The sequence below is a fragment of the Moraxella sp. VT-16-12 genome (assembly GCF_002224245.2).
Classification (GTDB): domain Bacteria; phylum Pseudomonadota; class Gammaproteobacteria; order Pseudomonadales; family Moraxellaceae; genus Moraxella.
This window is the reverse complement of the sequence record NZ_NKHK02000007.1, coordinates 1-55,286: the sequence shown is the minus strand read 5'-3', so window position 1 is coordinate 55,286 and position 55,286 is coordinate 1. Positions and strand designations below refer to the sequence as shown.

Genomic DNA, 55,286 nt, shown 5'->3' with positions numbered 1-55,286 from the left:
GGGTGTGCTCATGCTCTTTGGTGGTGGTATTGCTTTATCCAACGTCATGAAACATTCTGGTGCATCTAAGGTATTGGGTGAGCAAATCGCTGCCTTGCTGGACGTTGCTCCTGTGTTGGTGATTATCGTGGTGATTGCTGCCTTTATCATCTTTTTAACAGAGTTTACTTCAAACACAGCATCGGCAGCATTGCTTGTGCCGTTGTTTGCTCCGATTGGGGTTCAGCTTGGATTGCCCCCAGAGGTGTTGATTATGGTGATTGGTATTGGTGCATCATGTGCCTTTATGCTGCCTGTGGCAACCCCACCAAACGCCATCGTCATGGGTACAGGGCACATCAAACAAAAAGAAATGATGAGCGTGGGCTTTATACTCAATATTGTCTCGGTCATCATCGTCAGCATTTGGGCTTACTTCTTTTTGATTTAAGTTTGTTGCAATTTGTTTTAAAAAACGCTCTTTTGGGGCGTTTTTTTGTGTTTTTGTCGCATATTATGTGAAATGCCATTGAGTATTTTTTGATTTGTTTTTATAATGGACAGCAATTTAACAAATCTTGTGCATTCATGAATCGTTTGATAAAATTATTTGTTGGGTGTGGTTTTGCCACGTTGATGGGATTGATGGTGGGGTGCGACAAACCTACCCCAAATACCAGCCAAGATGCGCCAGTAACCACCACTGAAACCACCCCACCAGTTGATGAGCCTGCCCCCATTGTTCGCCGACCCAATGTCAGTCAGCAGTTTGTGGGTCTGGATTTGGTGAACGTGCGTCTTGCCAAAGCCTTGCAGGAGTTGCCTTATGAAGTACAAACCTTGAATGATTATGCCAAATCAGTCAATCAAGCCGTTTGGACGCCACCCCAAGCACCAAGCACTCAAAGCACCTTAGATGAGCCAACCGTATTACGCATACAAGCACTGTTAAATTGGCATCATCACGGGGTGGGTGCGGTTGATGGCAAGATGAATAAAAACACCATCAAAGCGATGAGAGTGTTTCAAGAAAAAAATGGACTACCTTTGACTCAGACGATGGATTTGGCAACATGGCAAGCTTTATCTGCCAATCAACATCTTAATGAACAGCCTGTGCTTGTGCGATATGAGCTGACCGCAGATGATGTTAAGATTTATGGTGGGCGTAGCCAATATGTTAGCGTTGCTGAAAAAGTTGCCGAAAAATTCCATATGAGCCGAGAGCTGTTAAAATCACTCAATCCTAACACGCCCCTAAAAGCAGGAAACGTCATTACGGTGTATAATCCTTATCAGCCCAATGAAGTGGCGGTAAGCCGTGTGCAAGTAAAACGCAAAGAAAACATTTTGTATGCCTATGATAAAGATAATAATTTGGTGGCAAGTTATCCAACCACAGTAAATCTTGCTCGTACTCCAAAGGGAAGTTATAAAGTTACCAGTCGTATCATGGAGCCAAGCTACAACAAAGATTTTCGTAACAAAAAAGGTGCCATACCACCTGGTCCAAATAACCCTGTTGGTCTGGTGTGGATAGGCATCTCAAAACCAAGTTTTGGCATACATGGCAGTCCCCAACCTGAACAAATCAGTCAACAAACATCAGCAGGGTGTGTGCGTTTGACCAATTGGGACGCTTTGGGTTTATTTGGAGCGATAGAAGAAGGGGCACAAGTGGAGTTTATTTAAGAGCCGATATTTTCTTGATGGTTAAAGGTGGCTTTCTTAAAACAAGTCTTGTTTTTATTGAGCTGACTTGTTAATATATAAAACCTTTTTTGATTTTAGGATTTATCATGAAAAAACTTTTGGCTCTTTCTGCTGTGTTGATGGCGGGCGTGGCTCATTCTGCCACTTATGAGATTGACCCTGAGCATACCAATGCTCGTTTTGCTATTGACCATTTTGCAACCAGTACTAACGTTGGTGGTTTTTATGGTTTGACAGGCGAAGTTGAATTTAATCGTGATGCCAAATCAGACAAGATAGACATTACCATTCCTGTCAATAACTTACAAACAGGTTCAGAAGCCTTTACAAAACACCTAAAATCTGCTGACCTTTTTCATGCAGAGCAGTACCCACAAATGCGTTTTGAGTCTGCAAAATTTAACTACACTGGCAAAGGCAAAAACCGCCGATTGTCATCAGTTGATGGTAAATTAACTCTTTTGGGTCAAACCCATCCTGTTCGCCTAAAAGCAACCAAATTTAACTGCTACCAAAACCCAATCAAAAAAGCGGAAGTTTGTGGTGGCGATTTTACTACCACCATTGACCGCACCAAATGGGGCATGAACTATTTGGTAGATATTGGCATGGCAAAAAATGTCAAGATTGACATTCAGATAGAAGCGGTTAGAAAATAACCACACCCCATAAAAACCGTCCTAATGGGCGGTTTTTTGTTGGTCATACAATCGGTTTTCTGCGATAAAATAAAATCCCCGGTATGGACAATCCGAGCACCAACGCTGAAATGATAAAAATCGCTTCAAAAAAGTAGGTCATCATTTGTATAAACAGCGACATTTCAAAGCCAAAATAGCCAATTTGCACCATGCTTACCATGGCTTTGTATGCCACAATTCCCGGCATCAGGCAGATGACACTTGGCACAATGAGTGCTTTTGGTGGCAGACCATGACGCTGAGCAAAATACACGCCCACAAAGCTAGAAAACATCGCCCCAAAAAAAGTCGCCACTGCTAATTGTATGCCAAAATCTGTCATGAGCGTTTTTGAGCCAAAACTCAATGCTGTCATCAATAGGCACAATTTGATGTATTTCATGGGCAGATTAAACATTAAACACCACCCAAACGTGATGATACAACTTAGTATAATGTCTTTAATAAACATCATCAGTTTAGCCCCCAATGCGGAATTTGTAATAAAATAAGTGCAATCACAATACCAACACAAGCTGACAAGGTGAGCATGGTAGCAAACATCCACCGACCAACACCCATGTTAATATAGCCTTTTAAGATGTCGGATAGGGCATTGATAATTGGAAAGCCAGGCACGAGTAGCAAGACACTAGATGCAACAGCGATATCAGCATTGTCCCCTAAGTTTAAAAAATACGCACTTGCCCCAAGCAAGGTTGCCACAAAAGCACTGATGATGACCACCACAAAGGGGTTAAAATGATGGGTGGACAAATAAAGTCGGATACGCATGGTACAAAAAGAAGCCACCAACGTAATAAGCACTATGGCTAACCCACCACCATTTAGGTAAGCAAAACACGCACACGACAGTCCCACAAAAAATGCCATTGTGTTATTTGGGTAGGGTGTGCGGTCTATGCTGTCTAAGCGTTTTTCTATGTCAAAGACCAAATGCTCATCATGAAATTTGCTCCAATCAGAAGCAATGTGGCGATTTTCTACATCTAGGATAATTTGTTGAATTTGCACCAAGATGGCAACGTTAATCCCCTGATGTACGGTGTTTCTGGCGGTTGTGATACATTGGTTGTTATGTAAGGTGGTCAAAGTGATGGCGTTAAACGATAAAGCACATTCTACCCCCGACACACCAAGTGCCATACCAAGTCGTTTGGTCAAATCAACCACCACCACCGACTCTGCACCATACTGCATGAGCAATAAGGCACAACGCACACAAACACGAGTGATGCGTTGCTGTTCGGCGTGGCTAAGATAATGTAGGCGATTTTGAGCGGTCATGACAGCGTTTTTGATGATTGTATGATGTATTGTAAAACGATTTTTAAAAAATCACAAAATATTCACCAAGTTTTTAAGGTATTTTTTGATAAAGGGCGGTGCTTTGTGTGTTGGCGACGATTAAATGATATATTACAACATTAAAACGGTGTATAATAAGCATTTTTTGATGATGTTGCCATGAGTATTCACATTATTTTATACACCCCAAAAATCCCCAACAATACAGGTAACGCCATTCGTTTATGTGCCAATACAGGGGCAAAGCTTCATTTGGTTGAGCCTTTGGCATTTGAGCTTGATGATAAAAAACTCAAAAGAGCAGGGCTAGACTATCATGAATATGCTGACATACAGGTACATCAAGATTGGCAGGCGTGTCGTGAGTATTTGGCACATCAAAACGTACATACCATTGTGGCAATGACCACCAAATTTAGTCGCCCTTTTTATGACTATGATTTTGGGGCAAATAATGGCTCGGTGGCTTTGGTATTTGGCTCGGAAACTGATGGATTGCCAAGCACAGTGCGTGATGATATTGGGTCGGACAACTGGTTAAGATTGCCCATGCTTCCAGATTCTCGCAGTCTTAATTTATCAAACAGTGTGGCGATTTGTCTGTATGAAGTTTGGCGACAGCAAGGCTTTGTGGGTGATGTTGGTGAAAGCGTGGGTTATCACAGATTATCTAGTTGCCCTGATTAAAGTAAATTTCAATCTATTTTTGGATAATTTATGTCATTCAAAATCCTACCGCTTGTGGTGATACTATCTGCTCTTGGTGCTTGTAGTAAACCCGTCCAAACCACTTCTGCCCAACAAAATGGGGAGTTTGCGGGGTGTTATACCATTGATAAAGCCAAGCCTGCCCAAATCAAAATCAATCAAGATGGCGATAAATACACCATGCAGATGAAAGAACCTGTTGGGGCTAAGACGATTTGGGACAATCCTGAACCATTGGAGCTGATGACGATTAATGACGCTTGGCAGTTTTTTGGGGTTAATATGTTGGATTTGGACAAATCAGACTTGCACGCAGTCATTGCTCGCCCAGATAAAATGATGGTGTTAGCACAGGTAAAACAAGTCAGCCAAAACACCAACCCACGTTTAGACAGCCATTATGTGGTTTATATTTTCCGTGGAGCAAACACCATTTATCAAGTGGCGTGTGATGATGTGCCATTAAATATCATTCATCATTGATGTGCCAAAATATGTTTGGTGTGATAACGAACATTTTTTTTAAAAATACTTTGGCGATGGCTATTTATAAAAAAAGATAACGTTTTTTGCCAAACTCTTTTATAATACAAAATGAATATTTGGGGTGTGTTAAGTTTTGTTTTGATTGTGTGTGTGTCATAAAAACAAAATATACTTTTGTATGATGGCTTATAATACACAAAATGTATTTAAAGACTTAACACTCTGATTTAAAATGATTTATACCTTTAAATCATCATTTTATGTCAAACTTTTTGACGCAACTTAGGATAACTTTATGACCTATTACAACGATTCCGACCATGTAGAAACCCAAGAGTGGCTTGATGCATTTGAATCGGTCATTAAAAATGCCGACAAAGAACGTGCCCAATTTTTATTAAAAGCCTTGTACAACATGGCGGTACAAGAAGGCTTACCCTTTAACCGCCTTGATACCGCTTATGTCAATACCATTCCTGCAGAGGATGAGCCTGCTTATCCAGGAGATTTGCACATTGAGCGTAAACTGCGTTCTATGGTTCGCTACAATGCCATGGCGATGGTCATGCGTGCCAACCAAAATGACGATGAGCTTGGTGGACATTTGGCGACTTTTGCGTCATCAGCCACGCTATATGAGACAGGCTTTAACCATTTTTGGCGTGCCCCAAGCGAACATCATGGCGGTGATTTGATTTATTATCAAGGTCATGGTGCTCCAGGTATGTATGCTCGCTCCTTTATGGAAGGGCGTTTGAGCGAAGACCAGCTTAAAAATTTCCGCCGTGAAGTTGATGGCAAAGGTTTGTCAAGCTACCCACACCCTTATTTGATGCCTGATTATTGGCAGTTTCCAACCGTTTCTATGGGGCTTGGTCCTTTGATGAGCATTTATCAAGCCCGCACCCAAAAATATCTTATCAATCGCAGTTTGATTAAGGACGAAGACCGCAAAGTTTGGGCGTTTTTGGGCGATGGTGAGACAGACGAGCCAGAGAGCTTGGGTGCCATCAGCATGGCAGGGCGTGAAAAGCTAGACAACCTGATTTGGGTGATTAACTGTAACTTACAACGTCTTGATGGTCCTGTGCGTGGTAACGGCAAAATCATTCAAGAGCTAGAATCGGTGTTTCGTGGAGCGGGTTGGCGTGTCATCAAAGTCATTTGGGGCGACAAATGGGACAGCTTGCTTGCCAAAGACAAAACAGGCGTGCTTCGCCATCGTATGCAAGAAGTGGTTGATGGTGAGTATCAGCTATATACGGCACGAGATGGGGCGTTTGTGCGTAAAGAGTTTTTTGGTAAATATCCAGAGCTTGCTGATATGGCGTCTGAGTTGTCTGATGAAGAGATTCGCCATCTTAATCGTGGCGGTCATGACCCCAAAAAAGTTTATGCCGCTTATGCCGAAGCCATGAAAACTAAAGGTCAGCCCACGGTGATTTTGGTGAAAACGGTCAAAGGTTATGGTTTGTCTAGCCAGATTCAAGCGGTCAATAAAGCCCATCAGCTTAAAAAACTTGATGAAGCAGGACTAAAATATTTCCGTGATAGATTTGATTTGCCATTTAGCGATGAAGAATTAAAATCACTGCCTTTTTATCGTCCAAGTGAAGACAGCCCCGAGTATCGCTATTTGATGGGCAGACGTGAAGCCCTTGGCGGACATTTGCCATCTCGCCGTAGCGGTCATATCCCTCTTGAAATCCCTGAGCTGTCTATTTTTAATGGTGTACTACAAGGTTCTAAGGGCAAAGAACAATCCACCACGATGGTGTTTGTGCGTCTGCTTTCTGCCTTATTAAAAGACAAAGGACTCAATAAATACGTTGTGCCTATCGTGCCTGATGAAGCTCGCACCTTTGGACTAGAAGGCATGTTCCGTCAGCTTGGCATTTATTCATCTGTGGGTCAAAACTATGTGGCAGAAGATGCCGAAGCACTCATGGGCTACAAAGAAGCCAAAGACGGACACATGCTAGAAGAAGGCATCAATGAAGCAGGGGCGATGAGTTCATGGATTAGCCTTGCTACCAGCTACTCAACCAACGCTTTGCCAATGATTCCGATGTATATTTATTACTCCATGTTTGGTTTCCAACGCATTGGTGATTTGGCATGGGCAGCAGGGGATTGCCAAGCACAAGGTTTCTTGCTTGGAGCGACCGCAGGACGTACCACCCTAAACGGTGAAGGTTTGCAGCACCAAGACGGACACAGCCATATCCTATTTGGTACCGTACCAAACTGTGTCAGCTATGACCCATGTTTTGGTTATGAGCTTGCTGTGATTATGCACGATGGTCTAAAACGTATGTATGGCGATGGCGAACGTGTGTACTACTACATCACGCTGATGAACGAAAACTATGACCAACCTGCCATGCCAGTTGGGGTAGAAGAAGGCATTAAGCGAGGCATGTATTTGCTAGAAGATAATGGTTCTAGTCAAGTGCAGCTCCTTGGTTCTGGGGTGATTTTGCGTGAAGTGCAAAAAGCAGCTCGCATTTTGGCAGAAGAGTTTAACATCAAAGCTAACGTGTGGAGCGTAACCAGCTTTAATGAGCTGACTCGTGATGGCATGGCGTGCGATGACTACAACCGCCTACACCCAACCGATGAGCCAAAACTGCCGTGGATTACTAAAGAGCTTGCACCGCATAAAGGTATTGTGGTGGCTGCTACTGACTATATGCGTAACTACGCTGAGCAAATCCGTGGCTGGCTACCTGACAATCGCCCTTATACCACGCTAGGCACCGATGGCTTTGGTCGCTCTGATACACGTGCCAATTTGCGTAGTTTCTTTAATGTGGACGCTTATCATATTGTCGTTGCCACTTTGAAAAAATTGGCAGATGAAGGCGAGATTGATGTGCGTTTGGTGCAAGATGCCATCACCAGCTTTGGTATTGACGCAGACCAGTTGCCAGCATGGCAGCCACAGCCATATCATGACTACTATCCAGATGCACCTGCCCCAGCTCGCCCAACACCAAAATCCGTGCCTGAGCTAAAAGACGACATTAAGTAACCCAACTAGGAGAAAACAATGCAAATTAAAACCCCCGATTTGGGTGTAGAGTCTGCCGAAGTTGCTGAGATTATGGTGAAAGTTGGCGACAGCATCAGCGAAAACGATAACTTGATTTTAGCAGAATCTGATAAAGCTTCCGTTGAGATTCCATCTCCTGTGAGCGGTGTGATTACTGCTGTGCTTGTGAATGTTGGTGATAATATCAGCCTTGATATGCCTTTGTTTGAAGTGGAGCAGGGCGATACTGCTCAAAGCAAAGCAGTAGAGCCTGTTAGCCAGCCACAAGACAAGCCCCAAGAGGTAGTCGCCCAAACTACCCAAAGCAGTCAAGCCACCAGTCAAACCCACAATTTGCCTGATTTGGGCGTAGAGTCTGCCGAAGTTGCCGAAGTGTTGGTTAAAGTGGGCGAGACAGTTAGCGAAGGGCAGTCGCTGCTTTTGGTGGAGTCTGATAAGGCATCTGTGGAAGTGCCTGCCCCCACTGATGGCGTGGTAGAAGCAATTTTGGTGGGTGCTGGCGATACTGTATTAAACGGTCAAGCCTTTATCACAATTAAAGGTGCTGATAACGGCGGTGTTTCTGCTCCTGTAACTGACACAGCACCAGCCCCAACTCCCGCCAAACCACAGCCTGAGCCAGCTGTACCTACCCAAAAAACCACTCGAAGTGGTGCAAAATTGGCTGAAAGCGAAGTGAATGCTCGTGCCAAAGATGTCTATGCAGGACCTGCGGTGCGTAAATTGGCTCGTGAGCTGGGTGTGGACATCAGCCAAGTCAAAGGTACGGCGGTTAATGGGCGTATCTTAAAAGAAGATTTGTTTGGTTATGTCAAGTCGGTGATGAGTGGTGCGACCGCTAAGCCTGCCACTGCCACAAGTGGTGGTTCAGCAATCAGTTTGCCACCATTGCCTGATATGTCCAACAAAGAGATTTGGGGTGAGATAGAGACGGTGGATTTAACCCGCCTACAAAAAGTGTCTATCCCACAGCTTAATCTCAACACGCTTTTGCCACAAGTAACACAGTTTGATTTGGCGGACATTACCAACACCGAAAAACTGCGTAATGAGTTAAAGGGTGAGTTTAAGGCACAAGGCATAGGCTTGACCATTTTGGCATTTATTGTCAAAGCGACCGCTTATGCCCTGACTCAGCACTCCAAATTTAACAGCCACGTCTCTGATGACAACACTCAAATGATTGTGCGTAAGTCAGTACATATGGGGATTGCGGTGGCAACTGATGATGGGCTTGTTGTGCCAGTCATTCGTGATGCCCAAGCCAAGGGCATCAGACAGCTTGCCATTGAGATTGGTGAGCTTGCCAAAAAAGCCCGTGATAAAAAGCTGACTGCCAAAGACTTGCAAGGTGCATCCTTCACCATTTCTAGCCAAGGCAACATGGGCGGTACGTATTTCACGCCATTGGTCAATCACCCACAAGTGGCGATTTTGGGGATTTCTGAATCCACCATGCAGCCACGTTGGAACGGTTCAACCTTTGAGCCACGTTTGATGTTGCCACTATCGCTGTCTTATGACCATCGTGCGATTAACGGAGCAGACGCTGCGGTGTTTACACGTTATGTTGCTAAGCTTTTGGCAGACCCAAGAAAGATTTTGCTGTGATTGTTTGGCAAACTTCAAAAAAAGGGCGGTGTTATCATCGCCTTTTTTAATGGAAAAATTTAAAACCATCTTTGTGTATTTTGCTGATTCTTGGCAAATACAAAAAGGCAAGTTACAATAATAATTTTATACCACAAATGATATGAGTACCCGCCGAGTTTTTCTGCAATTTATCCTAACAACACCACTGGCATTGGCTTTGCCTGCGTGTGATGACAGCCCTAAATTTACGCCACTGCCACAAGGCACCAAAGTTGCGGCACTGGGGGATAGCTTAACTTTTGGTTATGGTGTGCCAAACTCCCAAAGCTATCCAACGCTGCTTGCAAACAAAACAGGCTGGCACATCATCAATGCAGGCGTCAATGGCGATACCACACAAAATGTTCTTGACCGTTTGACAAGTGTGATTGACCAAAATCCTAAGCTGATATTGCTTGGTGTTGGTGGTAATGATGTGTTAAGGCGAGTTCATCCAGAAAATACCAAAAATAACCTAATTCAGATTATTCAAGCATTACAAGCCAAACAAATCGCTGTGATACTCATCGCTCAGCCGCATTTATCCGCCAGTGCATTATTTGGTAAGGCAAGCGACAATCCCATTTATAAAGAAGTGGCGGATGAGACAGGCGTGCCTTTATTTGACAAAATATGGTCAAAAATTTTATCTGATGACAGCCTAAAATCTGACCAAATCCATGCCAACGGAGCAGGATATGCTTATTTTGCTGATGAATTATATAAATTTTTGCAACAATTGGGCTATGTTGCATGATAAATATTGATGTGGGTGTTCATCTGATGGTTTGCTAAGATGAGTGTTTGATGCTTGATGGTATTTACAAAATCATTGCAGGACGTTTGCCATCATAAAAATTAAGTTGTACTACATCCCCTTGATTTAGGGATTGGGCTGACGAAATGTGAGCTTGATGATGGTAAACAAGAGTATAACCCTTTTTTAGGGTGTGTTTTGGGTCGCCTAACAGTATCACGCTTTGGAGATGGCGACATTCTTGGGCTAGGGTGGTCAGTTTGGGTTTTAAACTGTGATGGGTGTGCAGATGTTCATTGATGAGATGTTTGTGCTGAGTCAGCTTTGTTTTGGTGTGTTGTTTGGTATGAGTGAGTAAGTTGTTTAAAAGAACTCGTTCTTGGCTAATTTTATGATGGGCGGTTGTTTTTATTTGACGAAATTCAAAAAGCACGTCCTTTTTGGCAAGACTTAGCCGATGTTCACTCAAACGGTGCAAATCTGTGATGGCATTTTTGGCAAGTTGTGTGATATGACGCAAATGATTTTGAATGCCATGAATGACTTTTGAAGGTGTATCAAAACTGTGATGAGCCACCTTGTCTAAAACCACGTTATCTCGCTCATGCCCAATACCCACCCACACTGGCACAGGTTGCTCCGCCACAAGAGATGCCAATTCATAATTATTAAGATATGCCAAATCCCCAACCGCACCCCCACCACGAATGATGACCATCAAATCAGGCAAATGTTGATGGTTGTCTGTAAATGCATCCATCGCATGAATGATGGCTTGGCGAATCTCTTGGGGAGCATGATTGCCTTGAAAGGTGGCGTGATGATAATGAAACTGACATACCTGATGTTTTGCCAAACGGTCAGCTTCACGGCGAAAATCCCCAAGTCCTGCGGCATTTTCAGGAGAGATAACAACAACATGGCGTATGTCAAAAGGCAGGGGTAAGGAGCGGTTTAAGTTGGTCAATCCTTCATCATCTAGGCGTGTTATCATGGCATGATAAGACTGTGCCAATGCCCCAAGCGCAAAATCTGGGTCTATATCATTGATATTAAAGCTAAAACCATATTGACTGTGAAAAGTGGCTTGACCTTGCAACAATAAAGTTGTTCCAGCTTGTATGTCTGTGCCTGTTTGACGTTTAAATTTAGACAATACATGACCTGCACGATACCGCCATAAGGTTGCCCGACAGCTTGCGATAATATCGTCATCATCACCTTTTTCAGCAAGCTCAAAATAGTAATGACCACCTTTACTGCTGACCGCTCGCACTTCGGCACGCACCCACATGGGGCTATCAAAGGTGTTATTGACCACCGTTTTGACGGCGTCCAGATAATCCCCTAGTGATAAATGTTGTTTGCAGGTGCTGATAAAATGCTCACTCATGTTTTTAAGCTGTTTTGGTCTTGCTAAAATCGCACTATAACACAGTAACCAATTGCTAATTTTGACAATTTGTCGTAATATGGTTAAAGATGTGCGTGTATTGTGCGATACATTTTATAAATCAGTAAGGATTTAATGGTGTTTAATGTGTTTGTTTGATTATTTGTTAAGCAAATTTGCATTTCCCACCAAAAAGCCATTCATTATATGCCAAAAATTTTAATTTGATACATAAATTATCCAAAAAGTTATGATTAATTTGGCTAATTTATCGGAGATGACATGATTACTGCTCAACAAATCACCCAATTTTGTGATGAATTACTACATGCCAATGAGTTTAAAGATTACTGCCCCAACGGATTGCAGGTAGATGCGGATACACCCATCACAAAAATCATCACAGGAGTAACCGCCTGTCAAGCCTTGATAGATAGGGCGGTGCAAGAAAATGCCCAAGCGATTTTGGTGCATCATGGTTATTTTTGGAAAGGTGAGAGTCAGCCACTTGTGGGCATCAAAGGTAAGCGTATCCGCATGTTATTACAACACGGTATATCTCTGATTGCTTATCATTTGCCTTTGGATGCTCACCCTGTGTATGGCAACAATGCACTGCTTGCTGATAAGTTGGGGCTGACGATTGTGGGGGCGTTATATCCTGATGAGAAACTACCTATTGGTAATATTGCAACTTGCTCCCCTATAAAAGCCATTGATTTTGCTAAAAAAATTTGTGAAACATTGGGGCGTGAACCGCTTTATTTGGGCGATAATCCTGACAGAATGCTCCAAAAAATTGCCCTATGCACAGGAGCTGCCCAGGATATGATAGAGCAGGCTCATCAGATGGGTTGTGATGGCTTTATCTCTGGCGAAGTGTCTGAGCGTACCACACATATGGCACGAGAATTGGGGGTGGATTATTTTGGGGCAGGTCATCATGCCACTGAAAAAGGCGGGATTATCGCCCTAGGTGAACAAGTCGCTAAGCACTTTGACGTTGAGTGTGTGTTCGTGGATATTGACAATCCTGTATAAGAAATAAGCATTATCATGAGCATTTCTCATCTTTTAAATAATATTCTTTATCATTTATAAGAAAAAGAAAGGGATTTCTTTTTATAAGATATTGATTTTTAATAATTTTTATCAAAATGACCAATAAGTTTATAAATAATACTTGAAAATAATAAAAATTTATGAAACAAATTACCAAGACCATCCTACAAATACTTACATTGTGAAGTTTTGCTATTTTTTACCGTTTGTCGCCAAAAAACTACCGTTTATTTTCAGTGTACAAAGTTGTGATTGCAGATTGATGGCAAATTTCGCATAGTAAGTTCATCGGCTTTTGAGAGCCTTAGTTTAAAATTTAATCAATTTTGCGAAAAAATTGCCCATTTGACCAAACCGTCAGCAAATGCAATATGAGTACTGAGTAAGTGCAATGTTATTTTTTGGCACTTATCTTGCACGGAAAATGACTGTATCTTTCATGCCAATCATGCCATATTGATTTAAAAAGCAAAATTTGCTGTCAAGGATACCTATCCTAACAGATGGGTTAAATCTTTGAATCACAGTAAAATTTTAGCGATTTATCTAAAACATTTGCTACTAAGTCTATGATTTAAATGACTTTTAAAACAAGTAAAGGCTTGGCATACGGTTAAGAAAGGAGAAATTTCATGCATAATATTCGCACAGCTGTAACACCTTATGGAACGATTCCATCATCTGCTAAACAATGTTATCAAACATTGATATTTAATCCGTTTTTGTCTTGTGTGTCGGTGGTATTTACCCATCATCACGCCAAACGCATTTGTCATTGCACAGATAAAAAAGCTAAAAAATCAACTACTAAGCGTTTTATTAAGAAGCATTTATTACAGCTTGGTGCATTATCTTTGCTTGCTTTGCCTGCCAAATCACTATTAGCAGGAAACGCTGAACCGGCGGTTTCTGGGGTGGATAAAATCATTGCAAAAAATGAAATGGTGGTGGCAACCATTGATGATGAGTCCACGGTGTTTGCAGATGGCGAGCTGTTGCATGGTTTTGGTTATGATGTCGCCAAACGTTATGCCGAACATTTGGGTGTATCTTTGACGGTCAAAACTTATGAAGACGAAGTAAGTTTGATGAATGCCCTAAGTCATGGCGAAGCAGATGTGGTGCTTGGTGTGAGTGGCTCTGATGCGAGTGATTTTCATACACAATTGATTGCTTGTGATGCGACAACTCAAAGCCTGCTCAGTGAACGCGGGCTAAATCCGCAGGTGGGTTTGACATTTTTGAGTGAAAGTAAGGGGCTGATTGACCACTCAGCAAGTTTTTTGTGCAGTCAAGAACAGCTTGGACAAACTCAAACAGTGGCTCATTTTTATGACCGCAACTTATTAAAAAATGATTATAGTGAACATCATTTTAAACAGGCTTTAACGCAAAAACTGCCATTGTATGAGCCAACCTTTAAATCCGAAGCTGATAAATACGACCATGATTGGCAAGTGTTGGCAGCGATTAGTTATCAAGAGTCGCATTTAAATCCAGATGCCATTTCACCCACAGGCGTGCAGGGTTTGATGATGCTTACCAATGAGACTGCCAAAGAGATGGGCGTGTCTGACCGTACAGATGCCATACAAAGCATCCAAGGTGGGGCAAAATATCTAGAAAGTATGGAAAAAATGTTTGCGGACGTTCCAGAGACAGAGCGTTTGTGGTTCGTGCTTGCGTCCTATAATATGGGACCAAATGCGGTCAAACGCATCCAAAAAGAGTTGAGTGATGATGGTAAAAATCCCCACAGTTGGTCGGATATGTATGTTTATCTGTCGCAAAACGCTGATAAAAATAGCCGTTATGTGCAATGTATGCACTATGTAACGAATATTCGCACTTATTTAGAAAGAATTAAATCCACCATGCAGGCATAAAAAAATACCCCAATTTGGGGTATTTTTGTTGGGTTACATGGCTTGAATTTGTGCCAAGAGCTTATCAGCATGGTCAATCAGCTCTTGTGGCATACGCTCACCAAGTTTATCAAACAACTCTTTGTGGCTAGCAAGCTCTTTAATCCACTCATCTTTGTTTAAATGAGTAACAGTATCAAAGTCATCTTGGCTAAAATCAATGGCTGTCCAATTTAAATCTTGATAGGTTGGCACCAGACCAACTGGGGTGGCAACCGCATTGGCATTGCCTTCACAGCGACCAATAATCCATTCAAGCACACGCATGTTTTGTCCAAAACCCGGCCACACAAAATTACCTTCGCCATCTTTCCTAAACCAATTGACATTAAAGATTTTGGGTAGGGTGTTGCCATTTTCTTGGGCAATTTTACCAACTTTTTCACCCATATCCAGCCAATGACTAAAATAGTCTGCCATGTTGTAGCCAGCAAAAGGTAACATCGCAAAGGGGTCACGGCGTACCACGCCTTGTGCACCAACGGCTGCTGCAGTAGTTTCACTACCCATAGTAGCAGCTTTGTATACACCATCCACCCAATCGACCGCTTCACTTACCAAAGGAACGGTATCACCACGGCGACCACCAAAGATAAAGGCAGAGATTGGCACACCTTCTGGATTTTCCCAATCAGGGTCGATTGATGGGCATTGAGATGCTGATACAGTAAAGCGAGCGTTGGGGTGAGATGCTTTCTCGCCACTGTTTGGGTCGTGTTTTTGACCTTTCCAGTTGGTAAGATTGGCAGGAGTTTCTTTGGTTTTGCCTTCCCACCATACTTCACCGTCTTCGGTAACCGCCACATTGGTATAAATCACATCAGATGATAGGGATGACATACAGTTGGAGTTGGTTTTGGTGTTAGTGCCTGGGGCGACACCAAAAAATCCTGCTTCTGGGTTAATGGCGTAGAGCTTGCCATCGGCTGATGGTTTAATCCAAGCAATGTCATCGCCCACCGTTTCTACTTTCCAGCCTTCATAGCCTGTTGGTGGAATGAGCATGGCAAAGTTGGTTTTACCGCACGCTGATGGGAAAGCGGCTGCCACATAGTGTTTTTTGCCTTGGGGGTTGGTTACGCCCAAAATCAGCATATGCTCAGCAAGCCAACCTTGTTCACGACCCATCACAGAAGCGATACGCAAGGCCAGACACTTTTTGCCAAGTAGGGCATTACCACCATAGCCTGAACCGTATGACCAAATTTCACGAGTTTCTGGAAAATGCACGATGTATTTATCATCATTGCATGGCCAAGCAACATCTTTTTCACCATCTGCCAAAGGTTTGCCCACTGAATGCACGCAAGGCACAAACTCACCATCGGTACCTAAAACCTCATAAACCGCTTTACCCATGCGAGCCATTTTACGCATGCTGACCACCACATAAGGACTATCGGTTAGCTCAACGCCAATGTGAGCGATATGGCTGCCCAAAGGACCCATGCTAAATGGCACCACATACATGGTACGACCTGCCATACAGCCATCAAATTTGTCATTTAAGATGGCACGCATTTCATCAGGAGCTTGCCAGTTGTTGGTTGCCCCAGCATCAATTTGTTTTTCACTACAAATAAAGGTGCGGTCTTCAACACGAGCCACATCTGATGGGTCAGAAAATGCCAAATAAGAATCAGGGTGTTTTTCTTGATTAAGTTTAACCATCGTGCCATTATCAATCATCAGCTTGATAAGGCGGTCATATTCTTCTTGTGAGCCATCGCACCACTCAATGCGGGCGGGTTTGGTAAGCTCGGCAATTTGGGCGACCCAGTTGATAAGAGCTTGATGTTTTACAAAATCAGGGGCAGTAATTGCGGTCATGAGAAATCTCGCTACTTTAATATTGACCTGCCAAAAGGTGTGATTTGGTTTAAATACAAAAAACCAACACATATATTAGCAGAATTTAAAAAATGGGGCTATTAAATCATATTTTGATACAAATTGTAATATTTATTTTTTTTAAAAATAAATATATTTTCAAAATTTATATCAATGTGGAAATGGACGCAATTTATCGGCATCTATCCATGCTTGCACCCATTCATCAGGTGGCAGGCTAATATCATGATAACCCAAACTTTGCATGACTTGATTGGTGTCAATCACTTTGCCTGTTTTGATGTTGGTAACCGCGGTGCGTAGTAGGGCGTGGCAGGTGCATTTGTGATTAACCCACATCGTTTGCTCAATATAAAACCACCGCTCATCAATGGCAGCCACACGTGTTTTCATGACCACTTTATCAAAGGCACGGATACGCTTACGGTATTGAATGGTGCTGCCTGCCACTACCAAGCCCCATCGCTTTTGTAGCAGTTTTTTGCCCAAACCTGTGCGAATGGCAAAATCAGTACGACCAAGGTCAAATAGTGTAAAAATCCGCCCATTGTTCATTTCAAGAAAGTTGTCAATGTCATTAAAACGAGCAGTAAAATAAAATTCTGCCGTATCGTGCAGGCTAAGTGTGTTGCCCTTTTTAAAATCAAGCGAGCTTTTGAGCAAAGTTTTGGTAAGGCGTAAAAATGGGTACATAGGATTTTCCTAAAATAGGTTATTTTAACATGATTTTATTAAAAATAATGAAAATAGGTCGGTTTTTTGATGTAATTGGTAAAATTTTATCGTTTTATATCATAAAATCACTTTATCTAAAATACCACCACCATAGATATGGTAACGATAAAATTTGTCATCACAGATAATCAATTGACTGTCTTTAAAAAAATATATTTCATGGGTATCAATATATTTTATTTCATATTTAAAATATTTTTCTTTAAATTCATTAATATCATTTATTTTTATATTATTTTCATAATATTCAAAACATTCATCACAATCTATATGAAAAAATAAACTACAAAACAACAGCTCTTTAAGTCCATTATAGTCAAAAGGTATATTCAATTCACCATATCCAAATGAATACAACTGACTTTCATTTGGGTCTTTACATAAAGAATTTTCGTAAAAATCCATGCCAATATAATTATATCCATTTGGTAATTTCATATCATCAAGAATTTCATTATCTAAATAGTAGTCTTTAAACTCTAAAAAACTTAAATCTCCAAAATCACTTTTTAAAAACCCACTATTCCCATATTTTAATAAAAACTGATAATGTTCATCACAAATATCAATATTGTTTTGCGATAAAAAATCATCTAGCTCTTGCTTGGGAACTGTTACTACTTCTACTTTTTCCAGCATAAGATTGATGAGTTGGTCTAAAATGGTCATATCTTTGCCTTTTTAATTAATTAACTTGATTTATATCATGTCTTTGTTTTTCTAGCAACTGCTTTGAATGTCGTCTGATGGAGACTTGATTTATGTTTGATGGGTTTAAAAAAGCATTTGTAAAAAGGCATATAACCCTTTACAATGACCAAAAATTTTAACAGTATTATTATGGCAAAAAAATCATCATACGTCTGTCAATCCTGTGGGGCAAATTATGGCAAGTGGTCAGGGCAATGTGCTGACTGCGGCGAATGGAACACTTTGGTCGAAGCACCAAATGTTGCCATGCCCCACCACAAAAAAACAAGCTCAAAATCTACCTCCAAAAGCACCAATTATGCAGGCGACAGCTCGGCGGTAATGACACTTTCTCATGTGGGATTTTCACTAGAAACCCGTATGCCCACAGGTTTGGGTGAATTTGACCGTGTGTTAGGTGGCGGATTGGTGGCAGGTTCGGTGGTGCTGATTGGGGGCGACCCTGGCATTGGTAAATCCACCATTTTATTGCAAACCGCCATCAATATGGTAAGCTCTGACTCGTTGGCAGGTTCAGCACTTTATATCACCGGTGAAGAAAGTCTATCACAAGTTGCCATGCGTGCGGTGCGTTTGGGACTACCAACTGACCGCTTGCGAGTGCTTGCCGAAACCAATGTTGAGACCATTTGTTTGGCACTTGCCAGTGAACAGCCTGCGGTGGTGGTGATTGACTCTATTCAGACCTTATTTACTGATGTCATACAATCTGCCCCTGGGGGCGTGGCTCAAATCCGAGAGTCTGCCGCCGTTTTGACGCGTTATGCCAAACAAACAGGCACGGCGATGTTTTTGGTGGGTCATGTTACCAAAGAAGGGGCGTTGGCAGGGCCTAGGGTGCTTGAACACATGGTGGATACGGTGCTTTATTTTGAAGGTGAGAGCGATAGTCGTTTTCGTATGATTCGTGCGGTCAAAAACCGTTTTGGAGCGGTCAATGAGCTGGGAATTTTTGGCATGACTGACACGGGACTTAAAGAAGTTGCCAACCCATCGGCGATATTTTTGAGTCGTTATGAAAAACCAATTGCTGGCTCTGTAGTGATGGTCAGTCGCGAAGGCACTCGTCCTTTGTTGGTGGAAGTGCAAGCGTTGGTGGACGATAGCCAAGGTCAGCCACGGCGTATGGCATTGGGGCTTGACTATCAAAGACTTGCCATGCTTTTGGCGGTCATGCATCGGCATGGCGGCATTCATACCAGTGGTCAAGATGTTTATGTCAATGTGGTGGGCGGTGTTAAAGTGATGGAGACAGGCTCAGATTTGGCGGTGCTTTTGGCGTGTGCATCTAGCATTAAAGAAAAACCCTTGCCCGCTCGCTTATGTGTCTTTGGTGAAGTGGGATTGTCAGGAGAAATCAGACCTGTGCCAAATGGTCAAGAACGCCTAAAAGAAGCGATGAAACATGGCTTTACACACGCCATCATTCCCAAAGCCAATGCTCCCAAAGCGGGCGATAAAAATTTTGCCAATATTGTGATTATGGCAGCAGATAGGCTAGATGATGCATTACAAAGGGCGTTTGAGTTGGTAGATTGACCTTAAAAATCAATGTCTTAAAATATTTTTTTGTTATTTGATACAAAGCTACTTGACTAAATCCAAAAATCCTATATAATACGCACCCATAGCAAATCAGCTAACCAATCATGCCAGTGTGGTGAAATTGGTAGACACGACGGATTCAAAATCCGTTGCCCTTAAAAGCGTGTCGGTTCGAGTCCGACCACTGGTACCATCTAAACTTCCGTAGAAGTTTATTAAAGTTCAAAAACCCTTGAAGATACTAAATTTCAAGGGTTTTTTATTGTTTATAATTCCGCTTATGTCCGTTAAAGTTCGTTGCAATCCGTCAATAATAACAGTACAATTAACAGTATATCGTACTCATACTGTTGTTTTTAAAAAGGGCATACTGTTATGGCACGTCAAACCAAGCCCCTGTCTAGCACACAGATAGATAAAGCCAAACCCAAAGATAAACTTTACCGCCTATATGATGGCAATGGACTTGTTATCAATATTACTCCAAATGGGGGCAAATATTGGTATTTGCAATACAAACACCCCATCACAACAAAATCTCAAATGTACAAATTAGGTGATTATCCTGTTTTATCGCTTGCAGATGCCCGTATTGCTTGCCAAGATTGCCGCAAACTACTTGCCCAAAACATTGACCCCAAGACTTATTTTGAATTGGAGCGTCAAAAACAAGAAAATGCCTTAAAAAATGATTTTAAATCTGTATTTAGAGAATGGCTAGAAACCAAAAATTACTCACCAAAAACCCAAGAGAAAATGCAGAATTATCAAGATGAATTGTTGGCGGTCATTGGTAATAAGGCTGTATCAGACATTACTGTACCTGATTTAATGCTTGTTTTAAAGCCGATTGAAAAAGCAGGGCATTTTGCCAAACTTGAAAAAGTACGCTCATTAATTAATCAAACCCTGACCTATGCTGTGGCAACAGGACGGAGCGACACTAATCCTGCCATCAATCTCAAAGGGGCGTTTAAGATGGGAGAAATCCGCCACAACCCTGCCATACTTGATGAAAAAAGGCTTGGGGATTTGGTGTGTGCAATGGACGGCTATCATGGTTATTTCGTTACTCGTCAAGCCTTGATGTTTTTGCTACTCATGTTTGCTCGTCCTGGCGAAATACGATATATGACCTGGGAGCAGGTGGATTTGGATAATGGTACTTGGACATACATGCCTAATAAAACCAAAAAATCTACAAGTGTACAAATGGTCAGTCCTTTATCACATCAAGCCATAGAAATTTTACGGCAAATGAAAGAATATCGTCCATATAGCGAGCTTGTTTTTCCAAGTGCAATCACCCAAGCTCGCCCCTTATCTGAAAATACACTCAATCAAGCACTAAGGCGTATGGGATTTGACAGTAGCGAGCAAACATCACATGGTTTTCGGGCAATCGCTCGCACGCTTTTGGAAGAGAAATTCAAATACGATTATCGTATGATTGAGATGCAACTAGGTCATCAGGTAAGAGATAGTAATGGTAGGGCATATAACCGTGTACAATGGCTTGATGAAAGGCGTGAAATGCTTCAAGTGTGGGCGGATTATATTTATCAACTAAAAACCCCCACACCATAAGGCATGGGGGTGGGGTTTAGAATCGGCTTACTATCCAGTTGTCAATGTCAGTGGACAACCAGTAAGTTGTTCTGCCATCCTTTTTTGGTTCTGGAAATTCGCCTTTTTTGATTTTGTCATAAATGGTGGTCTTTTTCCAACCTGTTTTTTCAATGACCTGTGGTAATCTTAGGCGTTTTAATTCATTCATCTTTAACCTCCTTAAATCTTGCAAAAAAATTATCAGGGTCAGGGTAAAATGCCCAGTGCATTGTTAGTGCATTACCATGCATTACAAACATACCCATCTTTGGGTTGTCATCAGGATAAGACATATCACCGTCATACTCACGAAAATACTCAACGTCTGTCATAGACTCGGCTTGTACAAGAATATTACCATCTGTGTAGGTTTTCATATCTCACCCCCACTCAACCGAATCAAAGCCTTAGCATGAGCAATGGCGTTTTCTTTGGATAGGTGTAGCAAGCCCCTACTCATCATCATACGGTCTTCTGCTCCACCGTCCCAACGTGTGCTGTTGTACAACGATTTATAATCTATTCTTGGGACATGGTAGATTTCGTTATATTCCATCTCACCTTGATAAGGCTTAGGGAACGACACATCACCAATCGTAATCATTTCTTGCTTTTTTACTTTACGAAAGGATAGGTTTTCTTTATATAAATACTTAATAGCAAAGCGTTCATTAAATGCAAACCACTCATCACTATCTTGTTCTATAAACTCAATATCTTGACCATCAATCAAGGCTTGCAGAGCTTCTTGGGGGGTTAGTAGATTAGTCATTGGTTATCTCCTTTATTGGTGGGTTAGGTTCATGTCCAAGTGTTACTAAGACAGTTTGAAATACCCCAATGGGTATTTGTCTAATGATGGTATCGCCAACACATTCACGGTACACATCACAATTTTGCGGACAGTTGGTAATAATTTGTTTTATTTTTTCAATACCATATACTTCTGCAAATTTCTGAGCGGTTATACTATCCACGCTTTGTCTCCTTTGGCGGCTCTGGCAATGGTTGCCAATACTTCACTTCCCCAAACTCCCACATAAAATCATCATTTTCATCATTCCACCAATGACTGTACGAATAGGTGTTACCTTCATCATCAGTAATGGGTGTATCATCTTTGGCATAACTGCCAAGACAGATTTTAGGTGTGTCTAAGCCTAAATCCACGGCAATGATGACCAACTGGTCGGGTTTGGGTAGCTGTTTGGCTGTACCAATCCACCCATTGTTAGATGATTGTGTTTGTTTTGTTGGCTCAGCATCTGCCCATTTGCCAAACCAGCCAGCAAGCATATTGCTGACTGCTTCTTTTTTCTTTTCGTCATCTTGGTTCATTTTTGCTCCTTAACATATATCTCACCACAAAACGGACAAAACTTAGGAATCAAAGGTCTTTTGACTTTCTTTGTGCCAATCTCACCATTTCTCTTTTTGTATTTTTGAAATAAGACAGTTTCAAGAGCGACAGCACAATAATAAAAATCACCCTTAAAACACTCACGACTGGCAATATAAGGCATGCCTTGTATATCAATCCCTTGATTTTGCAGATTTTTAGCGATTAATTGTGGTATGGTATTAAGACAATCACACATAACATTTTACTCCAATTATTATTTATTCATCAGATGAATCAGATGATGGTTTAAATCAGCCCGTCTCGTGAGCCACTCGGTGTTTGCCTTGTTGGTGTTATCCGCTAGGAACACAATCAAACACAGCTATGGATATGACGGCTCTCATAGCTTACCGCCTAATGCTTAGGTTGAGAATCTTAAAATGGCATGTCGTCATCAGGCACTTGTGCTGATGTGGCAGTAGGCATTGCCATTTGCCCCATTGGTTGCCCCATTGGTACATTGGTTGGGTGTCCATTGATGGACTGGTAGTACTGGGCTTGTGGGGCTTGACCTTGACCGATGGGCTGATTATTCATCTGAGCTTGCAGATAGCCCTGTTGCCCTTGATGGCTTGGCTGTTGTGTGCCATACTGTCCTTGCATTGTTTGTTGGTGGTTTTGACCACCGCCAAGCATTGTCATGGACTGAGCTTTGATTTTGGCAACATACCTTTCAATGCCTTGCTGGTCTGTATATTTTTCGGTGTATAAGCTACCTTCAATATAGACCAAACTACCTTTGGATAGATACTGTTCTGCAATTTCTGCTAGGCGGTTATATAGCACCACCTTATGCCATTCGGTCTGCTCCTTGGGCTGACCTGTATTTTTATCCGTCCAACGTTCGCTTGTGGCGATGGATAGATTGGCGACTTTGCCACCATTGGTAAATTGGCGAACTTCTGGGTCTTGACCCAATCTACCAACAATGATTACTTTGTTTACTGTTGACATAATGATGCTCCATTGGCTTAATGATTGTTGTTTAACAACGCTTGTATGACAGGGATAACCGAATTGTAATAACGAAAACTGCTTAATTGTTTACTACTGTGAGCAGATTTATCTAATACCCACACCCCATATTCATCTGTTTTTAGGTGATGTGCATTGGTTAATTTGCCAACTTTATGAGCAGAAATGCCCAGCATTTCACCAATCTGGGTGGCAGAATAAGTTTTTTGCACCTGTGGGCGATACCTTAAATCCAAACCTAACAGATTTTCTGTGGTGGTAACTAAGATGGTTTCTTTGGCTTCTTTGGATAACACATCACCAAAGGTCGCCATCAGAATGTTTAAACATTCTGCTTTTTCTTTGGCTGTCAGCTTGGTGGGCTTGGTGTTGTAGTTACCTGTTTTTCTGATGGATGGTAAAACTTCATTAAATACCCAGTTTTGGAATTTGACCGCATCAGGCTTATTGGAGCGAAAGATGACACGGTATAGGTTAGGTTCGGATATGAAAGTAACTTCTTGCATTCCGCCTTTGGTAGGGGTGGCAAGTTTTTCCACCCCTTTATCATCAAGATTAAACTTGCTAATGGCACGACTTTCTAAGCCTAGAATTGGCAAAACATCAGATAAGCAAAAATACACATTGTCATTATCTTTAATGGCAGTGCGAACTTGATTGTTTTCAAAGTTAAAATTGATAAGGTTTGACATGGGTTATTCCTTGATTTTAAGATAAATATTTTTTAAAATGGTGAAAGTCTAACGACTATTTAAATTTCTACTATTTGTAGATACGAATTCAAGGTATTGGCGAAAATCTTTTCTAGCGACACAAACACAGCTTGCCAATAATACTTGTAAGGGGATTTTGTGCATTTTTAACTCCAAATAGGGTGCAAGGCGTGGCGGTAGCTACTCCTGCCTTGCAAAAGGGTTTAAGAAAGGCTTAATAAAAATCCTTTCCAGTTACTAAAATGCTGTTGGTGCATTTGCTCAATAGTTGGCAATCCACATTTTTGCATTTCAGCCATTGCCTGCTGTCTGCCAACATCAGACAGATTACCCAAAATGGCTTTAAGCTCGTTGGCTTGGTCTTGGCTGATGAGGTGTGTTTGTTGCACATTCTGAACATTCTGATGAATGGTGGCATCTGGGTCATTATCCCCTGTGGTGGGAATGGCGAACACTTGAAAGCAAGCATACTTGTAGGCAATACTCATGGCTTTATTGGTGGCTTTATCGCCACTGTCCATTGCTTCACCAAAGGTTACGGCAGTGTATTTACTGCCGTCTTTACTTGAAATAAAATCAAATTCACCCTTGATAGACACATAAAACAAGATACCGCTTTTCCCTTGTTTTTCAGTAACTGTCCGCTCGCTAAAGCGTGGCATGATGATAATTTCATGCTTGGCAAGCAATGGGCTTAATGTGTTGTACACATCATCAATACCACGAAATTGATAACCATAATTGCCAGTACCTGCCTTTTTGTCCTTTGCAATACCAACGCTAGATAGCTCAGCTTGCAAGGCGTTTATTTGCTTAAAAATTTCCATCAGCCAATCCTTATATGTTGCTTCTGTTCAAGAACAACGCCGTTAATTTCAGCACCAGCTTTGAGTGCTTTGGACAGTGCTGTTCTGTCCGCTTCCACCTTGATTCTTTGGTACTCAATCGGCAAATGCTTAGGGTCAATATCTAATCTGACACTTGGCGGATTGAATATAAGCTGTACTGGCATGATGGGGTCATCAATCACATCTTTACCATTTTCCATCATTGCCAACTGCATACGCTCTTTGAGTAGGGCGATATGGCGTTCTTTGGCTTTTTTCTTGGCTGTCAAACGCTTGATTTCTGTTTCCAATGCTTGACTTTCGGCATCTAAATTTTTGATGATATAGCCATAGCCAACCAACTTTTTATCCAAATCACCATCTAGGGTAATAAGAACTTCTTTTTCTTTTTCGCTTGGCTCTGTACCAGCAAGCAACATCTCGCCCAATGCTGTCATCTTGGCAGACAGTTCATTAGAGATTTGGTATAGTTTCATGGGGTTTCTCCTTGTGTTAAGGTTTGATTGTGCCAATAATCGTCATCAGCTTCATACTGTTCACGCTCTGCCAGCTCATCAGCAGAATGCTGGCTTTCTAGCCAGTCCAAATAATCGTTTTCATTGTAAAAACGCATGATTTACTCCTTATAATTCATCATCTCAATTAACATTTGGTCAGCAGGGGAGATATACTGCCCCTGTTCTTGCTGAACTTGTTTTAACAGCTCCTGATACTCTTGGGCATATCGTGAGCTGTCATTAACAGATTGTTCCGCCATGCCCAGTACGGCACGGCAAAGCATAAAGATTAGGGCAATCCAAAGAATTGCCCCTAATACCTTATCCATATTCATTTCCTTAGTTTAGAAGTTTAGCCACCACTACCAGCTTTGATAAACTGGCAGTCATTGTTAAACTAATACTCAACTTCACAAGCTTTATCATAGATGTCTTGGGCGATAGTTTCACAACTGTCATCTATCCATTTATTGATAAGCACTTCAATCTTAGCTTTATCATCAATGCTTGGTGTCCATTGACAGCCTTCAACTTCCACCACTTCCCATGAAGTGATGTTGTGTTTGCCTAGCTGTACATCACCACCACACATCAAGTAGCCGTCCATATACTCAGGGGCGACATACTCATAATCCATCTCAAAATTAAAATGAATCTCAGCGTACACTTCATCATCTGTGGGATGTAGCTGAACATATATCACGCCATCATGGGTGCTAATCTCATGGTCAGCATCTACCACCAACCCCAACACTTGGGGCTTAATGCTTGGCACATTCAAAGTGGGAAATAAAGGCTTCATATAAGTTCCTTAAACTGTCATTGCCTAAAAGTTAATCCGACATTGCCTGTTTTTGGTTGTAGGTGCATGGCACAAACAGGCAATAGCTGATTAGCTTATTCGTTCCGTTATCTCGCACGGTTTCGTAACTGCAAGTTGTTAAAGAGTTGGCAAGGCAATCGTTTTGGCTTGATGGGGATTATTATAGGTTTTCCTTTATTTTATGTCAATATAAATATAGGTAAAAATAAAAGAAAACCTATAAAAATTTTATAACATCATGATTTTAAACAAAATAAAAAAGCCCCAAAATGGGGCTAACTGTGCTAAAATACATTTTGTAAAGACAATAAAAAACCTGCCATTTGCATGACAGGTGAAAAACGGTTGTTTTTACTTAAAGAAGTCTAAATGCCCCTTGCCTCTGCTTGCTGACGAGCAAGATAAGCAAGGGTTTTTATTGTCTAAAATAGTCTTGGTGGTAACTATAAGTCAAGCTATTAAATGGGGCTAGTTATTTTGAAAGGGTTTTACCAAGTTGGCATTTTAAACAAACGACCATCCTGACCATCATCATGTAAGGTTAAGATGATTTCTGATGGCTCTAGTGGAGTTATTAACCCTTGTACTTCCGAGTTAATAGTGGTGGCAATGATTTGTATGCCAATATCAGCATATTTTCTTAAAATCTCTAATAGTAACTGTTTTTTGCGGTTATCTAAGGCATCAAATACGCCATCTATATAGATAAATTGTGGAAAATTCTTACCAAGATACGTTCTAGTTACTGCCAAGTCAAACGCAATACACAAAAATTTGTGATAAGTACTACCTTTGCTTTCATCAGTCTTTATGCCTTTTTTGTTGTGATATTCTGCTTTAAATTCAAAATTATCTTCACTATTTAAAAAAACAGAAATTTGACCATTTTTATCCAGTACTTGCATAATAATTTCATGAAAATACAAACGAATTTGACTAAAAATGCTATCTTTGGAGTTATTGACTTTGGTCATATCAGTTTGTATTTGATTTTTAATATTAACCAATGATGATTCTAGAGCACCTTGTTTCTTTTGCAAATCTAACACGTGCTCAATAGCTTTTTTTTGCTGTTCCAAATACAAAATTTGACTTTGGATTTCAGAAACTTGATGATTGGAATCTTTAAATTTATTGATTAACTCACTTTCTTGTAAAAATTCAAGCTGTTTGGCTCTTTCTAAGTTGAGGTTTTTCAATTCATCTTGAATGCGTGATAATTCTACTTTATTTTCTTCAAGCTCTTGTTTTAAATACTCATTACGTTCTTTGGTGATGGCAAGGTTAAAGGCAATGAGTTGTTCAAAATCCTTAACAACTTGCTCAGCGAACAGTACATTGGCTTCATGAAATAGCTGTTGAACTTCTTGTGGATTAAACTTGATTTTATCTTCCACAAAAGATTGCTCAATATGATAAATACTATTTTTTAGTGAATATTCTTGCATATTTAAATGAACAATTTTTTTATCAATACTGGCAACCAACTCTTCAATGGCTTTTTGGTCTATTTCATGAAAATTAAATTTTGAAACAAAATCTTGAATGTCTGCAAGTTCTTTGGTGCGTATCAATAAATCATTATCTACTCTGCTTAACGCTTCACTGGCATTTTTTTTATTAAATGTGCTTGAGTTTTTAATATCAGTTTTTAAGTCTGCTATCTGTTTTTTTACTTGGTATTGCTGCGTCACAAGATTGCCATTAAAGCCCAATAGGTTTGCCATATATGGCTTCCAATCGGAATCTTTACCACGATATTTATTTAATTGAAATACCTGACCAAAATCTTCTTGGGTACGAATCAAGTAATTGATGATTTGGCGATAAGACCCATGTTTAACGGCGGTTAGGTTTAATTTGCCGTCAAGATATTGTTTGGCTTTATCAAACGATGGTGGTGAAAAGCTCCAACCTTCATCGTGTAATTGATGATAATCTTGATGGAATGTTTCATGTTCTTTAAAAAATATTTTTGCATTATCAGTAACACCACGTTTGATGGTCAAATAATGGTTTGTAGCAAGTCGAATCTCTAAGAAAAAAATAAAACTTTTGAATATTTCTTCATTTGCAAATAAAAATTGTTCACGATGTTTTTTGGCTAAAAACATAAAATCAAGCAATCTAGCAAGGGTTGTTTTGCCAAGATTGTGAGAATCTAGCTGTTGATTTTTTGGCTGTCTAATATCAGCGTAAATAAAATTTAACCCTTGATTAAATATGATGGGTTGAAATAAATTAGGCTGATTACTATAGAGTTTTGATAACTTCATTTTTTGGTGTACACTAATGTATCATTTTTGGACTGATAATCAACCAAACCAAGTAAAAATAAAAAATTTAAAGCAGGTAAAAACAGATACTCACCACTAGTGATTTTGTCTTTTATCATATTCAACAAATTATTATACTTAATAACTTGCTCTTTTTTAAGGGTTTTTAGCATTAAAAAACTGGCATAAACAACGGTCTTGTCAGGGTGATTGTGTTTATTAGGGCGTATCATTGGATTTTCCTATATCGCAGTTCCAGTACATATAAAATACCATCATTCTAACCAAACGTGTGTTGGATTTTAAGATATAATCTCTGGTGGTTAGATATTTTACCAGTTCATTAAACACTTCGTCAAAGTATTGTAGTTCACGTTGTTTGGGTATGATGTATTGTAATTGAAATTCTTCAACTGCATTTTGATAATGGTCTTGCAACACTTGATTCTGTGGGTCATTTAAAAAGTCTTTAATTTGCCATACATATTTTAGGTAGTTTCGTTCAAGCGATTTGGCAGTATCATCTGACAAATTATTAAGTTGATTTTTCTGCTTGAAAGTTGTTCTGAAAACTTGACTAACTTCTTGATTGGTGTTTTTACTATCAAATATTTGGGTAAGTTGCCCAATAACTTCTGATAGGTCGTTTAGGTTAATTGCTGGGGCGTGGCTAAGTGGTTCAAGATTGATGTTTTTCATATTGGCAATGCTTGGGTAGCAAGACAAATAATAGTCCAAATCATCATCACCAAATATCGCAATATCATCACAAGCCAATCCTGTGTTGTCAGCAATATACTGGATAATTTTGGGTTTCGCTCCCCCTGTTAGACTGCGATTGGCAAATAGCATGTAGTGGTCAATTAAACCTTGTTCTACCATATTTTTTACCTTTATGGCTTCTTTGGCTAAGATGCAACTATTATTGCCAAAAAAGCCAGAGTCTAAAAAATGCTTGTTTACGCCCTGTGTGTGCTTTGCTTGAATGATGGTTGTGCCTACCCATGGTGATGATTTGCTTGGATATTCGTTGGCAGTACCATGAAATTCACCATCTTTACCGCCATCAGCCCCCTTGGCGAAGCCTTGCGTTGCCTGTCCTAATATTTGTTTGCAAATGGCAATCACTAAGTTTTCAAATCTACTATCATCCAAGTCAAAATATTGGTACATTTTAATAATTCCTTATATAGCCAACAACTTTTCAATAGGTATGTATTCACCTTTTGTGGCAGTATCGCCATCAGATATGCCCACAATCTTACAAGTGGTGGCAAGGGCTGGGGTGGCGATGGTGAACGCTAAGGTAGCTATTATTAGTTTTTTCATGAAATGTCCTTATTTTTTGAGTTTGCGTTTGTGTTCCATGACAACACCAATCACAGAAAAATGTGTGTGTCGGCTGTCTATTGGTGAATAGAAGTCATTAAGAGCAACTAATTGGCAATATTCCCTATTTAACTTTTCATCAAATCCACAATGCTTATAGCGTTTGAAAGTTGCTTCATTGTCATCACTCATCATGGCGATGACATAATCCCCTGATTGTGCTTGTCTCTTTGCATCTATCAATAAGTAATCCCCCTCTTGAAAATCAGGGGTCATGCTATCGCCTTTGACAATTAACCAATACGCATTGTCGCTAATTTTGTCATCTGTATATGGCAGGTATTCATCATAGTCATTATCACCAATATCAGTAAATTTTCCAGCTTGGACATAATTAAGGACAGGGGCATAACGAACAGATAGCTTTGAATTTGGAACTGCTTCTACATTGCCAAGTGCATATTTTTCTTTGTCAATGACTGACAATGACATCTCACCTTCGCCTGTGGCGAGCCAGTTTGGATTAACATTCAGTATTTGAGCAATTTCAACAATTTTGCTTGTACTCTTTACAATTCCACGTTCAAGCTGACTGTATGTAGCTTGTGTCATTTTGACGGCTTCTGAGACTTGTATTTGTGTGAAACCAGCATTTTTTCGTGAGAGTTTCAAGCGGTCTTTGAGTTCCATAGCAACACCAAACCCATAATATTTATATGATTATATCATTATAAAGGATAACCTTTAAATATTCAAACAACAATTCCTTTATTTTTTATTGACTTTTTAAAAAGGAATTCCTATAATTTATATTTTTTTAAAGGAATTCGTTTATGAAATTGAAATCTAAAATTATTGAAGATTTGATTGAGCATTTTGGCGGAACTCAGGAAAATTTAGCAACTGCACTAAAAATTAGTCAAGGCACAGTTACAGGTTGGCTAAATATGAAGCATGGGGTTAGTGAGCTTAATGCTCAGAAGATAGAAAAACTCACCAACGGCAAATTCAAAGCCATAGACCTATGCCCACGACTTGCAGAAATTGAAAAACTAAAAACCCCCAGCGGTAACTAGGGGCTTTTAGGATATTTTAATTAAACATTTTCCATAAAGGAGCTTTTATTATATGACAAATCTAATCCAAATGCAAGAACCCAAAGAAGCAGAAGTTTCCATCTGGTTGCCCATCTACATCGGCGACATACTTTCTATGACCACCAGACTGACCACTGAACAGATTGGTGGTTTGCACTTGCTGATGATGGATTTTTGGAAAAATGGCGACATTCCCAATGACAATAAAATCATCAGTGCCATCACTCGCATGACAACTGCCAAGGTCAAACAACTTAAAAATGCCATCATTGACTGTGGCATATTCAGCTTATCTGATGATAAAAAATCGTTAATTTCTTACTATCTTTTGGGTAAAAAATCCCAAGCAAAAGACAATAAAGATAAAAAGCAAGAAAGAGCCAAAAAAGCGGCGGCAGCTCGTTGGGGTAAAGATAAAAAAGATGAACAAAATCAATCTGATGTATCAAAAAACTGTCAAAATGATGCAGATGATTTAGCACAAACAAGCAATGCACAAGCACAAATTCAGCATGCTAATAGCAATGCTTATGCAATGCTTGAACCATGCCCTTTATCGTCATCGTCATCTAATAATATATACACACACATTAATGACACGCCCACAAAAAATTTGACTGATGAGCAAGCACAAATCAACCAAACCGCAACCGCCATCAGAGAACAAAGAGCAACAGAGCTTAAAGACTGGGTACCACCCACCTTAGATGAGATAAAGGGATTGTTGTTCTTGGCAGGCAAAAACGCCGACAGCCTAACACAAAACCGCTATCAAACTGTTGTTGGTGATTTTAAGGCGTATTACAGCGAACAAGCCCGCTTTGGTAAACCGCTCAACTCTGACGACATCCGCATCGCCAAGTTACGCCAGTGGCTAGAAAAAGATTTGCAAAACACAAGCAAAGTTCGTCCGCCCAAAAAAACCACCAAAACCCTGCCCATCACAGCATCGGTCAATCAGCAGTGGCAACAAAGCCACAGCAGTCAGTTTGACAGCAACGGCAATCTTATCCCCACCAAGCAAGGAGTATCACAATGGTAGCACCAGTAAATACCCAAACATCGCTTCGTCAAGAGCCTAAGTGTTGCGATAAACATCCCAATCAGCCCATTTTCCAGTTGCCATCAGGTGAGATGGTTTGTCATATTTGCAACTACGAAAAAATCAAAGCAGAACAAGCCGACCAACAAGCAAAAAGAGACAAAGCAGAATTTGTACAAAGACGAACAGCCAGCATGGTCAGCAACCGCATTGACCCCAATGCTCGCTTTGCAAACTGGCAGTTTGTGGAGCAAGAACAGCGACAACGACAACTGATTGATAAACTCATACACTACGCCGACACCTTGGACGAGACCAGCCCAAATCTGCTCATCGTAGGAGCGACAGGCACAGGTAAAACGTTCATGTGCCACTGCCTTGCCCATCGCTTGTATGTCAAACAATACCGCTACGAGCCTTGGGCGACAGATGTAGTAATCCCTGCCCAGCACATCAAAAGCTCAGACTACATCGCCAAAATCAAAGCAAGCTGGGATGACAGAAAGCTAGACAGCGAAATTGTCTTGCTAGACAAACTGGAAAAGCCCAACCTACTGATTTTAGACGATGTTGGCGATAACGATGTCAGCACCGAAAAAGACTGCACCCGCCTTGGGCAAATCTTAGAACGCCGATACCACAAAGCCCCCACCATCATCACCAGCAACCACAAACCCCAAGACGTGGCACGACTGGTGGGAGATAGGGGCTGGGACAGATTTAGCGAAAAACTTGTACTCATCACCTTTGACTGGGGCAGTTATCGGCAGGTGGTGGCAAAGCGTGAAGTTTGGTGAGAAAATTTAAGGAGTAAAACCGTGGAACATAAAACACTCATTGGCATAGACGCAGGAGTTAATACAGGACTTGCAGTTATGATAGATGGCAAGCTCAATCAAATCACAACCTGCACCATCATTGAAGCTATGGAGTGTGTCAAAAAGTTGGCAGACAACCAAAATCACCTAACAATCTACATTGAAGATGCTAGACAGCGAAAGTGGTTTGGTAACAAAGGGCATGAAGTTTTGCAAGGCGTGGGTAGTGTTAAACGAGATTGTGGTATTTGGGAAGAGTTTTGTTTGCATCATGGACTAGACTTTAAACTGATTGCACCCAGACATAACCGCACCAAAACCACCGCCCAAGAATTTAAGCATATCACAGGTTGGCAAAATCGTACCAGTGAGCATGGACGAGATGCTGCCATGCTGATTTGGGGGAGATGATGACAGTTTATCACATGAAACGCTTTATCAAAACAGACCAAGACAAAGCCCAGCTGATTGCCTTTATTCAAAACCAGTCAAAGCCCATCACCGTAACCATTGAACAAGGCATTATTGGCAAAAGAAGCCTTGACCAAAACAAACTGCAACGGCTTTGGATAAATGAATTGGCAGAGCAAGGCGACATGACCGCAGAAGAATATCGTGCCTTTTGCAAGCTACATTTTGGTGTGCCAATACTAAGGAGCGAAAATGAAAGGTTTTGCCAATTATATGACAAAAAGGTTAAATGGCGAAGCTATGCCGATAAGCTAGAATTTATGGCAGAGCCGTTTGATTTTCCTGTTACAAGGCTAATGACAACAAAACAGCATAAACAGTATTTAGATGCAATATATGTGCATTATACGGGTTTGGGGTTTAGATTGACAGACCCAGAGAATTTATGGAGTGATGATGAGAAATTTAATTAAAGAATGGGGTATTTGGTCAAGACACAACGGTTATGATAAGTATAACACACCACTGCTTGCGTTTATGCGTGCCAATGGTGCGGTCAGCTCAGGCAATTACAATGAGCCAGAGATTAGCGATGATGAAGCTCTAAAAGTAGACAAAGCAGTTGGTCAGCTCAGGCAAGATTTTGTGGTGCTGTACAATGTTTTGTTTGCTCATTATGTACTAGGCTGGTCATATCGGCAAATCTCACGGCGGTATCTGACACCGCTTGAATATCCGCATCAGGTGGATATGGACGATACGGATAGTAGGAAGAGGTTTGTATGTCATAAGACAGTCAAAAGATTACTTGATGAAGCTGAAAGACAGGTTTATAAAAATATGTCAAAAAAGTCTTGATTTGCACCCCAATAAGTAGTATATTTATGGCATAATTGAAATAAGTCATAACCAAAGGCTTTTAGAACCAAAGTTATTAAAACCGTCCTAGTTGGGCGGTTTTTTGTTGGATGTTAATATGCCCAAAACACCCTGCCGAGCCTACGCTTGCCCCAACCTTGTCAGCCGAGCAGACAAAGGTTTTTGCGACAAGCACGCCAACCGCCGATATGGCTGGCAAAAGCAACAACAAGGCAAGACCACAACAGAGCGTGGCTACGGTCAAGCATGGCGAAAACTCAGGCAACAAGTGATGGAACGAGATGGCTATTTGTGTCAAGTCTGTCAGAAACAAGGCAGATTCACCCAAGCTCAGGCGGTGGACCACATCATCAACAAGGCACAAGGTGGCACAGATGAGCTGACCAACTTACAAGCCATCTGCCACACCTGCCACAAAGCCAAGACACAAGCCGAGAGCCACATGGGTGGGGGTGGGTAAAAAGTTCACAGCCTTTTGCCGTATGACCGCCCACCCATCAAAATTTTTACAACCGCGAAATTAAAAATTAGGAAAAACACACAAAAATGGGCGGAATTGCGACAGTTTCAGGGCGTGGAAGAAAGCCAAAACCTACAAAATTAAGAGAATTAAACGGCAATGCTGGTAAGCGTGCGTTGAATAAAAATGAGCCAAAATTTGACCAGATAACTAACATTGACCCACCTGAATGGTTAGAACCGCTTGCGATAGAAATGTGGCAAAGGGTCGTCCCCCAGTTGTGTGCCAATGACCTTTTGACGGTGGGGGATTTGCACAATGTGGAAGCCTTTTGCATGGCTTATGCTCGTTGGCGACAAGCCCAAGAATCTATCACGCTGTATGGTGTGGTTACCACCAATCCAGAAACAGGAGCATTACTAAAAAATCCTGCGGTTACGGTGGTCAATGAAGCCAGTCGGCAGATGATACAATTTGGCTCGCTGTTGGGGCTTGACCCGTCCAGTCGGGCAAGATTGATTGGCACACCAAAAAACGAAACAACTAAAAACGCATTTGCAGAGTTTTAGGAAACTTTTTATCCCATTTTTCCGAGTGGTTTTTGATGTCTTATGAGCAAATACCCCAATGTCGCACGAGCCGAACAATACGCCAAAGATGTCATCAATGGTAAAATCATCGCTAACAAATGGATAAAACTCGCTTGTCAAAGGCATTTTGACGACAAAAAGGTAAGTAAATCCAAAGATTATCCCTACAAGTTTGACCCCGCCAAAGCCGAACGGGTGGCAAGGTTTATCCAGCTGTTACCGCATACCAAGGGTGAATGGGCAAGGCGTGGCGAAAAGATATTTTTGGAAGCCTGGCAGGTGTTCGCTTGTTGTGTACCCTTTGGCTGGGTCAAAAAGAGCGACAATTTACGCCGTTTTCGCACCATTTTCATTTTTGTTTGCCGTAAAAATGGCAAATCTGCCATCGCAGCAGGCATCGCCAATTATATGTTTTGTGCTGATGGTGAGTTTGGGGCGGAAGTGTATAGCGGGGCAACCACCGAAAAGCAAGCATGGGAAGTGTTTCGCCCTGCCAAGCAAATGGTGGAACGCACACCCCAATTAAAAGAATATTTTGGCGTAGAAGTCAATGCGTCTAATATGAACCGTGTGGCGGACGGCTCTCGTTTTGAGCCTGTCATCGGAAAGCCCGGAGATGGGTCAAGCCCAAGCTGTGCCATCATTGATGAATACCACGAACACAAAGACGACAGCTTGTATGACACGATGGAAACAGGCATGGGGGCAAGAAATCAGCCGATTATGCTTGTCATCACCACCGCAGGGGCAACCATTGGCGGTGCGTGCCACCTGATGTACCAAGATGCCCAAAAAATGCTAGATAAGGTCCTTGACATAGACGATATGTGGGCGATTTTATATGGCAAAGATATAGACGATGCGTGGGACAGCGACATTGCTCTAATGAAAGCCAACCCCAACTTAGATGTGTCAGTATCTGGCGAATTTTTACAAGCTCGTCAGCGTGATGCCAAAACGTCCGCACGCAAACAATCGGTATTTCGCACCAAGCATCTAAACGAGTGGGTCGGAGCAAAAAATGCGTGGATGAACATGGCGAAATGGCAAAACGCCCCTGCTCGCAAGTCGCTTGCCGAGCTTGAAAACCGCCCTTGTTATATTGGGCTGGATTTAGCCACCAAAATTGACTTAAACGCCCTTATTCTACTGTTTCCACCGACTGCCGATGACCCAAACTATCATGTGCATGGGCGTTATTATTTGCCTGATGTGCGAGTGCTTGAGAACATGGACAGCAATACTGACCGCTACCGAGCGTGGGACACAATGGGGCTACTGACGCTCACAATGGGCGAAGTGGTAGATTTTGAAGCCATCAAAGATGATTTGCGTGAGTTTATGGGTCGCTTTGATGTGCAACAAATCGCCTACGACCCTTGGCAAGCCACCCAACTGGCACAGGAAATGGAAAAAGAAGGGGCGACAATGGTGGAACTACGCCACACCGTGCAAAATATGAGTGAGCCAATGAAAGAGCTGGAAGCCCTAATTTTGCAAGGTAAAATCGCCCACGGGGATTGTCCCGTGCTGATGTGGCAAGCGTCTAATGTCGTGGCGGTGGTGGACAAAAAAGACAATATTTATCCTGATAAAGAGCGAGCCGAAAATAAGATTGACGGCATTGTGGCTTTGATTATGGCACTTGGGCGTGCCAAGTTACACGCCCAAAATGGGGGGAATATTGATGAATACCTTGATAACATGGTTATCGCCTAGAAAAGTAAATACCCCCAATCGTAAACTGGGGGTGTTTTTAAACCACCTATGCGGTGTATGACTGTGTAGGTGCAAAAAATGCGTGGCTAAATATTTTCTAAGCCACCTATGCGGTGTATTTAGCAAATCAAGCAGTGGCAAGCTCGCCAATCAATTCGGGGCGTTTGGCAAGCAAATCCAACAGCACCCGAGCCGAACCGCTTGGCTGTCTTTGTCCCTGCTCCCAAGATTTTAGGGTATTGACCGAGATGCCGATGGCACGGGCAAACTGGCTTTGGGATAGATTGGCTTTTTGGCGGATTTGGGCGGGCTGACTGACGGCAGTCGTGCGAGCAAATTCGCCATTTTTTAACTGTGTTAAAGCCGTTGCCAAACTGTCTTGGTGGTCGGCAAGGTCAGGTTCATCGGCGATGATGGCTTGCATGACTTCGCTTACGTCAAAATTGGGTAGGTTTTTCATGGTTTGCTCCTATTTTTTGGTTTTTGGCTTTTGATTTGGCAAGTTTGCCCGTTTGGGCTTTGGTTAAGTCTTCACGCTCATTTTTGGGATAGATGGCAACCGCAACAATCAACCCGTCATCAAGCATATTGTAATAGATGACCCTTGCCCCGCCCCGTTTGCCGTGTCCCTTTGCCGAATAGCGGATTTTGCGTAAACCCTTTGCATTGGGGATAACATCGCCTTTGAGCGGATTTTGTGCCAAAAATTCAAAGAAATCAAGGCGTTCATCATCTGTCCAGATGTCATCTACTTGGCTGATAAATTGGGCGGTTTCGGCAATGGTGTACATGGTGGTTTATCTCTTAACTAATGCAATGTATTATAACACATTGTATTATAATTGCAAGTAATTTTTTGATTTTAACCGCTTTTTGAGCGGTTTTTTATTGCAAAAAGGAAAAAAGATGAATTTTTTTGGTTGGCTCGGCTCACTATTTGGGCGGTCTCGCCTAGATAAGGGGCAACAGTCCGACCCCTTTATTGGCACAAGCACCACAAGTGGCAATGCCATCAATGCTGACACCGCCTTAAAATTATCCGCAGTCTGGGCGTGCGTGCGACTGCGTAGCCAAGTGATTGGCTCGTTGCCTTTGCATTTGTACAGCAAAGACAAAAAGACAGCCGATAACCACCCCTTGTATCGCTTGCTACACGACAGCCCCAATGCCGACATGACCGCATCAGAATTTTGGGAAAGTTTGGTGGCAAGCCTTGATTTGTGGGGCAATGCCTACGCCCTGATTGTCCGCCATAAAAAAACACGCCATATCGTTGCATTGGACGTGTTAAACCCTGAGCGTGTGCGTGTCAGCCGTGGCAAAGATGGTTTGATTACTTATATTTATCAGGAAAATGGCAAATATACCCGTTATACGGCTGATGAGATTTTGCACATCAAGGGATTTAGTTTGGACGGGCTTGTAGGTTTATCGCCGATTAGCTACCAATCATCGGTGATTGGACTACAAGTAGATGCCAATAACGCCACGCAACATGAATTTAAAAATCATTTCAAAGGTGGCGGTTTCATCACCTATGACAAAATCATGACCGATGAGCAACGAGAAGGCATGAGAAAAAGCCTAGAATTTTTTAGCAAACCCGATAATGCGGGCAAATACATGGTGCTAGAAGCTGGCATGAACGTGGCTGGTGGTGCTGGCATACGCATGAATCCACAGGACGCACAACTGCTAGAAAGTCGCTACTTTGGCATTGAAGAGATTTGCCGTATCTTTGGCGTACCACCACAGCTGATTTATCACACCGACAAAGCAAGTTCGTGGGCAAGTAGCCTTGAAAACATGAATTTGGGCTTTTTGATGTATTCGCTCCGTCCTGTACTGGTCAAGATTGAACAAGCGATTGTCAAAAAACTGCTCACGCCCACCGAACGCAGCCAATACAAACCAAAATGGAGCGTGGAAGGACTGCTAAGAGCGGACAGTCAAGGGCGGTCGCAGTTTTATACGTCTGCTCTACAAAATGGCTGGCTAACTCGCAACGAAGTGCGAGAATTGGAAGATTTGCCACCGCTTGATGGGGGCGACACGCTGACGGTACAGACCAATTTAACACATTTACAAAATTTGGGAAAAACATGAATTTAGAAACCAAGTCCATGAACTTTAAAGCGGACAGCTTAAAAGATGATGGCACATTTAGCGGTTATTGCAATGTGTTTGATGTCAAAGACAGCTATGGCGATGTGGTCAAAAAAGGGGCGTTTGTCAGCTCGCTGAACGATTGGCAAGCAAAAGGCAAAATGCCACCGATTTTGTGGCAACATGACCGTGGGCAAGTTATTGGTGTATGGACAAAACTGTATGAAGACGACCACGGACTTTTTGGCGAAGGTAAACTACTCATTGACGATGTTGCCAAAGCAAAAGAAGCCTACGCCCTTATCAAAAACGGAGCAATTGACGGCTTGTCTATTGGCTATCGCACGCAAAAATGGGCGTGGAATGATGATGATAACGTGCTAGAACTTTTGGAAATTGACTTAAAAGAAATCTCAATCGTTACCTTTCCTGCCAATACAGACAGCACCGTCTCGCAAGTCAAACATCAAGCAATCACCGAACAAGATATAAAAAACGCCTTGGCGATATTAAACAACATCAATCTATAACAGGAGCTTATATGAGCAATCAACAAGAACTGACCGAATTGGCAGCTAAATTTGCCACCGCCACCGACCAAGTCAAAGAAATGGCAGAAGACATGAAGGGCAAAATGGCAAATGGCGAAAAGCTATCCCAGTCCGCCATTGACAAAGCTGATGAAGCCTTAGTGGCAATGAACGAAATCAAGCTCAGACTTGACGATTTAGAACAAAAAGATGCACGCCGTGGCTTTGATGATAGCGATTACCGCACACTTGGCGAAAAGTTTGCTCAGTCTGATGAATATAAACAGCTCAAAGACCATCAAGGCAATGGCAAAATCGCCAAATTGGAAGTGAAATCTACCATCACATCTGCCACCGCCAACGCTGATGGTTCAGCAGGGGCATTGATTGCACCTACTCGCCTAGGCGGTATCATTGCCCCACCTGACCGCCGTTTGACGGTGCGTGATTTATTGATGGCAGGTTCAACCGACAGTAACACCATTGTCTATATGCGTGAAACGGGTTTTACCAATAATGCCAAAGCCCAAAATGGCGAAGGTGAAAAACTTGCCCAGTCAAGTATCAAATTTGATGAACAAAGTGTGGCGGTTAAAACGCTTGGGCATTTTGTCAAAATATCAAGCCAAGTATTAGAAGATGCCAGCCAACTAGCTAGCCATATTGATGGACGATTAAGCTATGGGCTTAAACTGGTGGAAGAGATGCAGATTTTAAATGGTGATGGTTTGACCAATAACCTAAAAGGCATTATTCCCCAAGCCACTGCCTTTGCTGACAAAGCAAGCCTGACTAAATATACCATCATTGACCAGTTACGCCTTGCCATGTTGCAAGTTGCCCTATCAGAGTATCACAGCAGTGGTATTGTGTTAAATCCGATTGACTGGGCGAAAATTGAGCTTGCCAAAGATGAAAATGGTCGTTATGTCATTGGTAATCCGCAAGGGGTGCTATCACCTACCTTATGGGGCGTGCCTGTGGTGGCAACCCAAAGCATGGGCGTGGGTAAATTCTTGACAGGGGCGTTTGACATTGGGGCTCAAATCTTTGACCACCGTCAAAGCTCTGTGGAAGTCGGCTTTGAAAATGATGACTTTACCAAAATGTTACTCACCATCCGAGCCACAGAACGACTGGCTTTGGCAGTGTATCGCCCTGAGGCGTTTATTCATGGCACATTGGCTGAAAAGACAGCATAAAGGGGGCTAAAAGACGTGGCAAGGTTCACGCCTTTTATTTGATTGCAAACAACCAATAGGGGTAATTATGAAATACAAAGTTTTAATCCAACACTTCGGTGATAAGCAGTATTGGGCAGGTGATGTGCGAGAGATTGACAATGAGCAAGATGCACGGACATTGATTGATATGGGGTTGATTGCTTTGCCTGATGAGAGTGTGGAAGATGAGCCAAAAGTCAAAGTCAAAACACCACCTAAAAATAAATCTGAAAATTAATCATGATGGCAAAGCAATGGATAAAATCACACTTGAACAAGTCAAATACCAATGTCGTATTGAACACAATGATGAAGATGAGCTACTAAATGGCTACATTCTGTCTGCTTATGACTACGTCCAAAATCACACAGGGCGGAATTTATATAATGATAATATCCCTGATGATGACAAAAATGGCATCATCATCACACCAAGTATTAATCATGCTTGCTTAATGTTGGTGGCTCATTGGTATGCTAACCGTGAAACTGTGGCAAATAATATGGTAAATGTAGCAGAAATGCCATTTTCAGTTGTTCATTTACTGCAATCATACAGAATATTAGGAGTATAAATGCAAGCTGGTCAACTACGCCACCGCCTAAAATTCCACCGCCAAACCGCCACACGCTCATCAACAGGAGCAGTGCGAGCAGAGCAATGGGAACATATTTTAGCTTTGTGGGGACAATTTAGCCCTTTGTCAGTCAAAGACATGATTGCTGGACAAACTCACAAAACCAATATTACTGCCCGAGCCACAATCCGCTACCGCAGCGACATTGACCACACCATGAGAGTTGAACATAATGGCAAAATGTATGAAATTGTGGGTGAGCCTTTGGCAGATAAAGGCAGTGGGCGAGAGTATTTGACTTTGGTGTTAAAAGGTGTGTCTAGTGATAGTACAAATTAATGGTTTAAGTGAACTGAACGCAAAACTACACCAAATTCGTGATGAAATTGGCAACAAAGAAGCTGGTGGTGTGTTGTATAGCTCGCTGATGTTCGCCAGTACGCCAATGTACCAACAGGCAAGAGCCAATGCCCCTTTTCTAACTGGTGTGATTAAAGGGTCAATCAAAAGACGTAGGCTAACAAAGGGTGATAGTGCCAACATGGACGGTGCGGCAATTGCCATTTATGTGGCATTAAAAGGCAGTCGCCAAAGTCGTCAAAATGCTTATTATTATATATTCCATGAAGAATATGGGGCAAGGGGGCGACCGCCAATCCCCTTTATCCGCCCTGCTTTTGATGATAATATAGGCAATGCAGAAAGCCGATTTGCAGAAAAAATGGGACAACAGATTGATAAAATTATGGGTTAGCATATTGCCAAATTGTTGCTAATTGGTATATGATTATTCATTATTTTTACTATTTGGGTTGGATATGAAAAAAGCACTTAAAATCATTGGTATCATCTTTGGCTTATTTTTTGTCCTTGGGATACTTGCTGTTGTTTTTGAGACACCTGAACAAAGAGCAGAACGTGAAGCAAAAATGGCACAAGATAAGGCAAAATATGAAGCCGAAGAAAACGCAAAACAAGCTGAATTACAAGCTAAAAAACAAGTAGAACTTGAAGATAAAGCCAAAAAAGAAGCAGAAGAAAAAGCCACCAATCATTTAAACGTTGTGCCTACCAAGTTGCCACAGAATACTGACAAGCAAAGCCCAACTGTGCAAGCCAACTTTGGCATGACCCCCCAAGAGTTAGGCAGTAAAATTGATGAAAAAATTACTCAGGCATTGGGTATTGATGTCAAGTTAGGTAAAATACAGACATCTGGTGATACATTTATATTGGATTTGGGTCAGGGTATTTTTTGGACTGGTAACATTGATAAACAAGGCAAAGTATCAGCCAGTAGTTATCGTATGACTATTAAGCCCAATGAAAATAACGATAAAGTTTTTGCTTTATTGATATTGGCAGGAGTAACTGCCCAAGTGCTACACCCTGACATACCCAAAGAGCAAAGTGCAGGACAGGTGGCTAAAATGGCAACCAATGCTACCACCAAAGCAACTCAAACCAAGGATGCTGTAACTGAAACAATGATGATTGGTGATATTAAGCACTATACGGAAGTTTATCCATCCACAGGTAACATTGTTATAGGTGCTGCACACAAAGACCAGTAAACTTTTTAATCCACAACCGCCTAATCACAGGCGGTTTTTTTTATTGGAAATAATATGACCGCTAGTGAACGCATTTATAGCCTACTGGCTAACTTGGTAGGCGGACGGTGCTATCCGCTTTTTGTGCCTGAAAGTGAGAAATCGCCACCCCCTTATATTGTATATAACATCATCTCAAACATACCTGACAATGTACTAGACGGCATTACAGGTCATGAGTGGGTGCGGATGCAGATAGATGTTTATACCATCAATTATGACGACACAATCAGCCTGTCCGCCCAAGTGGTCAAGGCATTAAACACCATACAGCCGTCAATCTATGGCGGAACGACTTATTTGTACGATGATGAAGCCAAGTTATATCGTGGTTTGATAGAGTACGAATTTTGGCAGACCTTGCCAACTTGATTTTTTTAACCACCAACTGACAGGAGAATAATATGTCAGCAATCTACAGTAGTAGAAATTTAAAGATAGTCGTTAGACTTATCCACCATTTTACCAAACAATAGGAGCAAAAAATGTCAGCAGAAAATACCAAAGACAGTTTTTATCAGCTGTTTGTGTCCGCCAATGGACAAGCTCAATCGTTTAAAAAGGTCATCTTGCTACAAAAATGCGGTGTCCCTAGTGAAACAAAGGTGCTAGACGACATCACTGCCACCGATGACCGCCGTGAAATCAAAGTGCCTGTGGACTTTAAAGAAGGCAGTGAAATTGATTTTGAGTATGTGTTAGATTCTACTGACACCACTCATCAGCTGTTGCAGACCAGCTTTGAGACCGCCAAAGAGCTTGTGTTTCAGTTAAAATTTGTGGAAGTGCCGACCGAAAGTCGTCAATTCAAAGGTATTATTAGTGAACTTACCACCGATAATGACGACATCAAAAAGAAGTTACGCAAAAAAGGCAAAATTTCTATCACCAGTGAAGTTATCAAAGAACTAACCGCTTAACCCCTAACTTACCCCCATAAGCCTATCCACCGATAGGCTTTTTTATTAAGGAAATTTTATGAGTGCATTAACCAAAACTGGGCTATTAGCCGTGATTGCTGCCACGCCAATTTTAAAAGAGATTGATGGTATTGGCGAAGTTTATTTAAAAAAACTCACCGTTGCCGAGCAAGGCGAGCTTGCTAAAAAAGGTGAGAAAAACGATAACATCACCACAAGCCTTAATATGGTGGCATATTCGCTTTGTGATGAAAATGGTAAACGCTTGTTTGGTGATAATGATGTTAAAGAACTTGGCAATCTGACTGTCGAGCAGATGACCGCTATTGTAAATGTCATTAGTGAAATTAATGGTTTTGATACCAAGCTGGACGATACCAAAAAAAACTAATCGCCAACAAAGACCGCTTATTTTTGTTTAAACTGGCAGGACATCTGGGTAAAACGGTGAGTGAGCTAGAACGCACACTTACCATATCCGAACTTGCCGAATGGCGTGCTTATGATGAAATAGACCCCATTGGTGGCTATCGTATGGATTTGGGTTTTGCCTTGCTTGCTTATTTACAGGCAGGTGATACAGATAAAAGTCTTGCTGATTTTCTTGTGATTGACCCAAATCCGATGACAGATGATGAGCGTCAAGTGTGGGAAGATGAACAACACGCCATAAAAGCAAGGGCAGAAGTGCAGGCGATGATTGCCATGTTTGGCAAAATGGAACAATCATCATAATCAACGATAAGCAAAAACCCAAGTTCGCCAAAACTTGGGTTTTTTAGTATTAACCTTTTAACGGAAAGGATTAAATCTATGAACGATTTTATCACATTTTTAGTGCAAAGTGAAAGATTATCTATGGAAAAATTAATTGTTATTGGCATTTTTGTCTTGCTGGGCATTTTAATTTGGCGATTGCCTGAGATTTATAGAGCCTATAAAGAATTTGAGAAAAAAGACACTTAACCCCCACCGCCTTTGAGCGGTTTTTTAATTGGAGCAACCATGTCAGTTGTATCAAAATTACAAATCGTCCTAGAAGCGACTACTACCGCTTTTGACCGTGGACTACGCTCTGCTCAGCGTTCGCTTGATGGATTTGCTAGACGTACGGAGCAACTACATGAACGTATGGACAGATTTGCCAGACGTAATGCAGATGCACTACAAGGATTGCAAAATGCAGGAGCTATCGCCACTGTTGGATTGGGGATGATTGCTTATGGTATTAAAGGGGCGGTGGACGAAGCGGTAAAATTTGAGCAATCTATGGCAGAAGTTAAAAAGGTTGTGGATTTTGATACGCCCCAAGCATTCAAAAAAATGCAAGATGACATCATTGGTTTATCCCAAAAATTACCCATGGCAGCCGACCAAATCGCCCAAATTATGGCGGCGGCAGGACAAGCAGGGATAGCCCAAGCTGAGCTGTTTCGTTTTACTGAATCGGCAGTAAAAATGGGTGTGGCATTTGACATTACCGCCGAACAAGCAGGACAAGCGATGGCAGAAATGCGAGTGGCATTTAAAATGAGCCAAGACGAAGTTGAGACATTGGCTGATAAAATCAACTATCTAGGCAATACTACACCGAATGCTGCCGACAAGGTTTTGGAAGTGGTACAGCGTATTGGTTCACTTGGTGGTATTGCAGGGGTATCAGCTGACCAAATCGCAGCGTTAGCAGGGTCAATCACCGCCGTAGAGCCTGATGTAGCAGCAACAGGCATTAAAAATATGATGATTTACATGACCAAAGGAGCAGGTGCAACCAAATCACAAAAAGAAGCCTTTGACCAATTAGGATTATCAGCCGAGAAAGTCGCTAAAAATATGCAAATTGACAGTATGGGTACATTTTTAGATGTGATTGAACGCATCAAGAAGTTACCCAAAGATTTGCAGGTAGCAACCATCAATGACATATTTGGTACAGAAGCTTTGCCAATTATTGCTCAATATGTGGACAATACCGAAACATTACGAAAAAATTTAGAAGCCATGGGAGATGCCAGCTTTTATGCAGGCTCTATGCTTGCTGAATTTGAAGGTATGGCAGGCACAACACAAGCACAAATGCAAACTTTTGGTAATAATATCACTGCTGTTAAAATTGCTTTGGGCAGTGCATTTTTACCAACACTTAATAATGTCATGCAAGCCATGACACCGATTTTACAATCTATGACAGATTTTGCCAGTAATAACCCAGAGCTTGTCGCCACCATTACGGCAGTAACGGCAGGTGTGCTTGGTTTTGTGGCAACGCTTGGCGGTCTTGCTCTTGCGTTTACTGCGGTTACAAGTGGTTTTGGGGCAATCATTGCCATAGGTGGATTTTTTGCCACAATGATAAGTGGTGTCATCTCTGCGGTGTCATCTGCTGTGGGTATGGTAGGAGCGTTTGGCTCTGCCCTTGCCATGCTTGGTTTTCCTGTAACGGCTGTGATAGCAGGGGTAACTGCATTGATTGCGGTGGGTGTGGCATTGTATAAAAACTGGGATGAAGTCAAAACCAAGGCGACTGAAATTTTTAATGGATTGCCCGCCCCTGTTCAAGAAGCGGTACAAAATATTAAATCTATTTTTACAGGCGTTTCTGATTTTATCAATGGGGCAATGAGTAAGGTTATACCGATTTTTGAGCAATTTGGTCATACTGTCAAGGCGAAATTTGCCGAATTAAAGCCCCTGATTGGTGTGGTATTTGAAGGTATTAAGGCGTATTTGTCAGCATGGATAAACAGCACAAAAGCCATATTTACCGCAGGGCTAACTGTCTTTGCCAGTGTGTTTAACGCAGGATTTGCCCTAATTAAAAATGCCTTCACCACCACTTTTAATGTCATCAAGGCATTGGTGCGTGGAGATATGCAAGGTGTGGCAAGTGCAATCCGTACAGGCTTGACTAATGCTGTCAGTATCATTCGCACCATGATAGGCAATATCGTAGGAGCGTTTAAAAATCTTGGTAGCCAACTACTACAAGCAGGACGAGATGCAATACAGGGCTTTATTAATGGCGTAAAAGGCAAAATGAGCGAAGCACTAAATGTCGCTCGTGATATGGCAAATAAAGTCTATCAAACGGTCAAGTCTGCCCTTGACATTCACTCGCCTAGCCGAAAAATGAAAAAACTTGGCAAACATACTGCCGAAGGTATGGCACAAGGCATTAAAAAAGCCACACCAAAGGCTGTCAAACAAGCCAAGAAAATGGCGGATAACATTCAAAAAACAGTCGCAGATGCTGTGGCAGGTTTGAAAAAAGAAATTGCTTTATTTGGCAATGACAATCCCATCAATGCCTTAAAATATGATATTGGTATTGGCAAATATAAGGGGGCAAATACTGCTGAACTTGAAGCCTTGACTGCTCAAAAACACCAATTAGAACGCAACAAGACTGTACTTGATGAGATTGCTGGTATTCATAAAGAAATCTCCACACATGGATTTGATAGATTGCAACTACTGGAATGGGAAATCATTCACACCAACAAATACAAAGGGGTTGCTGATAATGTGTTGGACAATTTAAAAGCCAAAACAGCCGAACAAATGGCATTTAATAAAGCCCTAGAAGAGCAAAACAAAATAGCCCAAGCCAATGAACGCTCCAAGTCTAATTATGACAGTTTGCAAAAGCAGATTGATTTGTTTGGCAATCAGTCAAAACTTGCTGAGTTTGATTATGATTGGCAAAACGGAGCTTTTAGTGGTGCGGATAATATGTTGTTGCTTCGTGAACGTTCTGCCATTGCCAAGCTTGAACATTTGCAACACCAAGCCAACACAAAAAACGCCTTTGATGATATGACAAAGAGCATGGCGGGTGAGCTATCGCCCCTTGCCAAGTTACAAAAAGAGCTGGATGACAGGCTTAAAATCATTAAAGATTACGAAGATTCTCATACAAATGTAGAGCTACAAGCTCAACAAGCACGACAGCAAGCTGAACAAGTCTATTTGGCTGCTAAAACTAATCTAATGCTAGATGGTTATCAAAACGTATTTCATGGCATAAGTGGTATGACCAAGTCATTTTTTGGGGAGCAAAGTGGTATTTATCGGGCGATGTTTGCGATGGAAAAAGGCTTTGCTATTGCCAAAGCCATCATCGCTTTAAAAGCAAATATTGCCGAAGCAAGTAAAACAGGCTTTCCTAAAAACATTCCCATAATCGCAGGAGCGGTATCACAGGGCATGGGTATTATCAATGACATTCGCTCCATTGCCATGCCAGTCGGACAAGCCCACGATGGCATTATGTCCGTCCCAAAGTCAGGCACTTGGAATCTTGAAAAAGGCGAGAGAGTATTACCCAAACACACCGCCCAAAACCTTGATAACACCTTAAACCGTCTGCAAAGCAATAGTAGTGGGCAGGTTATCAATGTAAATGTAACCGTAAATAGCGATGGTGGCGATGTGCAGTCCAGTCATGACATGGGTAAAAACTTGGGTCATGCGATTAAATTAGCCGTCCAAGCTGAATTGCAAAAAGAACGTAGACAAGGGGGTTTGCTGTATGGCAGATAATATCAAAACCTTCAAATGGCAAATGAACATGGGAGCTTCTGCCGATGTTCGCCACAATGTAACCAAAACCCAGTTCGGTGATGGCTATGCTCAGCGTGTCAGTCATGGCATTAACAACAAACGTACTGATTGGAGTGGCTCAAAAACAGGCGACTGGGCAACTGTGATTAAGCCCATTCAAGACTTCATTGATGAACACCAAGGAATTAAGCCTTTTTTATGGACCAACCCACATGGTGTAACCGCTAAATATGTCTGTCAAGAGTATCAAGTCAGTCATCGCAAGGGGAATTTTTGGCAGATTTCTCTTAAATTTGAACAAGTTTTTTAAGCCAATTTTGATTGATGGCCAACATTAGCCAAAAACACAAGTAATTGTTTTTAAACAATATAATTTATTGGCCAACTTCGGCCAAACCCAATTTTAACCGCCCCACTTTGGGGCTTTTTTAATGGAGCAAAACCATGACTACCAAAACACTTAAAACACTTTCTACCACCGAGCTTGATATTTTAACCGCCTTTGGCTACCAAGTCTCAACCTGGCAAAACACCCACGGTGATGATGCCAGTATTGTCAAGATTGAGTATTCAGACGACACAGGGGATTTTGAGATTACCACCAATAAAGCCAATCAAGGGCGTACTCGCCGTGTGTCTCGCCTAACCGCTGACATCATTCATTGGGCAAGTGGTCAGCTTGATACACTTGAATACCAAGGCATCTATGCTGATAAGCTGATGGTTGCTTATCAAGATAATCAGTTTAGCATTGACCTTGTGCCAAAGCCCGCCAAGCAAGACCAAGACGAGCAGTCCACAGATGATACACCTACCAATGCTGAGCCAGTCAATGACCCAATCAGCAATGAACAAGACAGCACTGATGCACAAAGCTGACTTAATTTGCTGGCTAAGTATCATTAAGCATAATAACCCATTTAAGCAAACAAATAAAAACCCAAGTTAAATACTTGGGTTTGAATTTCATGGCGATGATGATTGTTCATTAAAATTTACTACGTAAATTTATCATAACTGATTTAAAACTGCAAGTCATCACTTTTAAACAAGGTCATACAATGAGCTTTAACAGCAACATTCAACAATCCAGTGTACAAGGTTTCATCACCTTGTACGAATTAGATGCTCGCAAATTAGGCGGTGATGTTTACCGTTTTCATGGACACGCCCACAGCGACAATGATGGCAAAATCATCTGGCAAGGTCAAGAGTTTATTCCTATTGCCATCACTGCCGAAGGCTTGGAAGTGCGTGGCGATGGCAAAGCAAGCATGCCCACAATCACCATACATAATGACATCGGTGGTGTGCCACAAGCATTGCGACTGCTGTGTTTGCGGTTTGGTGATTTTGCAGGGGCAAGGCTGACTGTCATTCATACCTTAGCTGAGTACTTAGATAACCCAAACAGCCAAGCAGACGAACAAAACTACCGCACCTCTCTTTGGTATATTGAACAAAAGACCAACGAAAGCAGTATTAATGCCACCACCACCTTTGAGCTGGCGAACCCTACGGATTTTGAAGGACGAAAACTCCCTTTTCGGCAAATCACCAGTTTCTGCCATTGGGCAGTCTGTGGCAAATATCGTGGGGAAGAATGTAATTATACAGACACAAAGCGATTTACCATTGATGGTAAGCCTACCGATGACCCCGAGCAAGACAAATGCAGTGGCAGATTGTTTGAGTGCAAATTGCGGGGCAATGAACAAAGATTTGGTGGGTTTCCTGCCAGTAGTTTGATTGGGTCTTGATGTGTCAAGTTTTTAACCGATGTATCATAAAATGCCTAAGTGGAGATTTACCAATGCAACCAAAGTTTACCCAAAAAACACTTGCTGACATAAAGCAAGTCAATATCTCTTACAATCAGTTGATGCGTATCAATCATTTAGTGAATCAATTCTTATCAGAACGCCACTTTAATGATTACGATGTTGATACTGATGTTGGCAGTATAGGATATGAGAGTGTATTAAATTTAGATGTTTATTTGCAAAATACCAATATTGATAATTGCTTAAATCTTAGCGATGAATTTCTTGATGTATTGATTGATGATGAAACGCTAGACTATGATGATTACAAAAACATATTGGTGCATTTTATTCCAAGTCAATTTAAACCTAAAAAACATCATTCAAAAAACACCAACCCTACCGCCTAATGGCGGTTTTTTATTGGATAAAAAAATGAAACTCACCAAACAACTAAAATCCGCCATCATCACCCACGCCAAAGCCGTTTATCCATCTGAATGTTGTGGACTTGTCATTAATGGCACTTATCATCCTTGTAACAACATCGCCCCTAATCCTGTTGACACCTTTGAGATTGACCCTGTGCAATTTATTGAACTGTCTGCTTTGGGCGACATTCAAGCCATTGTCCACTCTCACCCAAACGGCAATGCCGAGCCTTCCGAAGTGGACAAAGTTCAAATGGGCTTACATGGGGTGGATTGGCTAATCTGTGCTTATGGTGTTCATGCAGACGGTCAAGAATACTTTGACATCAAATGTCATAAACCCACCATCTACACCACCCCACTGCTCGGGCGTGAGTATCATCATGGCACACAAGATTGTTATGGGATTGTACAGGATTATTATGACCGTGAGCTTAACATCATTCTGCCTGACTTTCAGCGTGTTGATGAGTGGTGGGAAGACAAAGACCACGAACCACTTTATGAGAATAATTTTAAAAAAGCTAGGTTTGAAGTGGTAACAGGCACACCCCAAAAGCACGATGTGATTTTGTGTCGTGTTGGTCGCACACACCACGTCAATCACGCCTTAATCTTTATTGGTGATGGCAAATTACAATCAGAAACCACCCCTGACTGTGTGGGTGATTGCCTTGTTTTACATCACCCGCACGGCAGATTGAGTGTGCGTGAGATATATGGGGAGAGCTGGCACAAACGCACAGCGATGATTGTCAGACATAAGGAGCTGATGAATGAAAACGATTGAGCTGCACGGCATTCTCGCTAAAAAGTTTGGACGCTTTTTTAAACTTAACGTACAAAGTGCCAAAGAAGCCTGCCATGCGATTGCCTGCCAAATTCCAGCCTTTAAGCAATTTATGGCAGACAGTGAAAACTTAGGCTATCGCTTTGCCATCTTTGTCGGTAAAAAACGCAATGAGCAAACCAACATCAACGAGCAAGAGCTAGATAACATCACCACCGCAGGTCATATCCATATTGTCCCAAAAGTCATCGGTAGTGGTGGCAAAACCCTAGGTTGGATTCAAGTCATTGCAGGAGTGGCACTCATCGCCACAGGATTTGGGGCATTTGGTGGGGTGGGATTGGTGGCAGGGGTAACCAACTGGGCGTTAATTGGTGCAGGTGCAGGATTATTAATTGGTGGGGTGTCAAGCCTACTGATGCCCACCCCCAAACTTGACCCCATGAACGAAGATGGCAACCGTCCTAATAATGGCTTTGGTGGTGCAGTTACCACCGTGGCACAGGGCAATCCTGTACCCCTACTTTATGGCAAGTGGGATGTGGGTGGATTTATCAGCAGTGCGGGGATTTATGCGGAAGATAAGGCGTAGCTTAGGTGTTAACTGAATGTGTCTTAATCCACTCTTTTAAGGCATTATTCATGGCGGTTTGCCAACCTTTGCCTTGGGATTTAAAATATTCCACAATCTCACTATCAAAACGAATGCTGATGGCTTGCTTTGGCTTATCACTTATTGGTCTGCCAAGTTTGGTTTTTAAATCAGCATAATTTTGGCTGATGATGGCATTATTCCAGTCAAATTGTTCATCGCCCTTATCTACACTATTAGGGGCATTGGCAAGCAAAGTTTGGGGGTCTATTGGTGGTTGGCATGTTGTCTTCTTCATAATCAGCTTATCCATAAATGGCTTTAATAAACTTTTTAGTTTCTTGTTTGTCGGCAGGGCGAATGGATATGATGTGTGGTTTTTCACGGTCAGTCCATACCATAAACACCACCTGATTGCCTAAAATACCATAGCTTTGTAAACGCATTTCACCATAGTCAAAACGGTTATCCTCATAGGTCAACATTGGATTATCAAAAATTGTCTCGCAACCAATAAAATCAATGCCATGTTTGTCAATATTGGTTAACCGCTTGGTTTCATCATAACTGATTGGCATAGTTTGCCTATAATTACGTTGTTTTTAATTATTGTATATACAAAAATAAACCCTGTCAAGAAAAACTTATGAATAACTCATCTTTAATACACGGCTCAAAAAAAGGCTCAAAACAACCCCATCGCCCCCACATTGCCCCTGACACCTTAGTTTCCCAAGACACTTTTAAGGCTCTATATGGTCTGTGTGAAGGAGAAATTTACGGCTTGGCAGATGGGGGCAAATCCATCAAGCTAGATGGCACACCGCTCATCAATGATAACGGACAACCTAATTTTACAGGGGTAAATTGGGAGTTTCGGGCAGGTACGCTCAATCAAACACACATTGCAGGCTTTCCTGCTGTTGAGAATGAAACCAATGTGGGCGTGGAGTTACGCCATGACCGTCCGTGGGTTAAAGCCATAACCAACCGTGAATTATCTGCTGTGCGTGTTCGTCTCAACTTCAATGCCCTACGAGAGCAAGATAATAATGGCAACATTAAGGGCTATGCCATTGAGTATGCCATTGATGTACAAACGGACGGTGGCAGTTTTATTGAAGTTGTTCGCCAAACCGTGCGGGGCAAATCAAGTGCAGGCTATAAAAAATCGCACCGTATTGACCTGCCGAGTGCAGGGACGGCAAAACGTTGGACAATCCGAGTACGGCGTATCACCCCCAACCGCAACAGCGATTTGGTCAGTGATACTGTCCACATTGACGCACTGACTGAGATTATTGATGCCAAATTGGCTTATCCTTGCACCGCTGTTTTGGGTCTGTCTTATAATGCCAAGACATTTAGCAACATTGCTAAAATCGCCGTACGCTTAAAGGGCAAGATTATCCAAGTGCCAAGCAATTACAATGCCGACACTCGCCAATACAATGGACTATGGGACGGTACGTTTAAAATGGCATATTCTAATAATCCTGCTTGGGTCTATTATGACATTTGCACCCATAAACGCTATGGCTTAGGCGAGCGTCTATCAGGATTGGTGGACAAATGGCGATTGTATCAAATCGGACAATATTGTGATGAGCTGGTTGATGACGGTAAAGGCGGCAGGGAGCCACGCTTTGCCATTAATGTCTATATTCAAAAAGCCGAAGATGCTTACTTGGTCTTGCAAAACATCGCTTCGGTATTTCGGGGCATGAGCTTTTGGGACGGTAGCAACATCGTGGTGGATGCCGACACACCCAAAGACCCTATCTATACGTTTAGCCGCGCCAATGTGGTCGGTGGTGAGTTTGTGTATCAAGGCACACGAGCAAGAGACCGCCACACGCTAATTAGTGTGGCGTGGTCTAATCCTGATAATGAGTATAAAACTGAGTATGAACCTGTGGCAGATGAACAAGCCATCGCCAGATACGGCATTAAAAAACTTGACATCGCTGCATGGGGTTGTACGTCTAAGGGGCAAGCCCAAAGAGCAGGATTGTGGGCGTTAAAGTCTGAGCAATTAGAAACCCAAACGGTCAGCTTTAAAACAGGCTTGATGGGTTTTATTCCGCAAGTGGGGCAAGTCATCAATATTGCCGATGACATCTTTGCCGGGCGAGCGATTAGTGGGCGGATTGTCTCTACCAATGCCCAAGCCAAACAGCTTACCCTTGACCGCCAAGCAGGAAAAGTGGGCGACACCATCACACTAAATACAGCTGAACAGGTGCAAACGGCTAAAATTGTTGCCGTGAACAATACTGTCTTAACCCTAGATAAAGCCATAGGGCAAACAGATGATGTGTGGGCAATCATCTCTGATGATTTAAAGCTCATGCAGTTTCGCATTTTAAGCATTGCCCAAAACGATGACGCCACCTTTGACATCACCGCATTGCAATACGCACGACAAAAATATGACGTGGTGGATAGTGGGGCAAACATCATCCAAGAACCTTTGACTGTGCTAAAAGCCACACCAATCACCGCCCCAAATAGCGTAACCTTGATGGCAAACACCCGCACCCATCAAGGGCAAGCGGTAACAACCCTAACAATCAATTGGGAGCAGGTTCAAGGGGCTACTGCCTACATTGTGGAGTGGCGAAAAGATGACGGCAACTGGCAAACCCTACCCAAAGTGGCAGGGCAAAGCGTGGATATTGATGGGGTATATGCAGGGGCTTATTTGGCACGAGTGCGAGCTGTGGACAGTTTTGATAATGAAAGTCTCGCCACATCTAGCCAATTAACCCACATTGCAGGCAAAACAGGCAGACCACCCAAAATTGCTCGTTTAAATGTTCAAGGTAAATTATTTGGCATGGATTTGGCTTGGGTGTTCAACAAGGGCTCTGATGATACCAACTTCACAGAAATCCAAGTGTCTCCTGATGGTCGCTCCAATATCACCACCCTGGGCACCTTTGCCTACCCCACCAATAAACACGAAATCACAGGCTTGCAAGGCAATCTTACGCAGTTTTACCGAGCAAGAATTGTGGACAAACTTGGCAATACAAGTGATTGGACGGCATGGGTGCGTGGGACCAGCGAAGCACAAGCAGACAAGGTGCTGGATTTAATTCAAGGACAAATCAGCCAAAGTCATCT

The 55,286-nt window shown here is 41.9% G+C and carries 70 protein-coding genes and 1 tRNA gene (1 of these 71 running past the window's edge); 43 read left to right on the top strand and 28 right to left on the bottom strand.

All coding sequences use genetic code 11. The features are described 5' to 3' along the window. The 3 genes from CEW93_RS07560 to CEW93_RS07550 form a co-directional block, all read left to right on the top strand. Positions 1-430, top strand: partial view of a DASS family sodium-coupled anion symporter gene (locus CEW93_RS07560; protein WP_089539030.1) — the final stretch only. 1,013 nt of this gene lie to the left of the window's left edge; the window shows 430 of its 1,443 coding nt (coding positions 1,014-1,443); its start codon lies beyond the left edge, outside the window; its stop codon occupies positions 428-430. A gap of 137 nt (positions 431-567) precedes the next feature. Further along, entirely contained in the window at positions 568-1,671 is a 1,104-nt protein-coding gene (locus tag CEW93_RS07555) for a L,D-transpeptidase (protein ID WP_089539031.1), read from the top strand. 107 nt (positions 1,672-1,778) lie between these two features. Further along, positions 1,779-2,351 carry a YceI family protein gene (locus tag CEW93_RS07550; RefSeq protein WP_089539032.1) on the top strand — a complete coding sequence of 191 codons (573 nt, stop codon included), beginning with the start codon at positions 1,779-1,781 and terminating at the stop codon, positions 2,349-2,351. A 43-nt stretch (positions 2,352-2,394) separates the two neighbouring features. Here CEW93_RS07550 and CEW93_RS07545 read toward each other — a convergent pair whose 3' ends face one another. After that, on the bottom strand, positions 2,395-2,847 hold the full coding sequence (locus tag CEW93_RS07545) for a threonine/serine exporter family protein (RefSeq protein WP_089539033.1): 453 nt from the start codon (positions 2,845-2,847) through the stop codon (positions 2,395-2,397). Then, entirely contained in the window at positions 2,847-3,680 is an 834-nt protein-coding gene (locus CEW93_RS07540; RefSeq protein WP_089539034.1) for a threonine/serine exporter ThrE family protein, read from the bottom strand. The genes CEW93_RS07545 and CEW93_RS07540 overlap by 1 nt, the downstream gene beginning before the upstream one ends. Before the next feature lie 180 nt (positions 3,681-3,860). Between CEW93_RS07540 and CEW93_RS07535 the strand changes: the two genes are divergently transcribed. The 5 genes from CEW93_RS07535 (at position 3,861) to CEW93_RS07515 (ending at position 10,339) form a co-directional block, all read left to right on the top strand. Beyond that, the gene (locus CEW93_RS07535; RefSeq protein WP_089539035.1) at positions 3,861-4,388 is read left to right on the top strand and encodes a tRNA (cytidine(34)-2'-O)-methyltransferase; all 528 of its coding nucleotides are present in this window, start codon (positions 3,861-3,863) and stop codon (positions 4,386-4,388) included. A 30-nt stretch (positions 4,389-4,418) separates the two neighbouring features. Further along, on the top strand, positions 4,419-4,892 hold the full coding sequence (locus tag CEW93_RS07530; RefSeq protein WP_089539036.1) for a hypothetical protein: 474 nt from the start codon (positions 4,419-4,421) through the stop codon (positions 4,890-4,892). Between the two features lie 298 nt (positions 4,893-5,190). Beyond that, positions 5,191-7,929 (top strand): pyruvate dehydrogenase (acetyl-transferring), homodimeric type, encoded by a 2,739-nt coding sequence (gene aceE, locus CEW93_RS07525; RefSeq protein ID WP_089539038.1) that lies wholly within the window; start codon positions 5,191-5,193, stop codon positions 7,927-7,929. A gap of 18 nt (positions 7,930-7,947) precedes the next feature. Further along, complete coding sequence (locus CEW93_RS07520; protein ID WP_089539009.1) at positions 7,948-9,561, top strand: 2-oxo acid dehydrogenase subunit E2; 1,614 nt, start codon at positions 7,948-7,950, stop codon at positions 9,559-9,561. Positions 9,562-9,703: 142 nt separating this feature from the next. Continuing rightward, a complete protein-coding gene (locus CEW93_RS07515; RefSeq protein WP_089539008.1) occupies positions 9,704-10,339 on the top strand; it encodes a GDSL-type esterase/lipase family protein in 636 nt (211 codons plus the stop codon). Positions 10,340-10,403: 64 nt separating this feature from the next. Here the strand turns inward: CEW93_RS07515 and xseA are convergent, their stop codons facing one another. Next, positions 10,404-11,732: an exodeoxyribonuclease VII large subunit gene (gene xseA / locus CEW93_RS07510; protein ID WP_089539007.1), complete on the bottom strand. Its 1,329-nt coding sequence runs from the start codon at positions 11,730-11,732 to the stop codon at positions 10,404-10,406. 282 nt (positions 11,733-12,014) lie between these two features. Between xseA and CEW93_RS07505 the strand changes: the two genes are divergently transcribed. Both CEW93_RS07505 and CEW93_RS07500 read left to right on the top strand, forming a co-directional pair. Then, positions 12,015-12,773, top strand: a complete 759-nt coding sequence (locus CEW93_RS07505) for a Nif3-like dinuclear metal center hexameric protein (RefSeq protein WP_089539006.1) — start codon at positions 12,015-12,017, stop codon at positions 12,771-12,773. 653 nt (positions 12,774-13,426) lie between these two features. Beyond that, on the top strand, positions 13,427-14,680 hold the full coding sequence (locus CEW93_RS07500; protein WP_089539005.1) for a transglycosylase SLT domain-containing protein: 1,254 nt from the start codon (positions 13,427-13,429) through the stop codon (positions 14,678-14,680). Between the two features lie 33 nt (positions 14,681-14,713). On the opposite strand, the gene CEW93_RS07495 is transcribed toward CEW93_RS07500, so the two are convergent. The 3 genes from CEW93_RS07495 to CEW93_RS07485 form a co-directional block, all read right to left on the bottom strand. Beyond that, on the bottom strand, positions 14,714-16,549 hold the full coding sequence (locus tag CEW93_RS07495) for a phosphoenolpyruvate carboxykinase (GTP) (RefSeq protein WP_089539004.1): 1,836 nt from the start codon (positions 16,547-16,549) through the stop codon (positions 14,714-14,716). 171 nt (positions 16,550-16,720) lie between these two features. Then, a complete protein-coding gene (locus tag CEW93_RS07490) occupies positions 16,721-17,263 on the bottom strand; it encodes an acyl-CoA thioesterase (protein WP_089539003.1) in 543 nt (180 codons plus the stop codon). Positions 17,264-17,362: 99 nt separating this feature from the next. Next, on the bottom strand, positions 17,363-17,974 hold the full coding sequence (locus tag CEW93_RS07485) for a hypothetical protein (protein ID WP_089539002.1): 612 nt from the start codon (positions 17,972-17,974) through the stop codon (positions 17,363-17,365). 171 nt (positions 17,975-18,145) lie between these two features. On the opposite strand from CEW93_RS07485, the gene radA reads away from it, so the two are divergent. The 3 genes from radA to CEW93_RS07470 all read left to right on the top strand — a co-directional run bounded on the left by radA (position 18,146) and on the right by CEW93_RS07470 (position 21,148). Beyond that, complete coding sequence (gene radA, locus CEW93_RS07480) at positions 18,146-19,555, top strand: DNA repair protein RadA (protein ID WP_089539012.1); 1,410 nt, start codon at positions 18,146-18,148, stop codon at positions 19,553-19,555. Between the two features lie 112 nt (positions 19,556-19,667). Continuing rightward, positions 19,668-19,754, top strand: a tRNA-Leu gene (locus CEW93_RS07475). Positions 19,755-19,936: 182 nt separating this feature from the next. After that, complete coding sequence (locus CEW93_RS07470; RefSeq protein ID WP_089539001.1) at positions 19,937-21,148, top strand: integrase arm-type DNA-binding domain-containing protein; 1,212 nt, start codon at positions 19,937-19,939, stop codon at positions 21,146-21,148. A 16-nt stretch (positions 21,149-21,164) separates the two neighbouring features. On the opposite strand, the gene CEW93_RS07465 is transcribed toward CEW93_RS07470, so the two are convergent. The 18 genes from CEW93_RS07465 to CEW93_RS07390 form a co-directional block, all read right to left on the bottom strand. Then, positions 21,165-21,338, bottom strand: coding sequence for an AlpA family transcriptional regulator (locus tag CEW93_RS07465; RefSeq protein ID WP_089539000.1), 174 nt, complete (start codon positions 21,336-21,338; stop codon positions 21,165-21,167). After that, positions 21,331-21,546: a hypothetical protein gene (locus CEW93_RS07460; RefSeq protein ID WP_089538999.1), complete on the bottom strand. Its 216-nt coding sequence runs from the start codon at positions 21,544-21,546 to the stop codon at positions 21,331-21,333. Before CEW93_RS07460 ends, CEW93_RS07465 begins: the two co-directional genes overlap by 8 nt. Next, positions 21,543-21,941 carry a hypothetical protein gene (locus CEW93_RS07455; protein ID WP_089538998.1) on the bottom strand — a complete coding sequence of 133 codons (399 nt, stop codon included), beginning with the start codon at positions 21,939-21,941 and terminating at the stop codon, positions 21,543-21,545. Before CEW93_RS07455 ends, CEW93_RS07460 begins: the two co-directional genes overlap by 4 nt. Continuing rightward, on the bottom strand, positions 21,934-22,146 hold the full coding sequence (locus tag CEW93_RS07450) for a hypothetical protein (RefSeq protein WP_089538997.1): 213 nt from the start codon (positions 22,144-22,146) through the stop codon (positions 21,934-21,936). Before CEW93_RS07450 ends, CEW93_RS07455 begins: the two co-directional genes overlap by 8 nt. Continuing rightward, the gene (locus tag CEW93_RS07445) at positions 22,139-22,507 is read right to left on the bottom strand and encodes a DUF551 domain-containing protein (protein ID WP_089538996.1); all 369 of its coding nucleotides are present in this window, start codon (positions 22,505-22,507) and stop codon (positions 22,139-22,141) included. The genes CEW93_RS07450 and CEW93_RS07445 overlap by 8 nt, the downstream gene beginning before the upstream one ends. Beyond that, positions 22,504-22,767, bottom strand: a complete 264-nt coding sequence (locus tag CEW93_RS07440; RefSeq protein ID WP_089538995.1) for a hypothetical protein — start codon at positions 22,765-22,767, stop codon at positions 22,504-22,506. Before CEW93_RS07440 ends, CEW93_RS07445 begins: the two co-directional genes overlap by 4 nt. A 179-nt stretch (positions 22,768-22,946) precedes the next feature. Next, complete coding sequence (locus tag CEW93_RS07435) at positions 22,947-23,525, bottom strand: single-stranded DNA-binding protein (RefSeq protein ID WP_089538994.1); 579 nt, start codon at positions 23,523-23,525, stop codon at positions 22,947-22,949. A 17-nt stretch (positions 23,526-23,542) separates the two neighbouring features. Beyond that, on the bottom strand, positions 23,543-24,238 hold the full coding sequence (locus CEW93_RS07430; protein WP_089538993.1) for a BRO family protein: 696 nt from the start codon (positions 24,236-24,238) through the stop codon (positions 23,543-23,545). Between the two features lie 224 nt (positions 24,239-24,462). Next, entirely contained in the window at positions 24,463-25,086 is a 624-nt protein-coding gene (locus tag CEW93_RS07425) for an ERF family protein (protein ID WP_089538992.1), read from the bottom strand. Further along, positions 25,086-25,583: a siphovirus Gp157 family protein gene (locus CEW93_RS07420; RefSeq protein WP_089538991.1), complete on the bottom strand. Its 498-nt coding sequence runs from the start codon at positions 25,581-25,583 to the stop codon at positions 25,086-25,088. Before CEW93_RS07420 ends, CEW93_RS07425 begins: the two co-directional genes overlap by 1 nt. After that, on the bottom strand, positions 25,580-25,720 hold the full coding sequence (locus CEW93_RS10835) for a hypothetical protein (RefSeq protein ID WP_186727936.1): 141 nt from the start codon (positions 25,718-25,720) through the stop codon (positions 25,580-25,582). The genes CEW93_RS07420 and CEW93_RS10835 overlap by 4 nt, the downstream gene beginning before the upstream one ends. A 3-nt stretch (positions 25,721-25,723) precedes the next feature. Further along, entirely contained in the window at positions 25,724-25,933 is a 210-nt protein-coding gene (locus CEW93_RS07415) for a hypothetical protein (protein ID WP_089538990.1), read from the bottom strand. 68 nt (positions 25,934-26,001) lie between these two features. Next, the gene (locus CEW93_RS07410; RefSeq protein ID WP_089538989.1) at positions 26,002-26,406 is read right to left on the bottom strand and encodes a hypothetical protein; all 405 of its coding nucleotides are present in this window, start codon (positions 26,404-26,406) and stop codon (positions 26,002-26,004) included. A gap of 509 nt (positions 26,407-26,915) precedes the next feature. After that, positions 26,916-28,703, bottom strand: coding sequence for a DUF2326 domain-containing protein (locus tag CEW93_RS07405; protein WP_089538988.1), 1,788 nt, complete (start codon positions 28,701-28,703; stop codon positions 26,916-26,918). Further along, complete coding sequence (locus tag CEW93_RS11080) at positions 28,700-28,876, bottom strand: ABC-three component system middle component 8 (RefSeq protein ID WP_370511947.1); 177 nt, start codon at positions 28,874-28,876, stop codon at positions 28,700-28,702. Before CEW93_RS11080 ends, CEW93_RS07405 begins: the two co-directional genes overlap by 4 nt. Before the next feature lie 46 nt (positions 28,877-28,922). Then, entirely contained in the window at positions 28,923-29,876 is a 954-nt protein-coding gene (locus tag CEW93_RS07395) for an ABC-three component system protein (protein ID WP_089538986.1), read from the bottom strand. A gap of 12 nt (positions 29,877-29,888) precedes the next feature. Continuing rightward, a complete protein-coding gene (locus CEW93_RS10830; protein ID WP_186727935.1) occupies positions 29,889-30,032 on the bottom strand; it encodes a hypothetical protein in 144 nt (47 codons plus the stop codon). 9 nt (positions 30,033-30,041) lie between these two features. After that, positions 30,042-30,722, bottom strand: a complete 681-nt coding sequence (locus tag CEW93_RS07390) for an XRE family transcriptional regulator (protein WP_089538985.1) — start codon at positions 30,720-30,722, stop codon at positions 30,042-30,044. A 143-nt stretch (positions 30,723-30,865) separates the two neighbouring features. On the opposite strand from CEW93_RS07390, the gene CEW93_RS07385 reads away from it, so the two are divergent. The 9 genes from CEW93_RS07385 (at position 30,866) to CEW93_RS07345 (ending at position 37,048) form a co-directional block, all read left to right on the top strand. Beyond that, entirely contained in the window at positions 30,866-31,108 is a 243-nt protein-coding gene (locus CEW93_RS07385; protein WP_089538984.1) for a Cro/CI family transcriptional regulator, read from the top strand. Between the two features lie 52 nt (positions 31,109-31,160). Then, positions 31,161-32,171 carry a DUF1376 domain-containing protein gene (locus CEW93_RS07380; protein ID WP_089538983.1) on the top strand — a complete coding sequence of 337 codons (1,011 nt, stop codon included), beginning with the start codon at positions 31,161-31,163 and terminating at the stop codon, positions 32,169-32,171. Beyond that, positions 32,165-32,968, top strand: a complete 804-nt coding sequence (locus CEW93_RS07375) for an ATP-binding protein (RefSeq protein ID WP_089538982.1) — start codon at positions 32,165-32,167, stop codon at positions 32,966-32,968. The genes CEW93_RS07380 and CEW93_RS07375 overlap by 7 nt, the downstream gene beginning before the upstream one ends. Before the next feature lie 78 nt (positions 32,969-33,046). Beyond that, complete coding sequence (locus tag CEW93_RS07370; RefSeq protein WP_089539011.1) at positions 33,047-33,400, top strand: hypothetical protein; 354 nt, start codon at positions 33,047-33,049, stop codon at positions 33,398-33,400. After that, the gene (locus CEW93_RS07365; RefSeq protein WP_089538981.1) at positions 33,400-33,873 is read left to right on the top strand and encodes a hypothetical protein; all 474 of its coding nucleotides are present in this window, start codon (positions 33,400-33,402) and stop codon (positions 33,871-33,873) included. The genes CEW93_RS07370 and CEW93_RS07365 overlap by 1 nt, the downstream gene beginning before the upstream one ends. Continuing rightward, a complete protein-coding gene (locus tag CEW93_RS07360) occupies positions 33,857-34,258 on the top strand; it encodes an antiterminator Q family protein (protein WP_186727934.1) in 402 nt (133 codons plus the stop codon). Before CEW93_RS07365 ends, CEW93_RS07360 begins: the two co-directional genes overlap by 17 nt. 118 nt (positions 34,259-34,376) lie before the next feature. Beyond that, positions 34,377-34,739 (top strand): HNH endonuclease, encoded by a 363-nt coding sequence (locus CEW93_RS07355; protein WP_089538979.1) that lies wholly within the window; start codon positions 34,377-34,379, stop codon positions 34,737-34,739. A gap of 86 nt (positions 34,740-34,825) precedes the next feature. Further along, positions 34,826-35,308: a phage terminase small subunit P27 family gene (locus CEW93_RS07350; RefSeq protein WP_089538978.1), complete on the top strand. Its 483-nt coding sequence runs from the start codon at positions 34,826-34,828 to the stop codon at positions 35,306-35,308. A 42-nt stretch (positions 35,309-35,350) separates the two neighbouring features. After that, entirely contained in the window at positions 35,351-37,048 is a 1,698-nt protein-coding gene (locus CEW93_RS07345) for a terminase large subunit (protein WP_089538977.1), read from the top strand. A 127-nt stretch (positions 37,049-37,175) separates the two neighbouring features. Here CEW93_RS07345 and CEW93_RS07340 read toward each other — a convergent pair whose 3' ends face one another. Next, positions 37,176-37,508, bottom strand: a complete 333-nt coding sequence (locus tag CEW93_RS07340; RefSeq protein WP_089538976.1) for a DNA-binding transcriptional regulator — start codon at positions 37,506-37,508, stop codon at positions 37,176-37,178. Next, a complete protein-coding gene (locus CEW93_RS07335) occupies positions 37,486-37,839 on the bottom strand; it encodes a DNA-binding protein (RefSeq protein WP_255504026.1) in 354 nt (117 codons plus the stop codon). The genes CEW93_RS07340 and CEW93_RS07335 overlap by 23 nt, the downstream gene beginning before the upstream one ends. Positions 37,840-37,954: 115 nt before the next feature. Here CEW93_RS07335 and CEW93_RS07330 point away from each other — a divergent pair, with 115 nt between their 5' ends. The 20 genes from CEW93_RS07330 to CEW93_RS07240 all read left to right on the top strand — a co-directional run bounded on the left by CEW93_RS07330 (position 37,955) and on the right by CEW93_RS07240 (position 52,157). After that, positions 37,955-39,154: a phage portal protein gene (locus tag CEW93_RS07330; RefSeq protein WP_089538975.1), complete on the top strand. Its 1,200-nt coding sequence runs from the start codon at positions 37,955-37,957 to the stop codon at positions 39,152-39,154. Continuing rightward, on the top strand, positions 39,151-39,684 hold the full coding sequence (locus tag CEW93_RS07325) for an HK97 family phage prohead protease (protein WP_089538973.1): 534 nt from the start codon (positions 39,151-39,153) through the stop codon (positions 39,682-39,684). The genes CEW93_RS07330 and CEW93_RS07325 overlap by 4 nt, the downstream gene beginning before the upstream one ends. A gap of 11 nt (positions 39,685-39,695) precedes the next feature. Then, complete coding sequence (locus tag CEW93_RS07320; RefSeq protein ID WP_089538971.1) at positions 39,696-40,886, top strand: phage major capsid protein; 1,191 nt, start codon at positions 39,696-39,698, stop codon at positions 40,884-40,886. Positions 40,887-40,953: 67 nt separating this feature from the next. After that, positions 40,954-41,145 (top strand): hypothetical protein, encoded by a 192-nt coding sequence (locus CEW93_RS07315; RefSeq protein ID WP_089538970.1) that lies wholly within the window; start codon positions 40,954-40,956, stop codon positions 41,143-41,145. A 16-nt stretch (positions 41,146-41,161) separates the two neighbouring features. Next, positions 41,162-41,482 (top strand): head-tail connector protein, encoded by a 321-nt coding sequence (locus CEW93_RS07310; protein WP_186727933.1) that lies wholly within the window; start codon positions 41,162-41,164, stop codon positions 41,480-41,482. Continuing rightward, positions 41,483-41,824 (top strand): phage head closure protein, encoded by a 342-nt coding sequence (locus CEW93_RS07305; RefSeq protein WP_089538966.1) that lies wholly within the window; start codon positions 41,483-41,485, stop codon positions 41,822-41,824. Then, positions 41,808-42,239 carry an HK97-gp10 family putative phage morphogenesis protein gene (locus CEW93_RS07300; protein ID WP_255504024.1) on the top strand — a complete coding sequence of 144 codons (432 nt, stop codon included), beginning with the start codon at positions 41,808-41,810 and terminating at the stop codon, positions 42,237-42,239. The genes CEW93_RS07305 and CEW93_RS07300 overlap by 17 nt, the downstream gene beginning before the upstream one ends. A 64-nt stretch (positions 42,240-42,303) precedes the next feature. After that, the gene (locus CEW93_RS07295) at positions 42,304-43,059 is read left to right on the top strand and encodes a hypothetical protein (protein ID WP_089538963.1); all 756 of its coding nucleotides are present in this window, start codon (positions 42,304-42,306) and stop codon (positions 43,057-43,059) included. Positions 43,060-43,113: 54 nt separating this feature from the next. Further along, a complete protein-coding gene (locus tag CEW93_RS07290; RefSeq protein WP_089538962.1) occupies positions 43,114-43,470 on the top strand; it encodes a DUF3168 domain-containing protein in 357 nt (118 codons plus the stop codon). Between the two features lie 113 nt (positions 43,471-43,583). Continuing rightward, entirely contained in the window at positions 43,584-44,018 is a 435-nt protein-coding gene (locus tag CEW93_RS07285) for a hypothetical protein (RefSeq protein WP_089538960.1), read from the top strand. A 58-nt stretch (positions 44,019-44,076) separates the two neighbouring features. Further along, entirely contained in the window at positions 44,077-44,409 is a 333-nt protein-coding gene (locus CEW93_RS07280; protein ID WP_089538959.1) for a phage tail assembly chaperone family protein, TAC, read from the top strand. Between the two features lie 23 nt (positions 44,410-44,432). Next, positions 44,433-44,753: a phage tail protein gene (locus tag CEW93_RS07275; protein ID WP_089538958.1), complete on the top strand. Its 321-nt coding sequence runs from the start codon at positions 44,433-44,435 to the stop codon at positions 44,751-44,753. A 78-nt stretch (positions 44,754-44,831) separates the two neighbouring features. Next, positions 44,832-44,984 (top strand): hypothetical protein, encoded by a 153-nt coding sequence (locus tag CEW93_RS10825; RefSeq protein ID WP_186727932.1) that lies wholly within the window; start codon positions 44,832-44,834, stop codon positions 44,982-44,984. Positions 44,985-45,023: 39 nt separating this feature from the next. Beyond that, positions 45,024-48,560, top strand: a complete 3,537-nt coding sequence (locus CEW93_RS07270) for a phage tail tape measure protein (RefSeq protein WP_089538957.1) — start codon at positions 45,024-45,026, stop codon at positions 48,558-48,560. Next, the gene (locus tag CEW93_RS07265) at positions 48,550-48,891 is read left to right on the top strand and encodes a phage tail protein (RefSeq protein WP_146416653.1); all 342 of its coding nucleotides are present in this window, start codon (positions 48,550-48,552) and stop codon (positions 48,889-48,891) included. The genes CEW93_RS07270 and CEW93_RS07265 overlap by 11 nt, the downstream gene beginning before the upstream one ends. Positions 48,892-49,025: 134 nt before the next feature. Beyond that, entirely contained in the window at positions 49,026-49,460 is a 435-nt protein-coding gene (locus CEW93_RS07260) for a hypothetical protein (RefSeq protein ID WP_089540879.1), read from the top strand. A gap of 182 nt (positions 49,461-49,642) precedes the next feature. Further along, a complete protein-coding gene (locus CEW93_RS07255) occupies positions 49,643-50,341 on the top strand; it encodes a phage minor tail protein L (protein ID WP_089540877.1) in 699 nt (232 codons plus the stop codon). Between the two features lie 53 nt (positions 50,342-50,394). Next, positions 50,395-50,754: a hypothetical protein gene (locus CEW93_RS07250; protein WP_089540875.1), complete on the top strand. Its 360-nt coding sequence runs from the start codon at positions 50,395-50,397 to the stop codon at positions 50,752-50,754. A gap of 25 nt (positions 50,755-50,779) precedes the next feature. After that, positions 50,780-51,565 carry a C40 family peptidase gene (locus CEW93_RS07245; RefSeq protein WP_146416652.1) on the top strand — a complete coding sequence of 262 codons (786 nt, stop codon included), beginning with the start codon at positions 50,780-50,782 and terminating at the stop codon, positions 51,563-51,565. Next, positions 51,552-52,157, top strand: a complete 606-nt coding sequence (locus CEW93_RS07240) for a tail assembly protein (protein ID WP_089540886.1) — start codon at positions 51,552-51,554, stop codon at positions 52,155-52,157. The genes CEW93_RS07245 and CEW93_RS07240 overlap by 14 nt, the downstream gene beginning before the upstream one ends. A 1-nt stretch (position 52,158) precedes the next feature. Here the strand turns inward: CEW93_RS07240 and CEW93_RS07235 are convergent, their stop codons facing one another. Both CEW93_RS07235 and CEW93_RS07230 read right to left on the bottom strand, forming a co-directional pair. Beyond that, a complete protein-coding gene (locus CEW93_RS07235) occupies positions 52,159-52,455 on the bottom strand; it encodes a BrnA antitoxin family protein (protein ID WP_089540890.1) in 297 nt (98 codons plus the stop codon). A gap of 7 nt (positions 52,456-52,462) precedes the next feature. Beyond that, positions 52,463-52,735 (bottom strand): BrnT family toxin, encoded by a 273-nt coding sequence (locus tag CEW93_RS07230; RefSeq protein ID WP_089540883.1) that lies wholly within the window; start codon positions 52,733-52,735, stop codon positions 52,463-52,465. A gap of 68 nt (positions 52,736-52,803) precedes the next feature. Here CEW93_RS07230 and CEW93_RS07225 point away from each other — a divergent pair. Beyond that, a partial coding sequence (locus CEW93_RS07225) for a host specificity protein J (RefSeq protein WP_146416651.1) occupies positions 52,804-55,286 on the top strand: 2,483 nt, incomplete at its 3' end.

What these genes read in the sequence shown, in the direction of transcription:
- CEW93_RS07555 (WP_089539031.1), top strand. Translation starts at nt 568, where the DNA reads ATGAATCGTTTGATAAAATTATTTGTTGGGTGTGGTTTTGCCACGTTG.
- CEW93_RS07550 (WP_089539032.1), top strand. Translation starts at nt 1,779, where the DNA reads ATGAAAAAACTTTTGGCTCTTTCTGCTGTGTTGATGGCGGGCGTGGCT.
- CEW93_RS07545 (WP_089539033.1), bottom strand. Translation starts at nt 2,847, where the DNA reads ATGATGTTTATTAAAGACATTATACTAAGTTGTATCATCACGTTTGGG.
- CEW93_RS07540 (WP_089539034.1), bottom strand. Translation starts at nt 3,680, where the DNA reads ATGACCGCTCAAAATCGCCTACATTATCTTAGCCACGCCGAACAGCAA.
- CEW93_RS07535 (WP_089539035.1), top strand. Translation starts at nt 3,861, where the DNA reads ATGAGTATTCACATTATTTTATACACCCCAAAAATCCCCAACAATACA.
- CEW93_RS07530 (WP_089539036.1), top strand. Translation starts at nt 4,419, where the DNA reads ATGTCATTCAAAATCCTACCGCTTGTGGTGATACTATCTGCTCTTGGT.
- aceE (WP_089539038.1), top strand. Translation starts at nt 5,191, where the DNA reads ATGACCTATTACAACGATTCCGACCATGTAGAAACCCAAGAGTGGCTT.
- CEW93_RS07520 (WP_089539009.1), top strand. Translation starts at nt 7,948, where the DNA reads ATGCAAATTAAAACCCCCGATTTGGGTGTAGAGTCTGCCGAAGTTGCT.
- CEW93_RS07515 (WP_089539008.1), top strand. Translation starts at nt 9,704, where the DNA reads ATGAGTACCCGCCGAGTTTTTCTGCAATTTATCCTAACAACACCACTG.
- xseA (WP_089539007.1), bottom strand. Translation starts at nt 11,732, where the DNA reads ATGAGTGAGCATTTTATCAGCACCTGCAAACAACATTTATCACTAGGG.
- CEW93_RS07505 (WP_089539006.1), top strand. Translation starts at nt 12,015, where the DNA reads ATGATTACTGCTCAACAAATCACCCAATTTTGTGATGAATTACTACAT.
- CEW93_RS07500 (WP_089539005.1), top strand. Translation starts at nt 13,427, where the DNA reads ATGCATAATATTCGCACAGCTGTAACACCTTATGGAACGATTCCATCA.
- CEW93_RS07495 (WP_089539004.1), bottom strand. Translation starts at nt 16,549, where the DNA reads ATGACCGCAATTACTGCCCCTGATTTTGTAAAACATCAAGCTCTTATC.
- CEW93_RS07490 (WP_089539003.1), bottom strand. Translation starts at nt 17,263, where the DNA reads ATGTACCCATTTTTACGCCTTACCAAAACTTTGCTCAAAAGCTCGCTT.
- CEW93_RS07485 (WP_089539002.1), bottom strand. Translation starts at nt 17,974, where the DNA reads ATGACCATTTTAGACCAACTCATCAATCTTATGCTGGAAAAAGTAGAA.
- radA (WP_089539012.1), top strand. Translation starts at nt 18,146, where the DNA reads ATGGCAAAAAAATCATCATACGTCTGTCAATCCTGTGGGGCAAATTAT.
- CEW93_RS07470 (WP_089539001.1), top strand. Translation starts at nt 19,937, where the DNA reads ATGGCACGTCAAACCAAGCCCCTGTCTAGCACACAGATAGATAAAGCC.
- CEW93_RS07465 (WP_089539000.1), bottom strand. Translation starts at nt 21,338, where the DNA reads ATGAATGAATTAAAACGCCTAAGATTACCACAGGTCATTGAAAAAACA.
- CEW93_RS07460 (WP_089538999.1), bottom strand. Translation starts at nt 21,546, where the DNA reads ATGAAAACCTACACAGATGGTAATATTCTTGTACAAGCCGAGTCTATG.
- CEW93_RS07455 (WP_089538998.1), bottom strand. Translation starts at nt 21,941, where the DNA reads ATGACTAATCTACTAACCCCCCAAGAAGCTCTGCAAGCCTTGATTGAT.
- CEW93_RS07445 (WP_089538996.1), bottom strand. Translation starts at nt 22,507, where the DNA reads ATGAACCAAGATGACGAAAAGAAAAAAGAAGCAGTCAGCAATATGCTT.
- CEW93_RS07440 (WP_089538995.1), bottom strand. Translation starts at nt 22,767, where the DNA reads ATGTGTGATTGTCTTAATACCATACCACAATTAATCGCTAAAAATCTG.
- CEW93_RS07435 (WP_089538994.1), bottom strand. Translation starts at nt 23,525, where the DNA reads ATGTCAACAGTAAACAAAGTAATCATTGTTGGTAGATTGGGTCAAGAC.
- CEW93_RS07430 (WP_089538993.1), bottom strand. Translation starts at nt 24,238, where the DNA reads ATGTCAAACCTTATCAATTTTAACTTTGAAAACAATCAAGTTCGCACT.
- CEW93_RS07425 (WP_089538992.1), bottom strand. Translation starts at nt 25,086, where the DNA reads ATGGAAATTTTTAAGCAAATAAACGCCTTGCAAGCTGAGCTATCTAGC.
- CEW93_RS07420 (WP_089538991.1), bottom strand. Translation starts at nt 25,583, where the DNA reads ATGAAACTATACCAAATCTCTAATGAACTGTCTGCCAAGATGACAGCA.
- CEW93_RS10835 (WP_186727936.1), bottom strand. Translation starts at nt 25,720, where the DNA reads ATGCGTTTTTACAATGAAAACGATTATTTGGACTGGCTAGAAAGCCAG.
- CEW93_RS07415 (WP_089538990.1), bottom strand. Translation starts at nt 25,933, where the DNA reads ATGGATAAGGTATTAGGGGCAATTCTTTGGATTGCCCTAATCTTTATG.
- CEW93_RS07410 (WP_089538989.1), bottom strand. Translation starts at nt 26,406, where the DNA reads ATGAAGCCTTTATTTCCCACTTTGAATGTGCCAAGCATTAAGCCCCAA.
- CEW93_RS07405 (WP_089538988.1), bottom strand. Translation starts at nt 28,703, where the DNA reads ATGAAGTTATCAAAACTCTATAGTAATCAGCCTAATTTATTTCAACCC.
- CEW93_RS11080 (WP_370511947.1), bottom strand. Translation starts at nt 28,876, where the DNA reads ATGCTAAAAACCCTTAAAAAAGAGCAAGTTATTAAGTATAATAATTTG.
- CEW93_RS07395 (WP_089538986.1), bottom strand. Translation starts at nt 29,876, where the DNA reads ATGTACCAATATTTTGACTTGGATGATAGTAGATTTGAAAACTTAGTG.
- CEW93_RS10830 (WP_186727935.1), bottom strand. Translation starts at nt 30,032, where the DNA reads ATGAAAAAACTAATAATAGCTACCTTAGCGTTCACCATCGCCACCCCA.
- CEW93_RS07390 (WP_089538985.1), bottom strand. Translation starts at nt 30,722, where the DNA reads ATGGAACTCAAAGACCGCTTGAAACTCTCACGAAAAAATGCTGGTTTC.
- CEW93_RS07385 (WP_089538984.1), top strand. Translation starts at nt 30,866, where the DNA reads ATGAAATTGAAATCTAAAATTATTGAAGATTTGATTGAGCATTTTGGC.
- CEW93_RS07380 (WP_089538983.1), top strand. Translation starts at nt 31,161, where the DNA reads ATGACAAATCTAATCCAAATGCAAGAACCCAAAGAAGCAGAAGTTTCC.
- CEW93_RS07375 (WP_089538982.1), top strand. Translation starts at nt 32,165, where the DNA reads ATGGTAGCACCAGTAAATACCCAAACATCGCTTCGTCAAGAGCCTAAG.
- CEW93_RS07370 (WP_089539011.1), top strand. Translation starts at nt 33,047, where the DNA reads ATGATAGATGGCAAGCTCAATCAAATCACAACCTGCACCATCATTGAA.
- CEW93_RS07365 (WP_089538981.1), top strand. Translation starts at nt 33,400, where the DNA reads ATGACAGTTTATCACATGAAACGCTTTATCAAAACAGACCAAGACAAA.
- CEW93_RS07360 (WP_186727934.1), top strand. Translation starts at nt 33,857, where the DNA reads ATGAGAAATTTAATTAAAGAATGGGGTATTTGGTCAAGACACAACGGT.
- CEW93_RS07355 (WP_089538979.1), top strand. Translation starts at nt 34,377, where the DNA reads ATGCCCAAAACACCCTGCCGAGCCTACGCTTGCCCCAACCTTGTCAGC.
- CEW93_RS07350 (WP_089538978.1), top strand. Translation starts at nt 34,826, where the DNA reads ATGGGCGGAATTGCGACAGTTTCAGGGCGTGGAAGAAAGCCAAAACCT.
- CEW93_RS07345 (WP_089538977.1), top strand. Translation starts at nt 35,351, where the DNA reads ATGAGCAAATACCCCAATGTCGCACGAGCCGAACAATACGCCAAAGAT.
- CEW93_RS07340 (WP_089538976.1), bottom strand. Translation starts at nt 37,508, where the DNA reads ATGAAAAACCTACCCAATTTTGACGTAAGCGAAGTCATGCAAGCCATC.
- CEW93_RS07335 (WP_255504026.1), bottom strand. Translation starts at nt 37,839, where the DNA reads ATGTACACCATTGCCGAAACCGCCCAATTTATCAGCCAAGTAGATGAC.
- CEW93_RS07330 (WP_089538975.1), top strand. Translation starts at nt 37,955, where the DNA reads ATGAATTTTTTTGGTTGGCTCGGCTCACTATTTGGGCGGTCTCGCCTA.
- CEW93_RS07325 (WP_089538973.1), top strand. Translation starts at nt 39,151, where the DNA reads ATGAATTTAGAAACCAAGTCCATGAACTTTAAAGCGGACAGCTTAAAA.
- CEW93_RS07320 (WP_089538971.1), top strand. Translation starts at nt 39,696, where the DNA reads ATGAGCAATCAACAAGAACTGACCGAATTGGCAGCTAAATTTGCCACC.
- CEW93_RS07315 (WP_089538970.1), top strand. Translation starts at nt 40,954, where the DNA reads ATGAAATACAAAGTTTTAATCCAACACTTCGGTGATAAGCAGTATTGG.
- CEW93_RS07310 (WP_186727933.1), top strand. Translation starts at nt 41,162, where the DNA reads ATGGATAAAATCACACTTGAACAAGTCAAATACCAATGTCGTATTGAA.
- CEW93_RS07305 (WP_089538966.1), top strand. Translation starts at nt 41,483, where the DNA reads ATGCAAGCTGGTCAACTACGCCACCGCCTAAAATTCCACCGCCAAACC.
- CEW93_RS07295 (WP_089538963.1), top strand. Translation starts at nt 42,304, where the DNA reads ATGAAAAAAGCACTTAAAATCATTGGTATCATCTTTGGCTTATTTTTT.
- CEW93_RS07290 (WP_089538962.1), top strand. Translation starts at nt 43,114, where the DNA reads ATGACCGCTAGTGAACGCATTTATAGCCTACTGGCTAACTTGGTAGGC.
- CEW93_RS07285 (WP_089538960.1), top strand. Translation starts at nt 43,584, where the DNA reads ATGTCAGCAGAAAATACCAAAGACAGTTTTTATCAGCTGTTTGTGTCC.
- CEW93_RS07280 (WP_089538959.1), top strand. Translation starts at nt 44,077, where the DNA reads ATGAGTGCATTAACCAAAACTGGGCTATTAGCCGTGATTGCTGCCACG.
- CEW93_RS10825 (WP_186727932.1), top strand. Translation starts at nt 44,832, where the DNA reads ATGAACGATTTTATCACATTTTTAGTGCAAAGTGAAAGATTATCTATG.
- CEW93_RS07270 (WP_089538957.1), top strand. Translation starts at nt 45,024, where the DNA reads ATGTCAGTTGTATCAAAATTACAAATCGTCCTAGAAGCGACTACTACC.
- CEW93_RS07265 (WP_146416653.1), top strand. Translation starts at nt 48,550, where the DNA reads ATGGCAGATAATATCAAAACCTTCAAATGGCAAATGAACATGGGAGCT.
- CEW93_RS07260 (WP_089540879.1), top strand. Translation starts at nt 49,026, where the DNA reads ATGACTACCAAAACACTTAAAACACTTTCTACCACCGAGCTTGATATT.
- CEW93_RS07255 (WP_089540877.1), top strand. Translation starts at nt 49,643, where the DNA reads ATGAGCTTTAACAGCAACATTCAACAATCCAGTGTACAAGGTTTCATC.
- CEW93_RS07250 (WP_089540875.1), top strand. Translation starts at nt 50,395, where the DNA reads ATGCAACCAAAGTTTACCCAAAAAACACTTGCTGACATAAAGCAAGTC.
- CEW93_RS07245 (WP_146416652.1), top strand. Translation starts at nt 50,780, where the DNA reads ATGAAACTCACCAAACAACTAAAATCCGCCATCATCACCCACGCCAAA.
- CEW93_RS07240 (WP_089540886.1), top strand. Translation starts at nt 51,552, where the DNA reads ATGAAAACGATTGAGCTGCACGGCATTCTCGCTAAAAAGTTTGGACGC.
- CEW93_RS07235 (WP_089540890.1), bottom strand. Translation starts at nt 52,455, where the DNA reads ATGAAGAAGACAACATGCCAACCACCAATAGACCCCCAAACTTTGCTT.
- CEW93_RS07230 (WP_089540883.1), bottom strand. Translation starts at nt 52,735, where the DNA reads ATGCCAATCAGTTATGATGAAACCAAGCGGTTAACCAATATTGACAAA.